The 52,107-nt window shown below is 47.8% G+C and carries 44 protein-coding genes and 1 tRNA gene; 31 read left to right on the top strand and 14 right to left on the bottom strand.

Translation table 11 applies throughout. From position 1 onward, the window contains the following. The first annotated feature begins 85 nt into the window (after positions 1-85). Positions 86-547, top strand: coding sequence for a transposase (locus tag IC229_RS30505; RefSeq protein WP_190892034.1), 462 nt, complete (start codon positions 86-88; stop codon positions 545-547). A 263-nt stretch (positions 548-810) separates the two neighbouring features. Here the strand turns inward: IC229_RS30505 and IC229_RS30500 are convergent, their stop codons facing one another. After that, positions 811-1,095, bottom strand: a complete 285-nt coding sequence (locus IC229_RS30500) for a hypothetical protein (RefSeq protein ID WP_190892022.1) — start codon at positions 1,093-1,095, stop codon at positions 811-813. Between the two features lie 203 nt (positions 1,096-1,298). Here IC229_RS30500 and IC229_RS30495 point away from each other — a divergent pair, with 203 nt between their 5' ends. The 6 genes from IC229_RS30495 (at position 1,299) to IC229_RS30470 (ending at position 9,365) form a co-directional block, all read left to right on the top strand. Beyond that, complete coding sequence (locus IC229_RS30495; RefSeq protein WP_190892021.1) at positions 1,299-1,964, top strand: SGNH/GDSL hydrolase family protein; 666 nt, start codon at positions 1,299-1,301, stop codon at positions 1,962-1,964. A 133-nt stretch (positions 1,965-2,097) separates the two neighbouring features. After that, positions 2,098-3,162: an NAD(P)H-dependent flavin oxidoreductase gene (locus IC229_RS30490; RefSeq protein WP_190892019.1), complete on the top strand. Its 1,065-nt coding sequence runs from the start codon at positions 2,098-2,100 to the stop codon at positions 3,160-3,162. Positions 3,163-3,358: 196 nt separating this feature from the next. Beyond that, positions 3,359-4,264, top strand: a complete 906-nt coding sequence (locus IC229_RS30485) for a ThuA domain-containing protein (protein ID WP_190892017.1) — start codon at positions 3,359-3,361, stop codon at positions 4,262-4,264. 14 nt (positions 4,265-4,278) lie between these two features. Next, positions 4,279-7,446, top strand: a complete 3,168-nt coding sequence (locus tag IC229_RS30480; protein WP_190892016.1) for a PVC-type heme-binding CxxCH protein — start codon at positions 4,279-4,281, stop codon at positions 7,444-7,446. Between the two features lie 56 nt (positions 7,447-7,502). Further along, positions 7,503-8,372, top strand: coding sequence for a sugar phosphate isomerase/epimerase family protein (locus tag IC229_RS30475; protein ID WP_190892014.1), 870 nt, complete (start codon positions 7,503-7,505; stop codon positions 8,370-8,372). 9 nt (positions 8,373-8,381) lie between these two features. Next, positions 8,382-9,365, top strand: a complete 984-nt coding sequence (locus IC229_RS30470; RefSeq protein ID WP_190892013.1) for an NADPH:quinone oxidoreductase family protein — start codon at positions 8,382-8,384, stop codon at positions 9,363-9,365. A gap of 66 nt (positions 9,366-9,431) precedes the next feature. On the opposite strand, the gene IC229_RS30465 is transcribed toward IC229_RS30470, so the two are convergent. Then, positions 9,432-10,688, bottom strand: coding sequence for a sialidase family protein (locus IC229_RS30465; protein ID WP_190892011.1), 1,257 nt, complete (start codon positions 10,686-10,688; stop codon positions 9,432-9,434). A 186-nt stretch (positions 10,689-10,874) separates the two neighbouring features. Beyond that, positions 10,875-13,163: a GH92 family glycosyl hydrolase gene (locus IC229_RS30460; RefSeq protein WP_190892009.1), complete on the bottom strand. Its 2,289-nt coding sequence runs from the start codon at positions 13,161-13,163 to the stop codon at positions 10,875-10,877. Positions 13,164-13,417: 254 nt separating this feature from the next. On the opposite strand from IC229_RS30460, the gene IC229_RS30455 reads away from it, so the two are divergent. The 7 genes from IC229_RS30455 (at position 13,418) to IC229_RS30425 (ending at position 22,347) form a co-directional block, all read left to right on the top strand. Further along, on the top strand, positions 13,418-14,680 hold the full coding sequence (locus tag IC229_RS30455) for an efflux RND transporter periplasmic adaptor subunit (RefSeq protein WP_190892007.1): 1,263 nt from the start codon (positions 13,418-13,420) through the stop codon (positions 14,678-14,680). Between the two features lie 5 nt (positions 14,681-14,685). Further along, positions 14,686-16,140 (top strand): TolC family protein, encoded by a 1,455-nt coding sequence (locus tag IC229_RS30450; RefSeq protein ID WP_190892005.1) that lies wholly within the window; start codon positions 14,686-14,688, stop codon positions 16,138-16,140. A 79-nt stretch (positions 16,141-16,219) separates the two neighbouring features. Continuing rightward, on the top strand, positions 16,220-16,882 hold the full coding sequence (locus IC229_RS30445; protein ID WP_190892003.1) for an ABC transporter ATP-binding protein: 663 nt from the start codon (positions 16,220-16,222) through the stop codon (positions 16,880-16,882). 94 nt (positions 16,883-16,976) lie between these two features. Then, entirely contained in the window at positions 16,977-18,221 is a 1,245-nt protein-coding gene (locus IC229_RS30440) for an ABC transporter permease (protein WP_190892001.1), read from the top strand. A gap of 69 nt (positions 18,222-18,290) precedes the next feature. After that, positions 18,291-19,445 carry an ABC transporter permease gene (locus IC229_RS30435; RefSeq protein WP_190891999.1) on the top strand — a complete coding sequence of 385 codons (1,155 nt, stop codon included), beginning with the start codon at positions 18,291-18,293 and terminating at the stop codon, positions 19,443-19,445. Between the two features lie 140 nt (positions 19,446-19,585). Then, positions 19,586-20,980, top strand: a complete 1,395-nt coding sequence (locus IC229_RS30430; RefSeq protein ID WP_190891997.1) for a sigma-54-dependent transcriptional regulator — start codon at positions 19,586-19,588, stop codon at positions 20,978-20,980. 92 nt (positions 20,981-21,072) lie between these two features. Further along, on the top strand, positions 21,073-22,347 hold the full coding sequence (locus tag IC229_RS30425; protein WP_190891995.1) for a sensor histidine kinase: 1,275 nt from the start codon (positions 21,073-21,075) through the stop codon (positions 22,345-22,347). Positions 22,348-22,458: 111 nt separating this feature from the next. On the opposite strand, the gene IC229_RS30420 is transcribed toward IC229_RS30425, so the two are convergent. Then, positions 22,459-23,406, bottom strand: a complete 948-nt coding sequence (locus IC229_RS30420; protein ID WP_190891993.1) for a DUF4886 domain-containing protein — start codon at positions 23,404-23,406, stop codon at positions 22,459-22,461. A 252-nt stretch (positions 23,407-23,658) separates the two neighbouring features. On the opposite strand from IC229_RS30420, the gene solA reads away from it, so the two are divergent. The 3 genes from solA (at position 23,659) to IC229_RS30405 (ending at position 26,158) form a co-directional block, all read left to right on the top strand. Then, positions 23,659-24,828, top strand: coding sequence for an N-methyl-L-tryptophan oxidase (gene solA / locus IC229_RS30415; protein WP_190891991.1), 1,170 nt, complete (start codon positions 23,659-23,661; stop codon positions 24,826-24,828). A 153-nt stretch (positions 24,829-24,981) separates the two neighbouring features. Further along, the gene (locus tag IC229_RS30410) at positions 24,982-25,584 is read left to right on the top strand and encodes a YbhB/YbcL family Raf kinase inhibitor-like protein (protein WP_190891989.1); all 603 of its coding nucleotides are present in this window, start codon (positions 24,982-24,984) and stop codon (positions 25,582-25,584) included. Positions 25,585-25,609: 25 nt separating this feature from the next. Then, positions 25,610-26,158 carry a hypothetical protein gene (locus IC229_RS30405; protein ID WP_190891988.1) on the top strand — a complete coding sequence of 183 codons (549 nt, stop codon included), beginning with the start codon at positions 25,610-25,612 and terminating at the stop codon, positions 26,156-26,158. Here IC229_RS30405 and IC229_RS30400 read toward each other — a convergent pair. Together IC229_RS30400 and IC229_RS30395 are read right to left on the bottom strand one after the other, a co-directional pair. Continuing rightward, positions 26,153-27,565, bottom strand: a complete 1,413-nt coding sequence (locus IC229_RS30400) for a hypothetical protein (protein WP_190891986.1) — start codon at positions 27,563-27,565, stop codon at positions 26,153-26,155. The two genes, IC229_RS30405 and IC229_RS30400, sit on opposite strands and share 6 nt — an antisense overlap. Beyond that, entirely contained in the window at positions 27,562-28,152 is a 591-nt protein-coding gene (locus IC229_RS30395) for a hypothetical protein (protein WP_190891984.1), read from the bottom strand. Before IC229_RS30395 ends, IC229_RS30400 begins: the two co-directional genes overlap by 4 nt. 133 nt (positions 28,153-28,285) lie before the next feature. Between IC229_RS30395 and IC229_RS30390 the strand changes: the two genes are divergently transcribed. From IC229_RS30390 to IC229_RS30360, 6 genes are all read left to right on the top strand, one after another. Then, a complete protein-coding gene (locus tag IC229_RS30390; RefSeq protein ID WP_190891982.1) occupies positions 28,286-28,438 on the top strand; it encodes a hypothetical protein in 153 nt (50 codons plus the stop codon). Positions 28,439-28,536: 98 nt separating this feature from the next. Beyond that, a complete protein-coding gene (locus tag IC229_RS30380; protein WP_190891980.1) occupies positions 28,537-29,043 on the top strand; it encodes a molybdopterin-dependent oxidoreductase in 507 nt (168 codons plus the stop codon). Further along, a complete protein-coding gene (locus tag IC229_RS30375; RefSeq protein ID WP_223834283.1) occupies positions 29,040-30,200 on the top strand; it encodes a cytochrome-c peroxidase in 1,161 nt (386 codons plus the stop codon). Before IC229_RS30380 ends, IC229_RS30375 begins: the two co-directional genes overlap by 4 nt. A gap of 21 nt (positions 30,201-30,221) precedes the next feature. Further along, positions 30,222-30,959 (top strand): molybdate ABC transporter substrate-binding protein, encoded by a 738-nt coding sequence (modA, locus tag IC229_RS30370; RefSeq protein ID WP_190891978.1) that lies wholly within the window; start codon positions 30,222-30,224, stop codon positions 30,957-30,959. A gap of 76 nt (positions 30,960-31,035) precedes the next feature. Beyond that, complete coding sequence (modB, locus tag IC229_RS30365; RefSeq protein WP_190891976.1) at positions 31,036-31,701, top strand: molybdate ABC transporter permease subunit; 666 nt, start codon at positions 31,036-31,038, stop codon at positions 31,699-31,701. Then, on the top strand, positions 31,698-32,513 hold the full coding sequence (locus tag IC229_RS30360) for a sulfate/molybdate ABC transporter ATP-binding protein (RefSeq protein ID WP_190891968.1): 816 nt from the start codon (positions 31,698-31,700) through the stop codon (positions 32,511-32,513). Before modB ends, IC229_RS30360 begins: the two co-directional genes overlap by 4 nt. A gap of 201 nt (positions 32,514-32,714) precedes the next feature. Here the strand turns inward: IC229_RS30360 and IC229_RS30355 are convergent, their stop codons facing one another. Both IC229_RS30355 and IC229_RS35815 read right to left on the bottom strand, forming a co-directional pair. Beyond that, the gene (locus IC229_RS30355; RefSeq protein WP_190891967.1) at positions 32,715-32,894 is read right to left on the bottom strand and encodes a hypothetical protein; all 180 of its coding nucleotides are present in this window, start codon (positions 32,892-32,894) and stop codon (positions 32,715-32,717) included. Positions 32,895-32,990: 96 nt separating this feature from the next. Then, complete coding sequence (locus tag IC229_RS35815) at positions 32,991-33,113, bottom strand: hypothetical protein (RefSeq protein ID WP_262893414.1); 123 nt, start codon at positions 33,111-33,113, stop codon at positions 32,991-32,993. A 227-nt stretch (positions 33,114-33,340) separates the two neighbouring features. Here IC229_RS35815 and IC229_RS30350 point away from each other — a divergent pair, with 227 nt between their 5' ends. After that, positions 33,341-34,378: a spore photoproduct lyase family protein gene (locus IC229_RS30350; RefSeq protein WP_190891965.1), complete on the top strand. Its 1,038-nt coding sequence runs from the start codon at positions 33,341-33,343 to the stop codon at positions 34,376-34,378. A 113-nt stretch (positions 34,379-34,491) separates the two neighbouring features. On the opposite strand, the gene IC229_RS30345 is transcribed toward IC229_RS30350, so the two are convergent. Further along, positions 34,492-34,926 (bottom strand): DoxX family protein, encoded by a 435-nt coding sequence (locus IC229_RS30345; protein WP_190891964.1) that lies wholly within the window; start codon positions 34,924-34,926, stop codon positions 34,492-34,494. Between the two features lie 179 nt (positions 34,927-35,105). Here IC229_RS30345 and IC229_RS30340 point away from each other — a divergent pair, with 179 nt between their 5' ends. Both IC229_RS30340 and IC229_RS30335 read left to right on the top strand, forming a co-directional pair. Continuing rightward, complete coding sequence (locus IC229_RS30340; RefSeq protein WP_190891962.1) at positions 35,106-35,819, top strand: DUF2461 domain-containing protein; 714 nt, start codon at positions 35,106-35,108, stop codon at positions 35,817-35,819. Positions 35,820-35,918: 99 nt separating this feature from the next. Beyond that, positions 35,919-36,374, top strand: a complete 456-nt coding sequence (locus tag IC229_RS30335; protein WP_190891960.1) for a RidA family protein — start codon at positions 35,919-35,921, stop codon at positions 36,372-36,374. An 87-nt stretch (positions 36,375-36,461) separates the two neighbouring features. Here IC229_RS30335 and IC229_RS30330 read toward each other — a convergent pair whose 3' ends face one another. From IC229_RS30330 to folP, 4 genes are all read right to left on the bottom strand, one after another. Next, entirely contained in the window at positions 36,462-37,952 is a 1,491-nt protein-coding gene (locus tag IC229_RS30330) for a glutamate synthase subunit beta (RefSeq protein ID WP_190891958.1), read from the bottom strand. A 13-nt stretch (positions 37,953-37,965) separates the two neighbouring features. After that, positions 37,966-42,540, bottom strand: a complete 4,575-nt coding sequence (gltB, locus tag IC229_RS30325) for a glutamate synthase large subunit (protein ID WP_190891956.1) — start codon at positions 42,538-42,540, stop codon at positions 37,966-37,968. Positions 42,541-42,912: 372 nt separating this feature from the next. Then, positions 42,913-42,985, bottom strand: a tRNA-Lys gene (locus IC229_RS30320). Positions 42,986-43,067: 82 nt separating this feature from the next. Beyond that, complete coding sequence (gene folP / locus IC229_RS30315; RefSeq protein WP_190891955.1) at positions 43,068-43,910, bottom strand: dihydropteroate synthase; 843 nt, start codon at positions 43,908-43,910, stop codon at positions 43,068-43,070. Between the two features lie 91 nt (positions 43,911-44,001). Between folP and IC229_RS30310 the strand changes: the two genes are divergently transcribed. The 3 genes from IC229_RS30310 to IC229_RS30300 all read left to right on the top strand — a co-directional run bounded on the left by IC229_RS30310 (position 44,002) and on the right by IC229_RS30300 (position 46,331). After that, positions 44,002-44,568: a DUF1599 domain-containing protein gene (locus tag IC229_RS30310; RefSeq protein WP_190891953.1), complete on the top strand. Its 567-nt coding sequence runs from the start codon at positions 44,002-44,004 to the stop codon at positions 44,566-44,568. Between the two features lie 33 nt (positions 44,569-44,601). Then, positions 44,602-45,747 (top strand): BT_3928 family protein, encoded by a 1,146-nt coding sequence (locus tag IC229_RS30305; protein WP_190891951.1) that lies wholly within the window; start codon positions 44,602-44,604, stop codon positions 45,745-45,747. A 77-nt stretch (positions 45,748-45,824) separates the two neighbouring features. Then, positions 45,825-46,331: a shikimate kinase gene (locus IC229_RS30300; protein ID WP_190891949.1), complete on the top strand. Its 507-nt coding sequence runs from the start codon at positions 45,825-45,827 to the stop codon at positions 46,329-46,331. Between the two features lie 48 nt (positions 46,332-46,379). Here the strand turns inward: IC229_RS30300 and IC229_RS30295 are convergent, their stop codons facing one another. Beyond that, on the bottom strand, positions 46,380-47,954 hold the full coding sequence (locus IC229_RS30295) for an OmpP1/FadL family transporter (RefSeq protein ID WP_190891947.1): 1,575 nt from the start codon (positions 47,952-47,954) through the stop codon (positions 46,380-46,382). Between the two features lie 694 nt (positions 47,955-48,648). Here IC229_RS30295 and IC229_RS30290 point away from each other — a divergent pair. Then, complete coding sequence (locus IC229_RS30290) at positions 48,649-51,474, top strand: PA14 domain-containing protein (protein ID WP_190891945.1); 2,826 nt, start codon at positions 48,649-48,651, stop codon at positions 51,472-51,474. A 22-nt stretch (positions 51,475-51,496) separates the two neighbouring features. Beyond that, entirely contained in the window at positions 51,497-51,970 is a 474-nt protein-coding gene (locus IC229_RS30285) for a hypothetical protein (protein ID WP_190891944.1), read from the top strand. Positions 51,971-52,107 lie beyond the last annotated feature (137 nt).

Here is a 52,107-nt window from a genome sequence, read left to right as displayed (position 1 = left end):
GAGTGTAATTTTGAGCATGGCAGAGGAGATGAAAGGTCCTCTAAAATACACTAAAATATTTGCTTAACCCCTTAAGACGACGCAAATCGGTGGCGAAGCGCGGGGTTTAGATGGCGGCAAGTGGGTCAAAGGGCGGAAGCGTTTCATCTTGGTGGACACGCTTGGGTTGTTGTTAGCGGTGAAAGTAGTGGCAGCAAACACGGCTGAAAAGACGGGTGCCCAAGCTTTGCTCAACAAGATTTGGGCCACCTACTGGCTAAAAGAGCTCTGTGGCCGTATCGAGTTAGTGTGGGTCGATGCAGGCTATCAGGGGGACGAGCTTTATGATTGGGTGGCTCGATTAACCGGCTGGCTCTGGCAGGTCGTCAAGCGGAGCGACGACAAAAAAGGGTTTGTCTTATTACCCCGTCGGTGGGTGGTGGAGCGCAGTTTTGCCTGGCTAAGTTTTAACCGTCGATTGGGCAAGGACTATGAAAAACTGACCCGCAACAGTGAGTCGGCCATCTATGTTTCGATGTTACCTATGATGCTCAGAAGGCTCAACTAACTATTTTCAGACAGTTTCTGAGCTTACACGTACGATTTCGATAAGTAAAAACAAAAAATGGCATCCCATAGGGATACCATTTCAAATTACCCATAAAATTATGCCTGTTCCCTATATAACGTTTCGACCCAAAGTTTATTAAACGGTACCTAATATTTATGCTAATAAAAAGGACTATTGCTTCTGCGTCAGGTGCCGGTTGGCTTTGACGTAGAGAACTACGTCGGATAAACTCCTCAACCGATGCGTATCGCCAGATTAATTCATTTAGCTGGTACGTAATTAAATGCATAATCAACCTGATTCGCTCCCTGACTATCTATACCAGCAGATTGGAGTATGAGCGTTTCTTTGGCATGATGAGTTACATACAAACCAGCCGCGCTAAAGGAATCTAACGTAAATGTCATTGAGGCTAATGGATTACTGCTGTCTGTTAAAATCAACTGGGTATTGTTAATGGCTAACGACCATTTTCCTTTACTTTTTTTGTCGATTCCTGTTGGTCCAATGAATTCATATTTACCCGTATTGGTGAGATTTAGCATTTGCTTTGAATAGTCGAGTAAGTTCGAACTGCCTCCTCTGGTGTATAACGTGAATACCTTCCCTGTACTCAGACTGGCGTTTAAACTCTGAACCATCCAGCTACGAGATAATTGCTGAATAAGAATCGACCTTTTGAGTAAACAGTAGCACGTTTAGGGCAAATGGATCAGGTAAATTTAAGCGAGGTACGCCTTTGCTGACTATGAAAACATTTGTCCGACTTTTTATTGCGTTTCTGGCCGTTGGTTTACTGGCTATGACAGCTGCAAAACCCACCCGTATCATCTTTTTCGGGGATTCTATCACCCAGGCTGGCGTTAAGCCCGGCGGCTACATTGACCGACTGAAAACCATGCTCCCTGCCGATCAGTACGAATTAATCGGGGCCGGCATTGGGGGAAATAAAATCTATGATCTGTTCCTGCGTATGGACGACGATGTGATGGCGCAGAAACCCGATATGGTCGTTATCTGGGTGGGTGTGAACGACGTATGGCACAAGGCTACGTCGGGCACGGGTACTGATCCTGATAAGTTTGTGAAGTTTTACGAAGCGGTTGTCAAGAAACTTCAGGCGGCTAATATTAAAGTGGCGCTGTGTACGCCAGCGGCCATCGGCGAGAAAACCGATATGACCAATCAGCAGGACGGCGACCTCAACCAGTATAGCCAGTTTATCCGCGACATCTCCAAAAAATATAACGTACCACTCATCGACCTGCGTAAGGCATTTCAGGACTATAACCTCAAAAGCAATGCCGAGAACAAAGACCGGGGTATTCTAACTACTGACCGCGTTCACCTGAACGACGCTGGAAATCAATACGTTGCCGAACAAATGAAAAACGTATTGACGGCCGGAAAATAAACGAGCAATACGTTCCTGAAAACAAATGCTGACTGATAGATTCGGTCAGCATTTGTTTTTCAATACGCTTCCTTTTTGAGCAATACGTTGTCTGGATGTAAGTTGCAAACGATTGACTTTTAATACTGGACCTATGCTTTCTTCCAATTCATTAACCCAGCTTTTAGAAATTGATTATCCCATCATTCAGGCGCCCATGCTAGGGGTGACTACACCCGCTATGGTGGCCGCCATCGCTAATGTAGGTGGACTGGGATCGTTGCCGGTCGGTGGTTTATCGCCCCAAAAGACAATCGAGCTGATTCGTCAGACGAAGAGCGGAACCAACAGACCTTTTTCGGTCAATCTGTTTACTCATTCAACCACCGGTCCAGTTGATCAGGTTCAATTGGATGCCATGCAACAGCTACTGAAGTCAATTTATGACGAACTTGGCCTACCCTTTGAACACAAATTGCTGGCAGACTTTACGTTCTATAGCTATCTGGATCAAGTGGAAGTGTTGATTGATGAACAGGTGGAAATCATCAGCTTCACCTTTGGTACGTTGGAGCCGGATGTAGTTAGCCAATTCAAGAGTCGGGGCACTAAGCTGATTGGCACAGCTACCAGTGTACGCGAGGCAAAAGTTCTCGCCGATTTAGGTGTCGATGCCATTGTTGCGCAGGGAATTGAAGCGGGTGGGCATCGGGGCAGCTTTTTGACTGATGAAGACTTGCCACAGGTTGGCCTTATGTCCCTGCTTCCACAAGTGGTCGATGCGGTTTCTCCGCCCGTTATTGCCGCCGGAGGGCTGTATGATGATCGAACTATAAATGCTGCTTTCCTGCTGGGCGCTTTGGGGGTTCAGCTTGGTAGTATGTTCATTACCAGCGATGAAAGTGCAGCCAGTGATACGTATAAAGAAGCTGTACTTACGGCTCATGATACGTCGACAGCCTTAACAAGAGCATTTTCAGGCCGTTGGGCAAGAGGTATCAAAAATGGTTTTATGGAACGTATTGAGCAGTCGAACGTAACAATTCCTTATTATACGTATCAGAATATTCTGACAGCCGCCATGCGTACTTATGGTCAGCAACATAATCTGCGCGACTTTATTTCTCTCTGGGCGGGTCAAGCAGCTTACCGTAGCCAGCGAGGTAAGTCAGGCGATATCTTCTTATCACTGGTCGAAAAACTTAAGCGCTCAGTTTAGTCGCTGTCGTCCTGTAGTACCATTATATTAGCCGACTTATACGCTTTTTTGGCTAATGCGGGCTAATCCATAAAGTTATGGGTAAATTCAACTGCGAATAGCCTTGTCATAAGACCTGAATAGTAAGCCTGATTTATTGGTAAAATGCGCCAGAAATTATGGCCGCAATGCTCCGAAAATCCTAAACCGACAATCCATGAAAACCAAACGCAGAGCTTTTTTGCAACAGACCTCTGGTTTGCTGGGCTTATCCAGCCTGCTTGGTCTGACCCAAAACGAAACCCTCGCCAATCGTCTGGAAACGCTCACCGCCAAAGCTGATAAACCGTACGTAGTGTTTGTTACGGGCGATCATGAGTACAGCGGTGAACTCACACTTCCCTTAATTGCGGCCGAACTGGAAAAAAATTACGGTATGCGGACAAAAGTCCTGAAATCCGTACCCGACTATAATGGCGAAAAAGACATTCCCGGACTGGAATCGCTACGTGAAGCTGATCTGGCCGTGTTCTTCCTCCGCTGGCGTCTGCTCCCGCAGGAACAATTAAATTTTATCGATGAATACTTGAAATCGGGCAAACCTGTCATTGGATTCCGTACCACCACCCACGCCTTTAACTATCCCGACGGCGACGACCGTAAACGTTGGAATGCCTTCGGCGAATTTGCCTTTGGTAGCCCGCCGGGTTGGGGTGGTGCAGCTAAACATACGCACTACGGTCATAAGAGCACAACAGACGTAACGATTATCCCCGAAGCCGCTAAAAACCCGATACTAACGGGCGTAGCGCCTTCTTTTCACGTAGCGTCCTGGCTGTATCGGGTCAAACCCGATTACCCGGCCAAAGGTGCTACGTATCTGCTAATGGGGAAAGCGGTCGACCCGGACAAAGAAGCCATCGAAAATCCAGTGGCCTGGACGTGGCAGAATCAGTGGGGCGGCAAAGCGTTCATGACCACGATGGGACACCCGGAAGATTTTCAGATTGAGTCGTTTCAGCATCTGGTGATCAACGCCATTCACTGGGCGGCTGGCAAACCCATTCCGAAGAAATGGAAAGGTAAACTCGACATCAACGTACCGTACGGCCATCCTAAATAATCCTGATAATCAATATGAATAAATCGAGGCTCCTCAGCATTGTCGGCCTATTAGGTGTCGTTGTGCTGGCCTTTTTTGCCTTCAGCGCTTTTCTGGCTGGTCCTCCGGCGCTCAGTATCAAAAAGGAAGCACGTATCGTTTTACTCGGCAACAATCTTGGGTCGAGAATGATGAATTTCGGTACGTTCGAAACCGAGATGCAGCTACGTTACCCCACCGATTCACTGTTCATACGTAACATGTGCGACGGGGGCGATACGCCTGGCTTCCGGCCACACGCGTCCCGGTTTACGCCCTGGGCATTTCCAGGTGCCGAAAAATTTCAGACCGAATACGCAACAAATTCGGATAGCGAAGGGCATTTCGAAACACCTGACCAATGGCTGACTCGCCTGAAAACCGATATCATCATCGCGTTTTTTGGCTACAACGAATCGTTTCAGGGTAAAGAAAAACTGGACAACTACAAAGCCGAACTGGATGCTTTTATCAAATGGACGCTGAAGCAGAACTACAACGGTACGTCGGCTCCCCAACTGGCTATTGTGTCGCCCATCGCGTTCGAAGATTTGTCGGCTAAGTTCGATTTGCCCAACGGCAAAAAGGAAAACGAGAATCTGGCGATGTACACTAAAGCCATGCAGGAGGTTTGTGAACAGAATAAGGTTTTGTTTATCGATGCGTTTACGCCCTCAAAACAATGGTATACCGACAGTCAGGCCGACTTGACAATCGACGGTTCGCAACTGACCGAAGAAGGGTATAAAAAACTGGGTTTGTTGCTCGTTGACCAGGTTTTCGGGAAAACACCTTCCAAAGCGGAATCCAATCGGAAACTGGTTCATGATGCCGTTATGGAGAAAAACTGGATGTGGCATAACGATTTCAAAATTCCGAACGGCGTACACGTTTATGGTCGTCGCTACAACCCGTTCGGACCAGATAACTATCCGGCTGAAATTGAGAAAATCCGTCAGATGACTGCCATTCGCGATAAGGCCATCTGGCTGGCGGCTTCCAAAGGCGAAAAAATGGACGTAGCGACTGCCGACGAAAAAACGAAGATTCTGCCAGCCGTAAAAACCAATTACAACCCAGAGAAAAACGGCAGCCTGACATACTTGACCGGACAGGAAGCCCTGGCTAAACTGAAAGTGCCGGAAGGTTATAAAATCGAGTTGTTTGCCGACGAGCAGCAATTTCCAGATCTGGCCAAACCGATGCAGATGTCGTTTGATAACAAAGGCCGATTGTGGGTGGCGGTGATGCCCAGTTATCCGCACTACAAACCCGGCGATGCCAAACCCAACGACAAAATCCTGATTTTCGAAGATACCAACAACGACGGTAAAGCCGATAAACAAAGCGTTTATGTCGATAAACTGCACCTGCCGCTGGGTTTCGAAATTGCGAAAGAAGGTGTCTACGTATCACAGGGAACAAACTTAAAGCTGTTTACTGATACGAACGGCGACGACAAAGCCGACAAGGTAGAAATTCTGTTGAGCGGTTACGACGATCACGATACCCACCACAACAGCCATGCCTTCTGCGTCGACCCATCTGGAGCTATTTATTCGGGTGAGGGCGTTTTCCTGCATACTAACGTAGAGACGTCGTACGGGCCGGTTCGGGCAACAAACGGCGGTTTTTACCGCTATGCTCCTCAGCTTAAGAAACTTGAACGTACTGCCCAGCTTTCCATTCCGAATCCGTGGGGAATCGCTTTCGACGATTGGGGTCAGCCGTTCTTTGCCGAAACGTCAAGCCCCGATGTGCGTTGGATGATGCCGGGAAGTGTATTACCACGTTACGGCGAAGCCACGCACAAATCGGTTCAATTGATCGAAGAAGCGCACCGGGTACGTCCGACGTCCGGGCTTGAATTCGTTTCCAGCCGTCACTTTCCCGACGAAATTCAGAGCGATTTGCTGATCAACAATACCATTGGTTTTCTGGGAATGAAGGAACACACGATGGTTGACGAAGGCACTGGTTACAAAAGCAAACACCGGCAGGATTTGGTCGTAAGCGAAGACCGCAATTTCCGTCCGGTCGATATGGAATTTGCTCCTGATGGCTCGCTCTATCTGATCGACTGGCACAACATTCTGATTGGGCACATGCAGCACAACGCCCGCGACCCGCTACGTGACCACTCCCACGGACGTATCTACCGCATTACGTATCCATCCCGTCCGCTAGTAAAGCCCGCCAAAATCGACGGAGCGAGTATCGACGAATTGCTCGATAATCTGAAATTACCCGAATACCGAACCCGCTACCGCACCCGACGCGAATTGCGTGGCCGGGATGCGAATGAGGTGTTAGCCAAAATTGGCCCCTGGGTCGCGAAACTGGATAAAAACGACCCTCGTTATGAACATCACATGCTGGAAGCGCTCTGGGTTAGCTGGGGAATGGACAAGGTAGACCAGAAACTGCTACGTCAGATGCTGAAAGCCAGGGATTACCATGCACGGGCGGCTGCTGTTCAGGTGGTACGCTATACGGGGCATCAGGTAGCCGATCAGGCCGATTTGCTTATGCAGGCGGCTCGTGACGAGAATAGCCGGGTTCGGCTGGCTGCCATCGTCGCGGCTTCCTGGATTGGAAAAGCAAAGGGATTGCCAATCCTGGCTGAAGCCGCTAAAAAACCAATGGATGACTGGATGGTCAACGCACATGAAACCGCCGTAGCACACCTGAATGACAGGCTAGTTCAGAAGAAAAAAGAGGTAACTGTTACGTCGAGCCTGAAAGGGGCAGAGCTGGATTTATACACGGCAGGCCGGGAAATTTTCGCGAAGGAAGGCTACTGTATAACCTGCCACCAGGCCGATGGAAAAGGGCTGGCTGCGTCTGGCTTCCCACCTCTCTCTGGTACGAAGTGGGTGACAGGCAATGAAGAACGACTCATCAAACTGGCTCTGAAAGGCATGCTTGGTCCGATTGAGGTCGGTGGTCAGAAATATCCCGGCCAGGTTCCAATGACACCGTTTGGTGGTTTGCTGAAAGACAACGAACTGGCAGCCGTGCTAACCTACGTCCGCAATTCATTCGGGAATCAGGCACCGGCAATTACACCTGAGCAAGTGAAAAAAGTACGGGCTTCTACCGGACAGAAAAAGGATTTCTATTCACCTGAACAATTACTGAAAGAACACCCGATGGAAAAATGATACGTATCACCTGATACGTAGTATACTTCATCGCTTTACCCTTATTTATTGCTTTTATGTCTTTATCAAACGCGTGTCCTGTTGGTTTTAACTTACTTGCCTGGTCGGCGCCGATTTCGGAGAAAATGAACCCGATTGCTGAACGGCTAAAGAATATTGGTTACGATGGCATCGAGTGTTTTATTGATAATCAGGACGTAGCAGCCTATCGCCAGTTTGGGCAACATCTTGATCAACTGGGTTTGCAACGTACTACGGTCATGGTTGTCGGGCCCGATGAAAACCCGGCCAGTGAGTCAGCCAGCGTTCGGTCACAGGCAGTCGATTTTCTAAAAGGAGCCATCGATCGGGCGCACGCGATGGGCGCAACGGTAATCTGCGGACCCATGCACTCAGCATTCGCTACGTTCAGCCGACGCGAGCCTCAACCCGATGAATACGCCCACAGTGCCGAAGTGCTAAACACCGTTGGCGATTATGCCAAACAAGCCAGTATCGTGCTCACACCCGAAGCCCTCAACCGATTTGAGTGCTATCTGTGCAACACGATGGACCAACTGGCGCATCTCATTCGCCTGACCGATCATCCTAACGTGCGAGCGATGTTTGATACGCACCACGCCAATATGGAGGAGAAACGATTCCCCGATGCGATACGTACTATTGCTCCAGTTCTGGCCCACGTTCACATTAGCGAAAACGACCGGGGAACACCGGGTGCTGGTCACATCCCCTGGGATGATACGTTCCGAACCCTCGCCGAAATAAACTACAAGGGCTGGATGACCATCGAAGCGTTTACACGTAATGATATTGATTTCGCCAATTCCATTAACGTCTGGCGCGAGTACAACGACCCTTGGGACATCGCCGAAAATGGTTTGAAATTTATTAAATCCATGCAGGCGAAATACGATAATGTATAGTCAAGGTATATGAAAGCTATTCTATGTCGTGCATTCGGATTACCTGATACGCTCACGCTTGAGGACGTACCGTCGCCAATGCCTGGTCCCGGTGAGGTGTTGATTCAGGTGAAAGCCTGTAGCCTGAACTTTCCGGATACGCTCACGATCCGAAATATGTATCAGTTTAAGCCAGTGCTGCCATTTTCGCCGGGCAGCGAAGCGTCGGGTGTGGTGAAGGCTATGGGTGCTGGGGTTACGCACGTTAAACCCGGCGACCGTGTCTTTACGTTCGGCACGCACGGTGGGCTGGCCGAGGAACGAGTTGCAGACGCACGCGCTACGATTCCGCTGCCCGATGGTATGGACTACGTAACGGGCGCGTCGACGCTGTACGCATTTGGTACGTCCTATCATGCCCTCAAAGACCGGGCGCAACTGAAAGAAGGCGAAACACTGCTGGTGTTGGGAGCCGCTGGTGGGGTAGGGCTGGCCGCCGTTGAACTGGGAAAACTGATGGGCGCGACGGTGATCGCTGCCGCTTCAACAGATGAGAAACTGGCTGTATGTCAGGAGAAAGGCGCTACGTTCCTGATAAATTATACGACGGAAGACCTACGCGAACGTATCAAAGAAATCACGGAAGGTAAGGGCGTCGACGTAGTGTATGACCCCGTCGGCGACCGATGGGCCGAGCCAGCAATTCGTTCGTTGGGCTGGCGAGGACGCTATCTGGTGGTTGGCTTTGCCGGAGGTGATATTCCGAAAATTCCGCTGAATCTGGCGCTGCTCAAAGGCAGTTCAATTGTCGGTGTGTTCTGGGGAATGTTTACTCAGAAAGAACCAGCCTTAAACCGACAGAATATGCAGACACTGGCGATGTGGGCGACAGAAGGCAAAATTTCGCCCCACATTTCGAAACGCTATACACTGGCCGAAGCTCCGCAAGCCCTCACCGATATGATGGAGCGGAAGATTGTGGGAAAAGCGGTTGTGGTGATAGAGGAAGAATAAACTAGGATATATGAAGTATGATGTATGTCCTAATAGTCAATACTTCATACTTCATATATCGTACACTTATAGTTCTGTCTGCGCTACACTTACCCCGTTTTTGTTGTTGGCTTTTTTGACTTCGTAGGCCACAATTAGTTGATTGTCAATAACGATACCCGTTGCGTTTGTGCCGCTGATAGCGTTTTTAACAAACTGTGTTGCCGGATTTTGATCCGACGTAATGTGTTTGTAGGCGATGACCGAAGTCAGTCCTGTTTCCAAAGCCTGATTTTGTTCCCACAGCAGAACCGCCGATTTTGGGGCCGATGCCAGAAACGCGTTTTTCGCTGATTGATCGTCCAGTACAAACAGCCGTTTACCCTGCTGCGTAACCACTCGAATACCTGGCGAATCAGTCGTACCTGAAGTCCAGGCAATCAGATTTCCAGCCGAACTGGCGCTGGATGTTGGGCCAGAGTGGGGGCACCCGTTAACTTTCCAGTTATCGGCAAAGAGGTTTTCTGCTTTGGTGAACGTAGCGCCATTATCCGTCGAGATCATCTTATAAATATCGCGAATATTCTCCTGATTCTCACGGTAGTATAGATTCAGCGCGCCTTTGTTATCGACCAATAAGCTGATATTGCAGCAGTCGCAGGTGAATGGGTCGAGGGTTTTTACGTCGCCAAACTTGCCGCCCTTCGACGTAACGAATTTTAAATCCCGCTCGTGAGCCTTACCGGGAATGTCGTTCAGGTAAGCAACAGCAACTTCGTCATTGGCTAATAACGTAGCGTCAAAGAAACCACGTACTGTATTTGGTGTTTTATCCGCATGAACGGGTGCAGGCTGGCTCCAGGTATTGCCATCTTTCGAGACGCTGTACACGATTTGCAAATCCGATGGACGACCTCCTGATTTTGGCGCACTGCTATGGCCAGCATGAGCATCACCATGATCATGACCCGACTGAGCAGAAGCCGTTGGAGCGTTAACCGACGTACCGGGAGCGGCAAATACGGCCACGATAGAGCCATCTTTTTTGAACAACAGTTTCGGGCGCATGAGTCGGGAACTTCCCAGACCAACGGCAGAATAAATCAGCTTTTTATCGCCAAACGTTTTGCCTTTATCAGTCGATTCGGCCCAGTAAAAGAACGTAGTACCATCTTTGTCTTTTTCGGTCCATGATAGTGCTACGTTACCTTTCGACGTTTTCGCCAGCGTCGGAACAGCATAGGCGCGGGTTGTATCACTAAAATTGCCGGTGGTTGCGTAACTGACGGTTCCTAAGAGAAGTAGCCAGCCACCTACTAGCATAGATTTGAAAATCGTTCTCATGTCTTTATTGAACGCGTAATTTTTTGATTTTCTAATTACCTGTCAGCGAGTTATAGCTAACGTTAGATTACAAAAGTACACGTTGAAAAGAGACTTCAAACTTTATTTAGTAAGATTCTTAATAATATGGTTGATAAATGAAGGGGCTAAAACAGTTTTATAGCAAAGCTTATTTCTAGTACCGTATTACTTCTTCATCGGCTTTGCTGACATATAAAACGTTAATTTCCCGCCCTTTAGAATGTCAGAATGGGTAATGGTAGGTTTTGCTAAAGGCTGTCCATTCAGTAGCACTTTCTGAACATATACATTCTGATCGCTCTGATTAATGGCTTCAACTATAAACGTTTGGCCATTTTCGAGTTTAATCTGCGCATTTTTTACGGAAGGACTGCCTAAGGAATATTCTTCCGAACCAGGCACTACGGGGTAAAAACCCATCGACGAAAACAGATACCAAGCGCTCATTTGCCCACAGTCGTCGTTCCCGCCCAGACCGTCTGGTGTGGGTTTGTACTGCATCTTGAGAATCATGCGGATACGCTCCTGCGTTTTCCAGGGCTGCCCGGTCCAATTGTACAGATACGCTACGTGGTGCGCTGGTTCGTTGCCGTGGATGTACCCACCAATGATACCTTCGCGTGTAATGTCTTCAGTTTCAGCGAAAAACATGTCAGGTAAATTCATTGCGAACAACGTATCAAGACGGGTGGCAAATTTCTTCGGCCCGCCCATATACTGTACCAACGTAGCGGGATCTTGGGGCACAAAAAAACTAAAGTTCCAGGAGTTACCTTCGATAAATCCCTGTCCGTGTGTGCTGTGCACATCGAATTCCGATTTGAACGTACCATCGGCCAGCCGGGGACGCATGAACCCGATGGATTTGTCGTATACGTTCTGCCAGTTCTGGGCGCGTTTTTGATACATTTCGTACACATCCTGCCGATTTAGTTTCTTCGCCAGTTGCGCAATGCACCAATCATCGTAGGCGTATTCTAACGTATTGGAAACCGACGTACTATTGGACGTAGCTGCAATGTATCCTTTATCGATGTACTCGCCAATGCCTTCATAATCACGGTGATTGGACGTAGCAATGCAGGCATTCAGGGCTTTCTGGGCATCGCCTTTGAAAACACCTTTGATGATGGCGTCGGCCAATACCGATACGCTATGGTAGCCGCTCATGCACCAGTTGTCGTTGGCGTAGTGCGACCAGATCGGCAGCATTTTCAACGGACTTTGGTCGTAATGGGTAAGCATCGACTGTACCATATCGTTGTTACGTGCCGGTTGGATCAGATTGAAAAAGGGATGCAGGGCGCGATACGTATCCCAAAGCGAAAAGGTCGTGTAATTGGTGAATCCGTTGGCCTGATGAACATTCTGGTCTAGCCCTTTATATTGTCCATTGACATCCATATAGGTCGTTGGGTTTACGAACGTATGGTAAAGCGACGTATAGAAATTGACCTTGTCGGGTTCAGACGCATCAATCTGAATTTTAGACAATTCCCGGTTCCAGGCGGTCTGCGCTTGTGTTTTAACCTGCTCAAAATTCCAGTGCGGAACTTCGGTCTGCATATTCGCCAGCGCATTCTCCTGACTTACCGGCGAGATGGCCATCTTGAGTTTAATTTTCTCGCCTTCCTGCGTAGCGAAATCGAAATACATGCGAATCCGCTTACCTGCGATTTCCGGGAAATTGCGGGTCTGGTCGAATTTTCGCCAGAAACCCTTGTATACCTGTGGTTTATCCTGACTTTGCTGGCCGTATGCTTTAAATGGCTTCGAGAACGACAGCGCGAAATACACCGTTCGGGTGCGTGCCCAGCCGTTGGTTTGTCGATAACCCGTAATCAACGTATCATTCACGACGCGCACATACGTCCAGACGACCTTATCGTCGTAGTTGTAAATGCCGTGCATCAAATCCAGAATCACGTGCGACTGGTCGGATTTTGGAAACGTATACTGATGGAAACCAACCCGATTAGATGCCGTCAGTTCGGCCAGAATGTTATGGTCGTCGAGTTTAACTTTGTAATAACCCGCTTCGGCCACTTCATTAGCGTGTGAAAACGCTGACCGATACCCACTTTTCGGATTCGACGCGACGCCCGGATTTAGTTGCAGAGCGCCTTGCGTAGGCATAATCAGGAAATCGCCGAGGTCGGAGTGGCCCGTTCCGCTAAAGTGCGTGTGACTAAAACCAACAATCGTCTTGTCTTCGTATTTATATCCAGCACAGTAACGATACACATCACCGTTGTATTTGCCATTGAATTCATACGACAACGTATCCGAATCGGGACTAAGCTGAACGGCTCCAAACGGGACGGTCGCGCCAGGAAACGTATGCCCCATTTTTTCCGTGCCAATCAACGGGTGAACGTAAGGGACCAAATTTGGCTGGGCGAAAGAAAGGAAAGCAAAAAACTGAAAAAGAACGAAGAGGATAACTTTAGTCATTTTTAAGAAAATACCGATTATGGATAAATAGAAGCTAAAAAGGTACGAAAAGCATTCGGAAGCACACGCAGCTTTCAGCTTGAAAATAATTCTGATTGACTAATTTCCTTTAGGGTAACTTGTTCGATAACGTAACGATCTGTGCGATTTTGCACAGATTTTAGTAGTATAGTTTGAACTAGTTATTTGATAAATAGGCTGTTACGTACTGGCACGTCGTTTGGCTTTATTCTCTGTGAATAACAATAGAGAAAATGGATAAGGAACTTGCCCCAGAGATAGCCAATCGAAGCCGTAACCGAAGCCTACTGATCGGAGTACTGATCGTAGTGGGGCTTGTGGTTATGTTGCTGTGGGCAAGAAACGCACTTAAAACGTCGGTTGAATCGAGCCGAATTCGGATGGCCGTAGCGGAGACCGGCCCCGTCGAAAACTCGTTGAACGCAACAGGCGAAGTTATTCCAGCTTTCGAGCAAATCATCACCAGCCCAATCCGGGCCAGCATTCGGCGAATTTTACTCTTACCCGGTACGTCTTTAAAACCCGGCCAACCCATTCTCGATCTCGACAAATCACTGTCTGAAATTGAGCGGGAAAAAATCGCTGATCAACTGGCGCTGAAACGTAATGGAATCGATCAACTACGCATGAAGCTCAACAAAAGCCTCTACGATGCCGAGGTTAACGATCAGATCAAACAGCTCAATATCAATAAATTAAAAGCCGACGTAGAAGGGGCTCGACGATTGCAGAAAGTGGGAGGGAGCACCGGCGAAGACGTAACCCGCGCCGAAAATTTACTACGTGTTGCTGAATTGGAAAAAAAGCAACTAGAGAATGATCTGGTTTACAACCGACAGTCGATGGGGGCGAGTCTGCGCGAAACAACACTCCAGGCGCAGATTGAAGAAAAAAACCTGAAAGAACTGGATCACAAACTAAAACAGGCTAATATCATCGCCGACCGACCCGGCGTGCTTACGTGGGTGAATGAGAACATCGGTTCATCGGTAAATGAAGGCGAAATACTGGCTAAACTGGCTGATTTGGGTAGTTTTCGAATTGAAGCTTCCTGTTCCGATGTGTACGCCAGTCAGGTAAAAGCTGGTCTGCCCGTCATAATTAAGGTGAACGAAACGAACCTGCGCGGACAAATTTCTCAGGTAAAACCCGCCGTCAAAAATGGGGTCGTACAGTTTGTCGTTCAGCTCGATAACAGCCACCACGCATCGTTACGTCCGAATATGAAAGTTGACGTATTTGTTATCACCGATCGGGTTGCGGAAGCGGTTCGGGTAGCAAACGGGCCGACGTTTAAGGGTAAGCATAAACAATACGTCTATGTATTGCCCAAAGGCAGCAACGTAGCACAACGACGAGAAGTAACGATTGGTCTGACCAACTTCGATTTTGTGGAGATCAAGCAGGGGTTACAGGCGGGCGAACAGGTTATCCTGACCGACCTGAGTGAGTATGAAAACCTGGAAGAAATCACGATTGACCCGAAGAAACCCTGACCGTTATGAACCGCTTCTATTTTTTATTTCTCGGTTTGTGGCTGGCTGGCGAAACGAGTTTCGGACAAACGCAGAATATTACGTTGAACGAAGTATTGCAACTAGCGCAGAATCAGTCGGTAGCGGCCAAGCGAGCCAGTACGCAGTTACGTACAAACTACTGGCAGTACCGCTCATTTCTGGCGCAGTTTCGGCCTCAATTGAGTCTGGATGGTACGTTGCCCAACTTTACCCGGTCGTACATACAGGTGATACAACCCGATGGAAACATTCAGTTTGAACCCGTGTCGTATAATAACTCGACGTTGACTTTATCACTGAGTCAGTCGATTGCACCAACGGGCGGAACCGTTTTTGTGCAAAAGCAACTTCAGCGATTCGATAATTTCATTCAGGGAAACACGCTGTATAATGGTATTCCGTTCGGGATCGGGTTGAATCAGCCGCTGTTTCAGTTCAACCCGATGCGCTGGGATCGAAAAATTCAGCCTCTGTTATACACCGAAGGCAATCAGCAATCGCTGGAAGCTCGCGAACAGGTTTCGCTATCGGCCACTACGTTGTATTTTGATTTGCTGGTGGCTCAGGTGAATCTACAAATTGCTGAAACCAATCGTGTTAATAATGATACGTTGTACCACATTGCTCTACACAAACTCGATCTGGGCAAGATTTCGCAGAACGACTTGCTGCAACTGCAATTGAGCGTATTGAATGCCGAGAAAGATTTGGCGTCGGCCCGTCAGACGGAAGCTGTGGCTACGTTACGTCTGAAATCATTTGCGGGTATGCGCGATACCGCTCAATTGCAACCGCTCAGACTGGCGATTCCCAATCAGTTACCCATGCTGACCGTCAACGTTCGGCAGGCGCTTGACGAAGCCGTTGCCAATCGATCCAGCGCCATCGGCTTCCGTCGGCGACTGCTGGAAGCTGAACGCGACCTCGAAAAAGCGCGTAAAAATAATGGTCTGAATGCTACGTTGGTTGCTGGATACGGTCTGTCGAATCAGGGGCCGAATCTGGGCGATGTTTACGTCCGTCCGCAGAATCGGGAGTACGTATCACTACAGTTTACCCTGCCAATTATGACCTGGGGGCGGGCGCAGGCATTAGTTGAAACCGCAAAAGCGAATCGTGAGCTAACCCAGCAGACTGTCGAACAGGACAAACTCACCTTTGAGCAGGAAATTTTCACGCAGGTTACATTGCTTCAGATGCTACGTCAGCAGGTTACACTAACCGAAAAAGCCGATCAGATTGGCCAGAGCCGCTATCAGATCGCGCAGGATCGTTTTAAACTCGGCGACCTGAGTGTAACCGACTTAGGTATTGCTACGCAGGAAAAAGACCGCGCTCGTCGCGACGCCATCATCGCCCTCCGCGACTATTGGCAGGCATTTTACACACTCCGTTTATTGACCTTATACGATTTTGAAACAAACCAGAAAATAAAATAGCAGAGGGCAGAGGCTTGGGGCATTGGGTAAAACCAGCTTCCAAACCAAATCTTATGCCCCATGCCCTCACCCCAATGCCATGATACACCTCAAAAACATCGAAAAAGTTTACCGGACCAGCACCATCGAAACGCTGGCGCTTAACAACATCAATCTGGATATTCAGAAAGGTGAGTTTGTGTCAATTATGGGCCCTTCGGGCTGCGGCAAGAGTACGTTGCTGAACGTAATGGGTCTGCTCGATGAGCCGTCGAAAGGTACTGTCGAGCTTGATGGACAGCCGGTTACGCAGTATCGGGATAAGGAATTAGCGCGGCTGCGGAATCAGAAAATCGGATTCATCTTTCAGAGTTTCCACCTGATCAATGATTTATCGGTACTGGATAACGTAGAGATACCCCTGCTTTATCGATCTACCAACGGCAAACCTCGCCAGGAGTACGCCAAAGAGGCTTTGACGAAAGTGGGTCTGGGCAATCGCATGAAGCACTTTCCAAAGCAATTGTCTGGTGGTCAGAAGCAACGGGTCGCCATTGCACGCGCCATCGTCGGTAACCCGGACATCATTCTGGCCGACGAACCAACCGGCAACCTCGACAGCGGAATGGGAAATGAGATCATGAACATTCTCCAGCAACTCAACGACGAAGGTGCTACCATCGTGATGGTTACGCACGACGAACAAATGGCCAAACGCACGCATCGGCTGGTGAGGTTGTTCGACGGGACACAAGTTTTGTAAAGAGCGAATGCCAATCGGCAGCTTTTCCTAGCGCTAGCCCTTCACTTTTTCGCTCATTCTCTCCGCATCGGCGGTCCGATTTCGCTCTTTAATTATGCTACTGAACTACATAAAAATTGCCTGGAAGGTATTGCTGAGGCATCCGTTCTATACCTTCATTACGTTGTTTGGCATCAGCCTGACACTGACCGTGTTAATGGTGCTGACTTCTTTCCTCGACCATCTTTTGGGAACTCATTATCCGGAAGTTCGGCGGGACCGGTCACTGTATATCATGCAGATGGATATGCGGGATTCGAGCCAAACTTCCCGGAGTTCGGGGCCGATGAGTTTCAAGTTTCTGACGGATTTCGTGAAAACGCTGAAAACGCCTGAACGGGTAACCATCTGCACGTTCGTCAACAGCTCGAATGCGTACGTTGGTTCGCAGAAAATAAAACTGAACACGAAGTTTACAGACGCAGATTTCTGGTACGTTAACGGCTTCGAATTTTTGGAAGGCAAACCCTACAATGAACAAAATATTGCCAATGGTGACTACGTAGCGGTGATTACCGACGATTTGAAAAAGCAATATTTTGAAGGAACGGAGTCGGCTGTGGGAAGGGAGATTGAAGTCGAAAACATCCGATATCGGGTGATTGGCGTGGTCAGAAGTGGACCTATCACTCGACCGTTCAGCTATTCGGATATTTATTTTCCTTACACAACACCCAAAAGTAATTACCAACGTAGTGGTATGCGGGGTGGGTACGTCTGTATCATACTCGCCAAGAACAAATCTGATTTTGCAGCCATTCAGGAAGAATTTCAGGGCCGGATCGACCGAATTCCGTTACCCGGCGTTGAAGATGGATTTAAGTATGGTGTAGTGAATGTTGGTTGTCAGCCCTATGCGGAGAATTTCATTGGAACCATTCTTGGCGAATCGAGTAATCTTAATGCTATTTTTTTCGGTGTCGTCACCTTTATCATGCTGATGTTGATGGGTTTGCCCGCTATCAATCTGGTGAATATCAACGTCAGTCGCATCATGGAACGAGCTTCGGAAATTGGCATTCGAAAGGCTTTCGGAGCACCTGTCAAAACATTGGTCTGGCAGTTTATTGTCGAAAACATATTCATTACGTTTATCGGTGGTGCTATTGCGTTAGTCTTTGCCAGCGTTATCATCCATCTTATCAATGAAAGTGGCTGGATTGCTTACGCCGACCTGACCATCAACCTGAATGTGTTTCTGGTTAGTCTATTAGTTTGCCTGGTTTTTGGACTCCTGTCGGGTGTTCTCCCTGCCCTCCGCATGTCGAAACTTAATATCGCTGAAGCGCTAAAATCTTAAAGAGCGAAAGCCATCCGATTGCTTGTTTTCGCGCTAGCCCTTCACTCTTTCGCTCATTCACTCTTTATCATGATCCCTCATCTCTTTAAACTCATCTGGAATAAGAAGAAGTCACACGCGCTGCTGATCGTGGAAATATGGGCTTCGTTTTTAGTGCTGTTTGGACTGGCAACCTTGATTGTCATTAACGTCGGTAATTACCGGGAACCACTTGGGTTTACGTACGAGAACGTCTGGGCTATTGGCCTGAGAAATAATCAGGATACAGTTAGCATCGCTGATAAACAACAACGCATATTGCAGCGGCTGAAGGCGTATCCTGAGGTGGAGTCTGTGTCGCGGATGAGTGGTAATTTCCCCTTTTCGGCCAACCAGATGAACAATGGCATTGAATATAATAAACGGAAAGCACACCCCGATTTCTACGTCACGGATGAAGATTTCGCCAAAGTTCTTGACATTCCGATGACGGCTGGTAGCTGGTATCGAAACGTGGATAGCGTGGGCAAATACAAACCCATTGTCATTAATAAGAAGCTAAAAGAAGCCTTGTTCAGCGACGAAAATCCATTAGGGAAAGTCCTTAGTGATAAGTTTCGGGTGGTTGGGGTAGTCGATAAATTCAAGGCGAAAGGCGAATTTATGTCGGATAAACCAGCAATCTTTGAACTGGTTAAGGTCAATGAAACCTGGAACGATACCATGCTGATGCGCGTAAAACCCGGTACCGACGCCGTTTTTGAAGCGAAAATTGTAAAAGACATTGCGTCGATGGTAACGGGCTGGAGTGTAGAGGTCGACTACCTGGCCGATTCGCGGAAAAATCAGCATAACCTGGTGCTGGTACCAGTTATCATTGCATTGGTTGTGTGTACTTTTCTGCTGATCAACGTAGCGCTCGGTCTATTCGGAGTCTTGAATCTAAGCATCGCTAAACGCCGGGGCGAAATCGGACTGCGACGGGCGATGGGGGCCACCGGCAGTGGTATTTCAACGCAATTCATCGGCGAAATCTGGGTACTCGCTACGTTCGCCATGCTGATCGGTTTGCTCTTTGCCATTCAGTTTCCATTATTAAATGTATTCGACGTAAAGGCGGGTGTTTACGTAACGGCTATTATTATTGCGGTGCTGATTATTTATGCCATCGTTACGTTATGCGCCTTGTTCCCCAGTCGACAGGCCGCGCTGATTCAACCGGCAGTGGCGTTACACGAAGAGTAATTCTGAACTGGCATGTCTTAACCAGGATTTTTACAAAATTCAAAAGATTAAACAAGATTGCTGACCCCTTTTATACATCCTAAAAATCTTTAAAATCCTGTTTAATCTTTTGAATCTTGTAAAAATCTTGGTTCAGAACTATGCTTCTCATCATCGACGACGATATCGCCATTCAAACTTCACTTTCCTTGCTGTTTAGGAAAGAAGGTTTTGCCGTGCGTCTGGCCGATGGACCATTCGAGACGTTCGACGTACTGGCCGAAGAAACACCTGAGGTTATTTTGCTGGATATGAATTTCTCGATTGATACGTCGGGAGATGATGGATTGCGGTTGCTACGTCGGATTCGGGAACGACTACCGAACGTACCGGTGATTCTGATTACGGGCTGGGGAAGTATCGACCTTGCCGTGGAAGGGATGAAAGCCGGAGCGAGGGATTTTATTACAAAGCCCTGGCAAAACGACCATCTTGTTCAATCGGTACGTACTGCACTTAATCTGGCACAGTTGCCCACTACGTCGCCCGGTCGTCGTAAACTCGACCAGCAGTTTCAGTTCGATAACATTATTGGTGAAGATGCTACGTTGCTGAATATACTATCGACTATTGGACGTGTAGCACCGACTGATGCGCCTGTTCTCATCACCGGCGAAAGTGGTACAGGAAAAGAGCTGATTGCCGAAGCCATTCACCATAACAGCCGCCGAAAACGCCAGCCATTCGTGAAAGTCAACCTGGGCGGTATTTCCAGTACGTTGTTCGAAAGCGAACTGTTCGGCCATGTGCGCGGTGCTTATACCGATGCCAAAACAGATCGGGTTGGTCGATTTGAACTAGCGAATAAAGGCTCCATTTTCCTGGACGAAATCGGCGATCTTGATCCGGGCAGTCAGGTTAAACTGTTACGTGTATTGCAGGATCGAACGTTTGAGCCACTCGGGAGCAGCAAATCGAAGACGGTAGATGTGCGTGTCATCTGCGCCACCAACCGCAATCTGGAAGAAATGGTCGGCAAAGGACAGTTTCGCGAAGATTTGTATTACCGAATTAATCTGATTACCGTCCGGCTGCCCTCCCTCCGAGAACGTTCGGGTGATATTCCATTACTGGTCAATTACTTTGTCAACAACCTGAAAACCATTTACAATCGTCCTGATCTGCGGGTGAGTTCGGCGGCTCAGAAATGGCTGAAAAATCTAACGTTACCCGGAAATATCCGTCAATTGAAAAACATCGTTGAGCGCACCGTCCTGCTATCGCCTAACGACGAACTCCAATCCGACGATTTTGAGCGAAACCTTCCACAAACCCTGCCATCCACGCCAACCCTGCCTCAAGTGGGCACCATGACACTGGAGGAGATGGAGTACCAGATGATTCAGCGGGCGATGACGTATCATCACAATCAGGTAGCGAAGGTGGCTCGGGCACTGGGGATCACGCGTTTTGCTCTCTATCGCCGATTGGAGAAATTTGGAATAAGTCTGACTGATACGTCGGATCGCCAGGATTTCGATGATTTTACTAATTAACAGGATTTGTTTCGCCTTCCCGACGTAGCCAACTTCTGGTAAATCCGTTTAATCTTGTAAAAATCTTGGCCGCGTCGGCGGTCCGATCAGGCATGAGCTTTCGAACTCGTTATATCCTGTATATCATTACAGTACACGTAGCAATTACTGGGCTGCTTTTTGTCGTGCTACGTCAGGACAAGCTGCTGTTTATTGCCAGTGAAGTTGGTCTTTTACTCTCTATTTTCTTCGCCATACAGATTTACCGATCCTTTCAGCAGCCGTCTGAATTTATAGCGTCAGGCATCGAAGCCATTCGGGATAAGGACTTTACGGTCAAATTTGTGACGACGGGTAATCAGGAAGTTGACGAACTCATAACGGTATATAATCTCATGATTGACCAGCTCCGACTGGAACGAACCCGACAGGTGGAACAGCAATTTTTTCTGAACAAACTCATCGAAGCAGCGCCCATCGCCATTCTGATTTTTGATTTCGATGGAAATGTTGCGTCTGTCAATCCACGGGCCAGTACGTTATTATCGGTACAATCCGACGACGTAGTGGGCAAACCACTGGACGCGTTAGGGTATTCGCTGCTGGCGCAGGTGGCCGATCTGGCCGATGGCGAGTCGCGGATTATGAAGCCAAACGGCATCGAAACCTACAAAGTACTTCGGGCCAATTTTATGGATAGAGGTTTCCGGCGGTCGTTCCTGATTATCGAAGAATTGACCCCCGAAATCCTGGCTACGGAAAAAAAATCCTACAGCAAAGTCATTCGGATGATGGCGCACGAAGTCAACAACTCGATAGGAGCCGTCAACTCGATTCTCGACGTAACACATTCTTACGTTAGTGAACCCGATGTGCAGCATGCTGTGAAAGTCGCGATTGAACGTAACGACCGATTAAATCGATTCATGCGCCGATTTGCCGACGTAGTGCGACTGCCTCAACCGCAGAAACAACCCGCTGATGTAAGCGGCATTGCCCGTAACGTAGCGCGACTCATGCAGCCATTGGCCGAGGGTCGAGGTGTTACGTTAACTATTCTGGCCGATGAGCCAAACGTTCAGACTGTCGATGTGGAGCAGCTAGAGCAGGTGCTTCTGAACGTAGTGAAAAACGCAATTGAAGCTTGTACGTCAGGGCAATACGTTGAAATTATCAGTGCGTCTGAACAATTGCTCATTCGCGATAATGGGCAGATTATTTCGGATGACGTAGCGGGAAATCTGTTCAATCCTTTTTATAGCACAAAGCCCGAAGGACAGGGAATTGGACTGACGCTCACCCGCGAAGTGTTATTGAGTCACCAATTTACGTTTTCACTCGGAACCAATGATGACGGCTGGACAGAGTTTCGAATCGGATTTGCGTAAAAAAGAAAAAGCTCCAGCAGTTGACCTACTGGAGCAGAAGAAACTTAACTCTCTAAAAACGCTGATTCATCTGCTTTATTGTGTAGGCTGAAACAGATTGAGCTTTATTTTTCACTTTATTTTTGCCTTTTTCTCCTTTTTTACCGTTTTCCAGGCAACTTTTCTCAATTGGCGGGCGAAATCAGTGTCCACCTCATCGGGCTTGAAAGTCAATTTGACGGGCGATTCCCGAAAGAGAAAACTGTACCAAACTAACCCGCCTAAGTAGCAGCCAGCCGCGTTGGCATGATGAGAATCAAAAGCCAATTTGTCTTTATCCCAGCGATAACCCACATGTAATGAGTGCGTTTGGTCAGGTAAAGCTGGTGACTTTGCCTGTTTCGAATCGAACGTATCGTCTTTGTGATAGGCCCATTTCGAACTGGAGTTGATTTTCCAGAAAGCATCGCCATTCGGAATAATCGGAATCCCCAATTCATCGGCAATGGTATGATAAGCCGCTCTAGATTTCGCCCACATTTGCTCTGCACTCTTTGCGGAATCTCCAGTAGCAATCCGGCTAAAATCCTTTGAGTCAGTTCGATACGCCCAAGTCTGGTGAAAGACTACTTTTGCATTTGGCTGTAGTTTTTTAACGTAGTCGTACAGCTTTTGGGCGTAGGGACGATACGTTTCTACATCGCCGGACAGTATGGAGGCCTGTTGGATGGTAACAATATCCCAAACGCCATCCGATAACAGCGTTTTCAGTGATTTCCCGTTGTATGGTTTTCCCTGAGGATCATCGGGGTTTCGTTCGGCCGCTTCGGCATGGTCCCAGTGCCGTTGCAGCGAACTACCACCAATTTCGGCTCGCCCGATCACTAAGGCGTGACCACCTTCTTTGCTCAACTCAGGTAAATATTTCGATGCATTTTGCGAAAAGCTATTCCCAATCATAAACAGACGCAACGGTTTTTCGCTGCCGCTCGATTGTGCCAGTGAAAACGTAACTTCGACAGAGAAGAGAATTAAGAAAAGAATGAATGTCCTTCGGGAGATGGGGCTGACTTTGATCATTTTTAAATTACAAAGGCTTGTTAAATTCCTGAGTTAAGTTGTTGGTTATGAATAAGCTTTGAATTTCAGATACACGCTTAAAACGAGGAGTTTTTGTCATGCTGAGGCACGAAGCATTTTAATGCTTCGTGCCTCAGCATGACAAAACGGCTCTAACATAAAAGTTTAAACAGGTTCGTAGTAACTTTTCTCTAAAACCTAAACCGATTTAGTCATTTCTTTACCCATATAACGGCTTAATTGATTACAGATATGATTCTTGACGCGATTGTAACAGGCTTAGGGGCAATGGGTAGCGCAGCACTTTATCAGCTTTCCAGACAAACGCCCAACGTAGCAGGAATTGACCAGTTCGATCCTCCGCATACGTTAGGTTCGACCCACGGCGATACCCGAATCACGCGGCAGGCCATTGGCGAAGGGCTGCATTTTGTGCCATTGACGCTACGTTCCTATCAGATCTGGCGAGCACTCGAACAGCTTTCGGGCGAAGAACTTCTAACCATTACGGGTGGACTTTTTGTCGGGCAGCGCGACTCATCGGTACGAACACGTAACAAATCCGGTTGGCTTACGACCACCATTGAGGCCGCAGAGCGGTTCGGGATTGATCACCGAATTCTTGATACAGAAACGCTACGTCAGGAATTCCCGCAATTTCAGTTTCAGCCGAATGAAGTTGGTTATTATGAACAGGAAGCTGGATTTTTAAAACCCGAACGCTGTATAGCTGTTCAGCTTGATCAGGCCCGAAAAAATGGCGCGTCCGTTCATACGCAGGAAAGAATGGTTTCATTTGAATCAACCGTAGACGGAGTTATTGTTCGAACCGACAAAGCAACGTATCAAACTCGAAAATTGATACTTACTACAGGAAGTTGGATCACCGAATCGCTACGTAACACGCCCTGTGCCGATCTGCTCAGGGTCTATCGTCAGGTTTTATACTGGTTTGACATTCAGGGTGAATATGATCAATTTACACCCGATAAACTGCCAATTTTTATTCTGAATGATCGGGGCGTTTATGGTTTCCCGGCGATTAATGGACCAGAAGGCGGGCTTAAAGTCGCGACCGAAACGTTCGAACATACTACGTTGCCAGATGACGTAAATCGAACGGTTAGTAATCTGGAGATTCAAAAAATGTATGAGCAATACGTAGCGCCTAACTTCGTGGGAATTGGGCCAAGTTGCGTTAAATCAGTCGTTTGTTTATATACCATGACGCCCAACGGCGACTTCATCATTGACCATTACCCAAACAATCCCGATGTGCTTTTAGCGTCGGCCTGTTCGGGACATGGGTTTAAACATTCGGCAGCGGTCGGGCAAATTCTATCAGATCTAGCCTTGCAGGGACGTACCGAATTTGACATAAAGCCTTTTCAGCTAACAAACTTTTCATCGTTCACTACGTAGTCAAAAACAACTCGCCAATTGCCTGATACGTTACGTTAGACGACACAAAAGCAATACGTTAGCAAAACAATCATCTCCGGATTCCGATTGTACCTGTTAGATTAAATCACTACGTTACCTTAACAAAGAAGGATTTCTTAACCTAATGTTACTATGAATCAACTAGTAATTGCCATTACGTTATTAATAAGTCTGATTTCGAGGATACACGCTCAGCAAAACACAGCGCCGACTTCGTCAACAGCTTTACCACCCATGCGCCTGACGACAACCGCGTTTTCTGATGGAGGAATCATTCCCGTCAAATTTTCACAGGCTGCACCAAACGCGGCACCGGGCGGAGGAACATCACCAGCCTTGAGCTGGTCGGACGTACCACCGGGAACACAAAGTTTTGTGTTACACATGCATGACGTAGATGTCAGCCGGAATAAAACGACCGACGATAATCTGCATTGGCTGGTGTGGAATATTCCGGCTACTGCGACGAGTCTGCCCGAAGGCGTTCCGGCCGGCGCACAACTGGCTGATGGTAGTTTCCAGATGAATGTGTTTATGGCAGGTTATCGGGGGCCGGGTGCTGCGGCCTCGGGGCCTTTGCACCACTACGTCTTTGAACTGTATGCGCTGGATATTAAACTTGATGTTAAACCGAGTTCGGGCGGTTCAGAGACGCGCGTGGCGGTTTTAAAAGCCATCGATGGGCACGTTTTGGGAAAAGCTGGGTACGTTGGTTTGTTTAAGCGTCCGCAATAACTGTTCTGGGATTAATCTGATACGTATGAAAACCATTCAATTCCGAATTATCGGACTGTTTCTTCTGCAATTCTTTGTCATCAATCAACTGCTGGCGCAGCAGGAATTCGACGTTAGGAAGGTGCGCTGGGGTTTTTCGCCAAAACAGGTCAGAGATGCGGACACCCTAAAACCTACATCGGTAAAAAAAGAGAAAATTACGTATACCCGTGTACCACTGGCTGATCGGAAAGTTGGGCTTGAGTATGAGTTCAATGGCGATTCGCTACTGTCGGCAAACTATTATTACTACGTATTGCCCGGCATTACCGAAGCCGATGTAAAACAGACTGCTGTCGATTTAGCCGCCTTGATAACAGATAAATACGGCAAAGGTAAAACCGCGCAAGTCGGCGAACTTCAGACCGTTACGTGGCTAACTCCCCGCACGCAAATCCGGCTGGCACTGGGAAATACCGATAGAGGGTGGTCGCTTGAGATTACCTATTTATGCCGCGTCTGTTCCGGCGATCCTAAAGACGCAGAACAGGCGAAAAAACCGTGGAAACCATTGAAAGAGGTTCAGGATTTATAAGTTAATGCTTGCCTGTGATAGAGTCTTTTCTTCCCACTGAAATAGCCAGTTTGTGATTCTTTGAAATAACGTAGTATACCCTAAATAGAAATACATTAAAAAGAGAATTTTGAAAAAACCCCGTCGGAACGTAAAAGGAACATTTGCTCCTTCAATATGCATTATTAGAAGGCCAAATAGCCCGTAGATTCCTAGTATCCAAATGAGAATGGGTAGCCCCTGTTTGCTGCGAAAGAAGCTGAAATTCAGTGTAGTAAATGCTAAAAATGCCCAGACGGAATAGTTCCAGTAGGTATCGTGGAGAAGTACCGTATCGGTCATTTTTCCGTAAATGGTGAACAGATTGGTAAAGTAATTTCCCGATACAGTTTGGAGCGTTCCCAGATGGGTGCTGGCAGGCAATACTACGTATCCGCGAAGAAAAATGTAATTCCAGAAAATAAACGGTAGGAGACAGGCGACAGTCAGCATCGATGCTTTAAGGACGGCTTTACCTGGAGAAGAACGTAACGATTTGGCAAACAGCAATGCCGAACCAATGAAAACAAACAAAATGGTTTCGGTACGTATCCAGCAGGCAAAGGCAAAGAACAACGTAGCAGCTAGTAACGTACTACGTTGCGAATCATCGAAATACCGCTGAAGTAACATCACTCCAACAACAAAAAAAGCCGCATTGGCCCAGTCTGTCTGTACCAGAAACGTGTAGGCGAACAGTTCCGGACTACAGGCAAGCATAGTGACCAGTAAACCCGCCAGAAGCGGGTGTATACGTTCCCGCATGTCGGCGTAGAAAAATAGTCCGAAGGCCAGTACCATCACCGTAAGCCACAATTTCCCGAAAGCGAACGTACCGATTCCCCCAGCCGCCAGCAGGTAAAGAATCTGCTGCATGGCCGTAAAAGGTGCATAAAATGGCTGGTTGCTGAAAACGGATACCGACGGTAGATGCGCTGTGAAAACCGATGAAATAAGCGTACGTTCCCGTACGGCGAACGTAGCAATCAAGTCTGGCCCGACGATTGTATCGAAAGGTAAATTTGGGTACCACGCACATTTCCAGGCACTAATAAACAGCAGATACGCCCAGAAGCCCAGAAACGGTAGTTCGTATAGATGAACCATGAACTGTTTTCTGGCAAAGACATCACGCAGATAGGTGAACTGCCCACGTAGCAGCAGCAACGATAAAGCAGCCAGTAGGCCAAGTCCGATGAACATGGGAAAGCGAGCAATAGGTGCATGGGCGAACTGAAGTACAAAAGGCAGCACAGAACTAATACCCAGTCCCGCCAGCATCGACAGCCCCAGCAAACTTAGCCCCTTCGTAACCGGACGAAGTCGGGCCAAGACACCAAAACCTATCAGAAACTGAGTAACAATAAGGTATGCAACAGATAAGGTCATGGCTTCGATTTGTAATAGGTCCGCGCCTGTTCGGGTGTGTAGGCAAAGAAGTGCGGATCGTACTTTTTGAACTCGCCCATTACGAGCGGCCGGTTGTGCTCCTTAAAAGTCAGCAGGAAAATCTTGTTTTCGAAAACCCAGAACGTATGCGTTGCCCGTTGAAGCAACGAATCTGAGGCCGTCATATCCAGCAACTGGACTGACTTGCCTAAGTGATAATACAAAACGCTCGGATACAGCCAGTTGTAGCCCGTTGATCTGCCTAATTTATAAGCGTTTCGAATCAGGTAACGTTGGGGAGGAATCAAAAAATAATCGTTTGGCTGACAGCGCTGTCGGATGAGATCGATATAGGGATAAGCCTGCACGTAACCTTCCTGCCGACGTTCAGCTACGTCGGTCTTTTGGTCCAATCGCTCTCGCTGACTATAAAATCGGCTGATCGAATCGGAGAGCCATTCCCGATTTAAAGGTAACCAAAGCACTATGCTTACCAGCGTGCAACTGACAATCAGATACATCAATTGTACGTACCAGTAGCGCCGACGGGGAGGAATTGTTAGAAATCGTTCAGAAAGAATCGACATACCAGAATGAAGAGCCTACGTAATGCGAATATAGACTACCAAACCAGGATAGATACTACGTAACGGGCTATCGTCATTCGATCGATAACGTTATATTTGTATGAATATAACGACCTGGCTCAATTAAAAACGAATGCTCAGCTTTACGTTACGTACCGCCGTTGCAAGCGTTTCTCTTATTAGTGGGTTGACAATGAATGTATTGGCGCAACAGATCGATACGTTGGGAACCAGCCGGGTTTTTAGCCTGGGCTGCAACGCTACGTTAGTCTGGAAGGCGGGGTAAATAACATCTTCGACCGGAAATATGCCCTGGCCGAGGGCTTCCCGGAACCGGGCCGTAATTTCTTTATTAATCTGGTTATTAGTAATCTGTAAGGCAACATGAACGTACTGATTTTACGTACCAAAACGATTTTTTCCGCCGGTCTAACTATCGGTTTATACCTGCTGACATTTGTTGGTCATGCTCAGGCGCTAACCATATCCGGTGAAGTATCGAAACCATTGACCTTGCAGTCGGCCGATCTGAAAGCCATGACCCACACCGACGTAACGGCGAAAGATCGGGATGGCAAAGACCATACGTATTCGGGTGTCCCTCTGGTGGATCTGCTCAAACAGGCGGGTGCTACGTTAGGTAGCGAACTTCGGGGCGAAAACCTGACGAAATACGTAGTAATCAAGGCTATCGATGGGTACGAAATTGTATTTGCGCTTGCCGAAATTGATCCGGAATTTGCTACAAGAACCATCATTCTGGCCGATACTGTCGACGGTGGGCCACTAGCGCAAGGCGTTGGACCGTATCGTGTAGTGGTTCCCGGTGAGAAGAAACCAGCCCGCTGGATTCGGGAAGTAAAATCAATTGACGTTCGATTTGCTAAATGACAACTTTTGCCATGCTTCTGCTTCGGCGGCCTGGCTTTGTCAGCATGACAATAAATAGTAAAAAGATGCGTGTCTGGACGCTTGGGATTATAGGTATCATTGCCCTGGGAATGGCTTCCTGGAAGGCAGTCGATGACCCTGTGCCAACAGGACCCTACACGCTTCAATATCCAGCCAGTTTCGGGGGGAGATTTACGATTCCAGCCGATAATCCGACGACGCAGGAAGGTGTTTACCTCGGCCGGTTGCTGTTCTATGAACCCTTGCTTTCGTCGACAAAAACCATTTCCTGCGCCAGTTGTCACCAGCAGGCGCGGGCGTTTACGGACGGATTGGCCCTGAGCGTAGGTGTTACCGGTAAAACCACACAACGAAACTCTATGTCACTCACCAATTTGCTGTGGGTGCGGCAACTGTTTTGGGATGGACGCTCAAACAGCCTGGAAGAGCAGGCTTTAGTTCCGCTTGGTCATGCTGATGAAATGGGTTCTAAGCCTAATACTGCCGCGAAAGCACTACAAAAAACAACGCTCTATCCGGCCTTGTTTCGGCTCGTTTTCGGTTCCGATACCATTACCGATGTTCGCATTGGCAAAGCGCTTGCCCAGTTCGAACGCACCCTGATTTCGGCCAATTCGCGTTATGACCACTATTTGCTAGGAACGTATCAACTAACTGAATCCGAAAAGCGGGGCATGCAGCTTTTCAACTCGGCGCCTTCGATGGAACGTAACGTGCGGGGTGGAAACTGTGCTCACTGCCACGGCGGCCCGAAATTGTATCAGGAGGTATTTCACAATAACGGCCTCGACCTGAAAGTAACAGATGCTGGTCGTCAGGTAATTACCGGATTGGCATTGGATAATGGTCGGTTTCGCGTGCCGACGCTACGTAATATCGCCCTGACCGCTCCCTATATGCACGACGGTCGATTCGCTACGTTGGAAGCTGTTCTGAATCATTACAGCGAACATATTCAAAACGGCCCGACGCTGAGTCATGAATTGCCCGGCCAAACCAGCGGTTTTCACCTGACACGTAACGAAAAGTCTGACTTAATCGCGTTTATGCACTTATTCACCGACAGTACGTTTGTCAACAACCCTCAGTTCGCCGATCCGCATCATCGTGTACATCGTGTACATCGTGTAAAGTAGCGCGGTTTGGTCTTTGTATTTATGAAAAAGCTTTTTCTGTTTCTGCTCTTTTGTCCGATAAGTGTACTGGCTCAGCCACTGCGGGTGGCCGTAGCGGCCAACGCTCAGTTTGTGATGGAGGAACTGAAAACCGCTTTTCAGCAGAAAACGGGCGTTGCTATTGAGTCAATCGTGAATTCATCTGGGAAGCTTACAACCCAGATTCAGCAGGGTGCTCCTTATGACGTATTTCTGTCGGCCGATATGGAGTACCCGCAAACGCTGCACAAAGCAGGTTTAACGCTGGCCGCACCCATTATTTACGCCTATGGTTCGCTGGTGTTGTGGACGGCGGGTGATCTGCCTGTATCGGCCAATTTAAAAATCCTGTCCGATCCCGCCGTTCGGCACGTAGCGATTGCCAACCCAGCTACGGCTCCGTACGGTGAAGCTGCAATTATTCTTCTGAAATCCAGAAAGTTGCTGGAACAGATCCAATCGAAAATTGTGTATGGCGAAAGCATTGCGCAGGTCAATCAATATATTCTGTCGGGATCGGTCGAGGTCGGTTTCACCGCCAAATCGGTGGTACTAGACCCCAGTCTGACAAAGCGTGGTCATTGGGTCGATTTGCCAGCAAAAGAATATGCACCCATTGCACAGGGCGTAGTGGTGTTGAAACGTACCGGGCAAACTAAAGCTGCTCAACAATTTCTAGCCTTTTTGGGGAGCCCAACGGCTCGCCGTATTTTGCAAAAGTTCGGATACCAAATAAAATGATGAGTGATAAGTTAGCTGACGCATAAGCCTTTTTGGCGTCAGCAAACGTATCACTCATCAACAATAGCACTCATTTATGCCCATCGATTGGGGACCTATCTGGTTAACACTACGTCTGGCAGGAGTAACGACACTGTTGCTACTGGTAATTGGTATTCCATTAGCGGGTTGGCTGGCGTTGAGTCGATTTCGGCTTAAACCGGTTTTCGAAGCCATCATTAGTTTGCCGCTGGTTTTACCTCCATCCGTTGTCGGTTTTTATTTGCTGCTGACCTTTAGTCCGACGAGTAGCCTGGGAGCGTGGCTACTGAAAACGTTGAATCTACAATTGGTTTTTTCGTTTGAAGGGCTGGTGGTTGCCTCACTGATTTACAGCCTGCCGTTTATGGTGCATCCGATTCAGGCGGGGATAGAGAACCTGCCCGTTTCCTGGCGGGAAGCTTCCTATACGCTTGGTCAGTCGCCCGCCCGAACGTTGTGGCGTGTCCTGCTACCCAACTGTAAACCCGCTTTACTTACTGGAATCGTGCTTACGTTCGCGCACACCATCGGCGAATTTGGGCTGGTAATGATGATTGGCGGAAACCTGCCGGGGCAGACCCGTGTAGCGTCTATTGCCATTTATGATGAGGTCGAACTGCTTCATTTCCAGACGGCCCACACCTATGCAGCTTTACTACTAGCCGTGTCGTTCATCATTCTCCTGGTGGTTTATGCCATCAATAAACGGGTAACGGTATGATTGCCATCGACGTAGTGATGCCCCGCCTGTTTGCCGAAGGCTCCGGCGAACTTCGTGTAAAAGTTAACCTGGAACCGGGCAGCCTTACCGCACTGGTTGGGCCATCTGGATCAGGAAAAACAACGTTGCTACGTGTAGTGGCTGGTCTTGACGTACCGCAGCAGGGACGTATCGTGGTCGATAACATTCCCTGGCTGGATAATGAACAACGTATCAATCGGCCACCGCAGCAACGTTCGGTAGGGTATGTTTTTCAGGATACCGCGTTATTTCCCAACATGACTGTTCTTGAAAATATTCAATTCGCTGCCCTAAAGGACCAGCATCCATTGATTCAGGAGTTAATAGACGTAACGGGGCTTGACGCTTTTCGTGATCAAAAACCACTCAAATTATCGGGTGGCCAACGGCAGCGGGTGGCACTGGCACGAGCCTTGGTCCGTCGTCCCCAATTACTGCTACTCGATGAGCCATTTGCCGCACTCGATGCCCAAGCCAGTCAGGCGTTACGTCTGGTTTTGCTTGAACTGCATAAAACGTGGGGAACCACTACGTTGCTGGTGAGTCACCACGCCATCGACGTACAGACGTTGGCGGATCGCGTGATTACGTTGGTGCAGGGACATATTGAGTCCGACAGGCAGATTGAGCAACGTAGCGAATCTGTACGATTGCAGGAACGTATCACCCGTATTGAGTATGATGAGGCTCGGCATCAGTGGGTTGTAGAAACTGAAACAACTCAACTGACATCTAAAAACCCTGCCTGGAGCCAACGACGCGTAGGCGACTGGATAAGGTTTGATGTATGATATATGAAGTATGATGTAGGGTGTATGCCTTGGACTTCTCAACACCCTACATCATACTTCATATATCATAATCTACTGTTCTATCTTAATTCCTGTTTGATCAGCTATCAGCCCCTTGATACCCCAGCCGCCGAAGGTTTCAGAAACGGCGAGCCAGATTTCGTTCTTCCCCTGACTCAGATATAGGTAGATATCATCGAATTAATCGATGGTGCCCAGAAAACGGCAGTCTCGGGACAAAAACTCATCTTGGCCGCCAAAAATCAGTTTGCCATTAATATAGGCCCTGAATTGGTCACTGAAACCTAACTGAAGTTTCTTGATCTGCGGTGCTACTTCCGGGCGAAACGGGGTATTGGCAATTAGCTTGTGCAGGAACATAATTTGTTGATTCCATCAGACGGTTAGAACGTAGCCGTGATGCAGGAGCCTGTTCCTGTATACTTTAAGGAGAGTGAAGTGCGTCAAAAGGGACGTTTAGGTAGTCCGGTTGTCCTGATTGAGCAACAGAATATTCTGATGCAGCCTAAGCCACCGACCGTTCGTTATCGCTACGTACGGGGGTTCAACAATTTTTGCCGATACTAAAGACAAAGACATTGTTGGCATCAGTTACGACTTCGAAGGAACAGGTTCTGTAGACGCCGTCCGTTTTACAAAACCGGATGGTAACGTAATATTTGAAGATACTTTTGGCCAGGCAATAGATAAACCTGTTAATTAAAAAATGCTTGGTAAAGAGTTATGAATCAGTATATTGTATATTTTTATCTTTGAACTAAGTCTCTCGTTCAGGCGTTTATTCTGTATACCCTCAACGTCTGTTTATGCCTGATTTTAATCCTGGTTTGATCCTCTATACTGCCGACGCACTGAACGGTCGGGGGGAGGCTGTACTGGCACAATTTCCTGAAGCCGAGCGACTTGAAATAAAGCAGCATAACCGCTTGCCGGAACTCGGCATGAACCACTTCAAAATTAAATCCGACGTATTAGTACTTGGGCGTTTGAAAACGCAGGATATCAAGTGGAGCGGACGTAGTGCCGACTACATTGCGCCTAGTCTGGCCAACGGATGTTTTGGCGGATGTGCCTACTGCTACGTTGATCGGCATAAAGTCGTGAATCCCATTACGTTGTTTACCAACGTAGAAGAGAATATCGCCAGCGTCGATGCACACGTAATGAGCTTGCCCTGGCCTAAATCGGGAAACCAAACCGACCCGGAATTTTATACATACGATATTGGCTGTAATTCCGACATCGCCATCGACTACAGTCTGACGAAAGGCATTCGGCAGGTGTTTGAGTTTTACCGGGCGCACCCCCGTGCGAAAGCTACGTTTGCGACAAAATTTGTGAACCCGGCCCTGCTCAGTTTCGATCCACAACGGAAAATTCGGATTCGGTTCAGCCTGATGCCCAGTCACGTCAGTAAATTAGTGGATGTACGTACCGACAGCATTGAGAAACGTATCGCGGCCATCAACGACTTTTACGATGCCGGTTACGAAGTACACGTTAATTTCTCCCCCGTCATCGTTTACGGCGGGAAGCAGTGGCGAAACGATTACCGCGACTTATTTCGTCAACTCGACGTAGCACTACGTCCCGAGGTCCGGGCCCAGCTTAAGTGTGAAGTCATTTTTCTGACCCACAACCAGTGGCAGCATCAGGCCAATTTAGCCATCAACCCAAAAGCCGAAGAGTTATTATGGGTGCCTGAATTACAGGAAAGTAAGGTCAGTCAGTTTGGCGGCTGGAACATCCGCTACAACCACCAACTCAAGCGGAAAATGATTGAGGTATTTGAAGGGTTGGTCAGAGAGGAGATACCCTGGTGTGAGATACGGTACATTTTCTGAACCGGGATTTAGCTGTTTTAGGGATTTTCTGGATTTTGTTAATTGATAGAATGCTTCGAAGAAGCGAAAACAAAATCCAGAAAATCCCTAAAACAGCTAAATCCCGGTCCTGACTAATGACTATGCTGTTTCACATACTCATCCATTGAGAACCGGCCGGAACCAATAACCAGGAACATCAAAAGCAGTGCTAGAACAATAAGCGAGAGCCAAAGTTCTGAGTTTAAAGGCGAAAAACCCTGGCGAATATTGACAAAGAAAACAGCTGCAACCAGAATCGGAAGCTGGAAAATACACATCAGCCGTGTCAGGCAACCCAGCGCAATCAGAAAACCGCCTACCAAATGGGCAAACGCAACGTAATGAACAGCCATGACCGCATAAAGGTCAAAATGTAGCCCACCCACTAAGTTATGCAGGTAGGTAGTATCACTAATAAAACTAATGCCTTTCAGCACCAGAATGATCCCCAGCATAATGCGGAGAGCGTCTGTCCAGGCGGGGTGATGCGTATCGCCCCAATGCTCAATACGATGTAATACGTTCATGCGAGTAAGCATTTAGTGAAACTGTATCGAATATAAAGAGAGGATACGTACAAATCAAGTTGAGAGCGAACGAGTTATGGCTTTTCGGAGAAAAACTAGCATCAAAATAGATTCGCTAGTTAACAAATCGGCGGTTGAGTTAACCAACGTGGAGCACAATTGCGTATCTTTGACTAGTTATGAAAGCAAAACCTGCCCCGAAGGCTGGCTTCACACCGGCTACGCTTACGTTCCTCCGCGACCTTGTCCTGAATAATAATAGAGAGTGGTTTCATGCCAATCGTCCGCGATATGACGCGGCTAAAACTGAACTTTGTAACGTAGTGGAACAGGTTCTGACAGGCCTTGGTCCTTATGAGCCGCTGGCTAATACGTCGGTAAAAGATTGTGTTTTCCGCATCAACCGCGACATCCGCTTCTCAAAGGATAAAAAACCGTATAAGTCGAATCTGGCATTTGCCATTGGTCCCGGCGGACGTCATTCGGGACGTATCGATTACTACGTTCACATTCAGCCTGACAACCAGTCATTTATAGGAGCAGGTATGTGGCAGCCAACGCCAGCCAATCTGGCTAAATTCCGGCAGGAAGTCGACTATAACGTGGATGAGTTGAAAGCCATCATCGAGGATGATACGTTCAGGAATTATTTCCCCGAAGCCCACGGTGAGCAGCTAAAAAGTATGCCGAAAGGCTATCCCGTCGACCACCCTGAGATTGAGTTATTGCGTCGGAAAGAGTTATTTTTTATGCATCGGTTTACCGATAAAGAGGTTTTAGGCGCAAATTTTGCGGATGAAATTATACGAGGTTGCCGCATCATCAAACCCTACTGCGATTGGCTGAACTACCTGTTTTTTGAGGAAAAAGAAGAGCCTGTTACGTTGGTATAGGTCGGCTATAATTCAACTTGCTGGTTGTGAAGCGCTACGTGTGAGAATGGGGAACCATCATTTGAATGAAATTAACGAGTCATTGAACCACTTAGAATTATGAAATTCTGCTTTATCCTTATAATCAGTACATTGGTTGGTACCTTTGCCATGGCGCAGACACCTTCGAATTTATCACTAGGGTATATCTACAGAGTAAATTCTGGTCTACCGGGCAAACAGGTATACATCAGCGGGCAACGGCCTTATAACGAAAAGGGCGAACTGGTCGGCGTTGGGAATTTAAGCAGACAGACGGAACAGGTATTCGAGAATATCAAAGCCTCTTTAGGGCGTATGGGTATGACAATGAGCAACGTAACGCAGGTTACCTATAACTACAAAGGATCGTCTGGTAAAGGATTAGTTGACCAAAATTTGACACAACAGGTTGCAGGTATCGCTAAAACGTATTTTGCCGGTGTTACTACGTCGCAGATAGCCAAGACAAACAGCGTTGCAAAAATTGTTCAGGATGATATTCTGATAGAGATTGAAGTTATTGCCGTCAAATAAACAGTTTTGATATTTTTTCAGTACACAAATAAGCCGCTCCTACGATAGGAGCGGCTTATTTGTGTACTGAAAAAATATCAAAACTGTTTAGGCTACTTCAATTAAAGAAACCGCTTTTGCTTCGAGCTGACTTTCGCCCATCAGGTATTTATCGGCGGCACGGGCAGCCTCGCGACCTTCTGAAATGGCCCAAACCACCAGCGATTGTCCCCGACGCATATCACCTGCCGTGAAAACGTTTGGATTTGTAGTGGTCTGGTAATTGGTAGCTTTTACATTGCCTCGCTCATCGTATTCAATACCCAGTTCATCTAAGAGGCCGTTGTGTTGTGGATGTAGAAAGCCAGCCGCCAGCAAAGCCAGTTCGCAGGGAATGTCGCGCTCAGAACCAGCTACTTCAACCATCTGCATTCGTCCGTTTTCGTTTTTCCATTCCAGATCAACGATACGTAGCGCTTTCAGATTACCGTTTTCGTCGCCAACAAATTCTTTCGTATTAATCGACCAATGCCGGTCACAACCCTCTTCGTGCGACGTACTGGTACGTAGCATCATGGGCCAGTTTGGCCAGGGCGTATTTTCTGCCCGGTCTTTTGGCGGCATCGGCATCAATTCGATTTGCGTTACCGTTTTGGCTCCGTGCCGGTTCGACGTACCAACGCAGTCAGAACCCGTATCGCCACCGCCAATCACTACTACGTTCTTGTCGGTAGCCCAAAGTTCGCCGTCGCCATATTTTTCGCCCCGGTGATCTACCTGGATGGGCAGTCCCGCGTTACGTTTGTTTTGCTGACTCAGAAATTCCATGGCCGGATAAATTCCTTTCAGCGAGCGGCCGGGAATCGGCAAATCGCGGGGAACGGTAGAGCCTCCGGTCAACATAACCAGGTCGAAATCATTCAGTAAATCATTGGCTTTCAAATCGACACCGACGTTGATGCCGGTTTTGAACGTAATACCTTCGTCTTCCATGACGGCCAGCCGTCGGTCGATGGTCCATTTCTCCAGCTTGAAATCGGGAATGCCGTAACGTAGCAGTCCACCGATTTGATCAGCTCGTTCAAATACAGTAACTGCATGGCCCGCTTTGTTAAGCTGAGCGGCAGCCGCCAAACCAGCTGGACCAGAACCGACTACAGCTACTTTTTTGCCAGTACGTTCTTTCGGCAGTTTCGGCGTTACGTAGCCCCGTTCAAAAGCGACTTCTGCAATTGATTTTTCGATGAACTCAATTGCCACCGGCGGCTTGTTGATACCCAGTACGCAGGATGCTTCGCAGGGAGCCGGACAAATTCGTCCCGTAAATTCCGGGAAATTGTTGGTCGAACTCAGAATTTCGTAGGCATAAACCCAGTTCTGCTCATAAACGGCGTCATTGAACTCAGGAATGATGTTTCCGAGGGGACAGCCGCTATGACAAAACGGGGTGCCGCAATCCATGCAACGTGCTGCCTGCCGACCAGAATCCTGCTCGGAATGCGGTACGTCGATTTCTTTATAATCGTGAATCCGTTCCTGCGTGGCACGCTTTTTGGGTAGTTCGCGTGCAAACTCTAAAAATCCGGTAGGTTTTCCCATTCTATTTTTATGCTCAACCGTTCGTTACGTCAACGGTAATGTCTTGATAAACAATGTTTTTGTCGCGAATCTGGTCGGCCAGCGAAATACCACGGCCAGCCAGCGCCTGCCGGAAATCGCCTGGCATCACTTTCACAAACTGACCAATCAGATTATCCCAGTCCTGAATCAGCGAAAGTGCTACGTTGCTGGTTGTATACTGGAAATGTTTGTCGACGTATTCCCGAACAATGCCCAAGTCTTCTTCATTAATAGATTCCAGGCTCACCATTTCCATATTTACCTTCGAAGCAAACGTGCCGTCCTGATCCCAGACGTAGGCAACTCCCCCCGACATGCCTGCCGCGAAATTGCGCCCGGTTTTGCCCAGAATAATGGCCAGCCCACCCGTCATGTATTCCAGACCGTGGTCACCCACGCCTTCAACAACAACTTTAGCACCGGAGTTACGAACACAGAATCGTTCGCCAGCCATCCCCCGAATGAAGGCTTCTCCCGACGTAGCACCGTAGAATGATACGTTGCCGACGATGCTGTTTTCTTCTGGTTTAAATTGAGCGGCCCGGTCAGGATACACGATAAGTTGTGACCCGCAAAGACCTTTACCAAAGTAATCATTGGCATCGCCTTCGAGTTCAAGTTTAATACCGCTCGTGCTGAATGCACCGAAGCTCTGACCAGCTGTTCCCCGAAGTTTTACGTGAATCGTACTCTCTGGTAAACCTGGACCTCCATACACTTTCGAAATCTCATTCGACAGCATCGTGCCAATACTCCGGTCGATATTTTGTACCGGAAATTCGCCATATACCGACTCCGCCGAGGCTAATGCAGGCTTGGCCAGCTCAATCAGCTGGCGGTCGAGTACGGCATCCAGATGGTGATTTTGCTCTTCCTGTTTGAATAAAGCAACATCCAGATTGGTCGGCTCTTTATACAACAGCGCGTCGAGATTTACGTTTTTGTACTTCCAATGAGGCATGTTATTTCGCATGGCGAGCATTTGCGACTGACCGACCATTTCGTTGATGGTCCGGAAACCCAGTTCAGCCATAATCTCGCGAAGCTCCATCGCCAGGAATGTAAACATGTTCACGACGTGCTCAGGCTTACCCGTAAATAAGGCACGTAACTCTTTATTCTGCGTCGCTACGCCAACTGGACACGTGTTCAGGTGGCATTTACGCATCATGATACAACCTGCCACGACCAGTGCAGCCGTAGCTACCCCAAATTCTTCGGCACCAAGCAGAGCCGCAATAGCCAGGTCGCGACCGGTCCGCATTTGACCATCAGCTTGTACGGTTACACGGCCACGCAATTTGTTTTTGACCAGCGTCTGATGCGCTTCGGCCAGGCCAAGTTCCCAGGGAAGTCCCGCATGACGTATCGACGAAAGGGGAGAAGCCCCCGTTCCGCCGTCGTGGCCGGAGATGAGAATATGATCAGCGTGGGCTTTGGCAACCCCGGCCGCAATGGTTCCAACCCCCGCTTCCGATACTAGCTTCACACTGATACGTGCTTCCCGGTTGGAATTTTTCAGGTCGGAAATCAACTGCGCCAAATCCTCGATGGAATAAATATCGTGGTGGGGTGGGGGCGAAATCAGGCCCACGCCAGGCGTAGAATGTCGCGTCCGGCCAATCCAGTCATCGACCTTGAAACCAGGCAATTGACCACCTTCGCCGGGCTTGGCTCCCTGCGCCATCTTGATTTGCAGTTCACGGGCATTGGTCAGGTAATAACTCGTCACACCAAACCGGCCCGAAGCGACCTGTTTAATGCCTGAATTCATGCTGTCGCCGTTTTCGAGCGGCTTGTAGCGGAGTTCATCTTCACCACCTTCGCCCGAATTGCTTTTGCCGCCGATGCGGTTCATCGCAATGGCCAACGTAGTATGCGCTTCCCACGAAATCGAGCCGAACGACATGGCTCCTGTAGCAAAACGCTTGAAGATGCTCTCGATGGGTTCGACTTCGTCAATGGGTACCGGGTTGCCTTTTTTGAACTTCAGCAGACCACGTAACGTAATGGCTTTCTGCGTCTGATCGTCGATCAGCTTCGAGTATTTCTTGAAGAGTGCGTAATCGTTTTTCTTCGTCGACTGTTGCAGCAGGTGAATCGTGTCGGGGTTGAAAATGTGCTTTTCACCCCGTTGTTTCCACTGATAAATACCGCCCACTTCGAGCCGTGGCGCCACCATCGGCGTGGTTGGGAAAGCCACACAATGACGTACCAGAATCTCGCGGGCAATCTCGTCCAGACCCATCCCACCGATACGTGAAACCGTTCCCGTAAAGTACCGGCTCACTACGTCCTGATTAAGGCCCAGGCACTCAAAAATCATAGCGCCCTGATACGATTGCAGTGTCGAGATACCCATCTTCGAGAAGATTTTCAGCAACTCGCCATTGACCGCTTTTACGTAGTTCTTATACAGCTTATCGAGGTCGTAATCTACGTTCAGCAGCCCTTTTTCTTTCAGGTTGGCGATAGTTTCGAACGCCATGTACGGGTTTACGCCCGAAGCGCCGTATCCAATCAACGTAGCAACGTGGTGGGTTTCCCAAACGTCACCCGCTTCAACGACGATCCCTACTTTACCTCGCAAACCCTGACGTATCAGGTAATGGTGAATGGCCGACGTAGCGAGCAGCGACGGAATTGGGGCGTGGCTGGAATCAATCGCACGGTCAGAAAGTACCAGAATCGAATAACCATCCTGAATAGCGTCTTCGGCGTAGCGACAGATACGGTCAAGGGCACGTTCCAGTGATTTTCCCTGCCCATCACAGGTGAACAGGCAGTTGATCGTTTTAGCCTGGAATTTAGGCTTATCGATAAACCGTAGTTTGTCAAACTCTTTGGTTGTCAGAACGGGCTGCTCCAGTTCGACCTGGCGGCAGTGTTCTGGCGACTCACTCAGGAGATTATACGTAGCACCCACGAACGAAATCAGCGACATAATCGAACGCTCCCGAATCGAGTCGATGGGCGGGTTCGTGACCTGAGCGAACAACTGTTTAAAATAGTGGCTCATGTGCTGGCTCTGCTCCGACAATACGGCCAACGGTACGTCGGTTCCCATCGAACCCAGCGCTTCCTTGCCCGTTTCGACCATCGGTGCCAGAATCATTCGCAAATCTTCTGACGTAAAGCCAAACGCCTGCTGCATACGTAGCAGTTTAGCCGGATCGTAATGATTATACGACCGGATAGGCGCTTCGAGGTCGTGGATTTTTATCTTGTTATCATCGAGCCATTGCTGATAAGGCTTCCGGTTAGAGATTTGAGCTTTGATTTCCTCATCAGCCACAATCCGACCCTGCTCCATATCGACCAGGAACATTTTGCCCGGTTGCAAACGCCCTTTCGACACCACTTTTGCAGGGGCGATATCCAGTACGCCCACTTCAGACGCCATAATTACGATGTCGTCGTTGGTTACCCAGAACCGCGATGGCCGCAGCCCATTCCGGTCGAGGGTTGCTCCAACGATACGTCCATCGGTAAACGAAATTGACGCTGGGCCGTCCCAGGGCTCAATCAGGGCCGCGTGGAATTCGTAGAAAGCTTTACGTACCGGGTCCATGTGTTCGTTGCCGTCCCAAGCTTCCGGAATCAGCATCATCATCACGTGCGGCAGCGACCGACCGCTCATCACGAGCAGTTCAATCGCGTTGTCGAGATTAGCCGAGTCCGACTGACGAGGGTCGCAGATGGGCAACAGCATGTCCATCTCTTCCTTCGTAAACTTGCTCGATTCAAGTAACCCTTCTGCCGCTTTCATCCAGTTAACGTTACCCTTAACAGTGTTAATCTCACCATTATGGGCAATATAACGGAATGGCTGGGCCAATTTCCACGATGGGAACGTATTGGTCGAGAAGCGGGAATGGACTACACCAATGGCCGATACAACCTCTTCCTGTTGCAGATCTGGAAAATAAGGCTCCAGTTGCAGGGTAGTTAGTTGACCTTTATACGTAATAGTCCGGCACGAAAGCGACGAAAAATAGAAGTGGTCGACACCGGCTACCGTCTCGTTAATGAGCCGGGTGCTGTAGTTACGTAGGATGTAAAGCTTGCGCTCAAAATCGTCGGGGTTAGTAACATCGGCTGGGCGTTTAATAAATACCTGTTCCATTTGTGGTTCAGCCGAGCGAGAGCCAGTGCCCAAATCGCTATTGTTAACCGGAACGACCCGGTAACAAATCAATTCGAGACCTAACTTCTTCATATTCCGGTTCAGAATAGCGCGGCACTCTTCCCGCAGCCATACATCTTTCGGAAAATACACCATCCCAACGCCGTACTCGAGTGCGGGTGGTAAATGAATACCCAGCTTACGGGTTTCATCCACGAAAAATTCGTGTGGGAGTTGAATGAGCAGACCGGCTCCATCGCCCGAATTGGGCTCGGAACCCACCGCACCACGGTGTTCCATGCGCCGAAGCATCTGGAGCGCATCCGATACAATTTGGTGTGACTTGCGGCCTTTGATATGGGCTACAAAGCCAATACCACAATTGTCGTGTTCGAACTCGGGGCGGTAGAGACCCGCCAGTTGGTCAACCTGATCAGACATGGTCGTAACAGTGTTGGGTAATGCCGCTATTCGTGGATTACTGAATTAACAAAATCGCAACAAATAGGGGCGGATTTTACGAAAATCTAAATTAACGGGTAGTCCGATCTGTACTTATATTGACGAGAAGGCAATCGGACTGAAGGGCGTTTGTGACAAAGTCACGCAATATACTACTAAAAAAATTTGGTAAAAACAGCCTTCTCTGGAATTTTATAGGGAACGGCACTAATTGTGAATTTGATTATAATTGTTCTTGAAAAGTGAATAAAAAGCAATTAAGTGTTGTACCTTACATCTGAGAATAGTACTAAAAAGCCGAAGGGTGAAAAGTCGATTTTTATCTTCTTTTCACCCTTCGGCCTTCTTCGGTGATTCGGCTGGGATTCGAACCCAGGACCCATACATTAAAAGTGTATTGCTCTACCAGCTGAGCTACCAAATCATTTTCCCTGTACAACTAAACCGGAGCGTTGTCGTTTGGGAATGCAAAAGTAGAGGTTTGTTGGAGTAAATGCAAGTATGGCTCAAAAAAAAGTTAACTGCTGGGTGAGTTTAATGGCCTCTACAGCCTCCCGAACGTCATGAACACGTAATATAGAAGCTCCCTGAAGCAAGGCTACTGTATGCAAAACCGTAGTGCCGTTCAGCGATTCGTCGGCACTGATATTCAAGGTTTTCCAGATGGTCGTTTTTCGCGAAATTCCAACCAGAACCGGTTCATCGAATAACGCAAATTCGCGGAGGTGAGTCAGTAGGAAAAAATTTTGCGATGGCGTCTTGGCAAAGCCGAATCCGGGGTCGAGAATCACATCTTTTATACCCAAAGAACGTAGCATGACTAGCCGCTCGGCCAATTCATCAATTACTTCAGTCGCTACGTTCTCATAGCTGGCCAGCGACTGCATGGTTTGTGGCGTACCGCGTAAATGCATCAGTACGTAGGGTACACCCAGGGCAGCCACTGTCTCAAACATAACAGCGTCGAGCGTGCCGCCTGCTACGTCGTTAATTAATGAAGCCCCAGCTTCGATGGCCTGACGGGCTACAGATGCCCGGAACGTATCGATAGAAATCAGGGCGTTTGGGAAGGCTGCCAGAATCTGCTCGATAATCGGCAATACGCGGTCGGCTTCTTCCGTGGGTGAAATATCGGCGGCACTGGGTCGGGTGGAGTAGCCACCAATGTCGAGGAACGTAGCGCCCTCATCGAGCATTTTTCGGGCGACTTCTACCGTTTTCTCCAACGTAACACGGCTGTCGGCAAAGAACGAATCGGGCGTTACGTTCAGGATACCCATTACGGCGGGCGTTCGTAAATCAACCAGTCTGCCCCGGCAGTTCAGCGTTTTTTTCGTAACTTTCGGCATTAGAAATGTCATTTGGAGTCATTAATTGTCATTAAAGGAATTGTCAGAACAAATAATGGCCACGAATGACCATCAGTGACTACATACGATAATGACCCAAACCGAAACCGAATATCGGCAGGTTATCCAACGCTGCAAAGACCTTTTCCTGAAAAAGAACAAAGATTACGGCACGGCCTGGCGTATTCTGCGACTGCCCAGCATTACCGACCAGATTTTTATAAAAGCCCAACGGATTCGTACGCTTCAGGAAACCGGCGTTAGCCGTGTGGGCGAAGGCATTGAACCTGAGTTTGTGGGGATCATTAATTACTGCGTTATGGCACTGATTCAGTTGCAGTTGGCGCATGATACGTCGGCTAGTTCGCCCCGGATGGATATCCCGACGGATGAACTTGAACACCTGTACAACGCCGAAATTGGCAAGGTTATTGACCTGTTGTTTGCCAAAAATCACGATTACGGCGAAGCCTGGCGTGATATGCGCGTTAGTTCCATGACCGACATTATTCTGATGAAACTGCTACGTACCAAGCAAATTGAGGATAATCAGGGCAATACGTTGGTGTCGGAAGGCGTTGAGGCCAATTATATGGATATGATTAATTACGCCGTTTTTTGCTTAATTAAAAGTAGCGCGGGTGAAAACCCGCAATAGAGCTTTACCTGCGGGTTTCCACCCGCGTTACGTATGAACCCCACAACATCGCAGCCTAAAGTAAAAACCGGCACGCCACCCATGCTGATTGCCGCCCGCACCGCCCGGATTCTGGTTGGTATTGTCTTTATTTTTTCGGGGCTTATCAAACTGAACGACCCGGTTGGCACCCAGATTAAGTTTGAAGAATATTTTGAAGTATTCGCCCAGGACATACCGTTTCTGCACGATTTCTTTATGGGGCTAGTCCCGTTCACACTCGTGATGTCGGTACTGTTCTGCGCGGCTGAGGTTATTCTGGGAGTGGCCTTACTAGCGTCTTACAAACCCAAAATCACTGTCTGGCTTTTATTCTTTCTCATCATTTTCTTTACGTTCCTGACGTTTTATTCGGCTTATTTTGACCGGGTTACCGACTGTGGCTGTTTCGGGGATGCCATTAAGCTCAAACCCTGGACATCGTTCGGTAAGGACGTAGTACTGACGGTGCTGATTCTGTTTATTATCGGCCACCGAAATCGGTTACGAGCACGTAACACAGGCTGGCTGGTAGCCTTAACGACTGTCTTAACGTTGGCGCTGGGCGTTTACGCCGTTCAGTTTTTACCGCCAATTGATATGCTGCCCTATGCAGTTGGTAAAAGTATTCCGACACAGATGAAGCCATCAGAACCGCTACGTTATAAATACATTATGGAGCGGGCCGGGCAGACAGTCGAGCTGGATAAATACCCGACTGACCAGAGCTACAAATTCAAAGAAATGGTGTTGGTGAACGAGAGTGCCAAACCAAAAATCACGGATTACCGCGTCTGGGATGATTCAGGCGATTATACCCAGCAGACGTTCGAGGGTAAAAAACTGTTCATTATTATTAAAAATACGACCGATATCGACGCTGGTAGCCTTCCCGCGATACGTGAATTGGTTGAAGGTTTACAGGGTTCCGACATTAAACCGTATATCCTCACTTCGACCAGTGATGATGAAATCAAAGCGTTCCGCAAAGAGTATCAACTTGAGAGCGTACCGTATTACAAAGCCGATGCTACCGTACTGAAAACGATCATGCGCTCGAACCCAGGAACCTGGCTTATGGATAATGGCGTAGTTCGTGGCAAATGGCATTATAACTCCACGCCCGAAGCGGAGGAGGTAAAACAAAGAGTGAAAGAATGAAAGAGCGAATGAGTGAAAGGCCGACGCAAGCAATCCTTTCGCTCTTTCATTCTTTCACTCTTTCGCTCTTTCATCACATGAAGAATATTTTTCTGATTGGAATGCCCTCTTCCGGAAAGAGTACGCTGGGGAAACGTATTGCCGATACGTTGCATTATCGCTTTCTGGATACTGATAAACTAATTGTTCGGGACGAGGGTCGCTCCATTGCCGATATTTTTGCACAGTCTGGCGAAGCGTATTTTCGGGAAGCTGAACGACGGTTGTTACGTACTATCCGACCAGGTGGTAATGTCGTCGTTTCGACAGGAGGGGGGATGCCTTGTTTTCATGATAATATGGCCTATATCAACGCTACAGGTGTATCAATCTTTCTGGACGTACCGGTCGATGTGCTGGTACGTCGCATTCTCGCTCATGCGCAGGACGATCGTCCGCTTAATAACCCGAGTGATCCTAATTTGCAGATGGTTTTGGAGCAGCGCTATCTTAACCGACTGCCTTTTTATCAACAAGCTAACGTAACGGTTTCGGGGGAAACCACTGAAGATGAAGTTTTGCTGGAATTAGGAAAATGGCTTTAAGTCAATAGTCGTCAGATCCTGCTCCCGACTGACGACTATTGACTTCTTTTAAAAAAACACCCCTAATGATAACATTACGTTGGTGTTGCGGTTGCTGACGGCAATGGTTGGCGTATCGGAATCATTAGGCAACTGGAAGGGCGAGAAACCTGATTTATAAGTCAGATACGAGCCTGATACATCGGCAAAGAAACGGTCGTTTCGAACGCCCAGACCAGCCGACAACAGAATTTTTGTACGATCCTCCTTCGCAACTCGGTCGAGATTTAATTTATACGCACTGGGCAGATAGGCTGCTCCTGCCCGAACCCGAAGTATACCCGCCCGAATTTCGGCGCCTGCACGCAGATTGAGGACGTTATCATAACTATCCCGAATGATTGCTTTTACGTCGTTTTTGAAATCAGTATTATCCTGCTGGTTATCAAAAGTGGACGTACGCACCCGCATAGTCTGGTAGCCAACGTATTCGGCAGTAGCCGTCAGGAAGCCAACTTTTCCAATGAAATACGTAGCACCGGCAGAAGCACGTAACGGCGTTTGCAGCGAATATTCAAACTCATCGTAAGGCGTTACTACATCGATGTTGTTTGTCTTCAACACAATGCCTTCGGGGTTTGTAGGCTTCACAGATGCCGACAACGTCCGGCCAAAGATTTCGTTAGCGCTGCTCCAGGTTGGCGATACTATCGTAGCCCCGACCTGAAACGCTGGCGTCAGTTTGTAAATCAGACCCAACGTAGCGTTAATGCCGTTTCCTGTTACATCGAGACGAGTTGTTTGGCCGTAATTATTGAAATAAACACCGTTAATAGGGGCTTCAATGACCACCGATTCGTACGAGTACCGGAGCCGGGTCAGGGCCAGCGAGCCGCCAATGTAGAGTTTGTTGTCCAGATTGCCCGCATAAGCAAGTGTCCATTGCGAGTGCGTACCCGAGTTGGTCCGGGTGGTACGTTGGTCTTTACGGGTAGTGGCATCAAAACGCGTATATGGTGGGCCAGAGCCGTTCGCGCCCAAGTCGGTCGGATTGATGAGGTAAAGGCCATAGGCAGCGGCTTCCGAAAAATCAGCCTGACGGTCGTTCGGGCGAAAGCCATCGCTGAGTTCCTGCTCACTATACCGGGCACTGTTGGCTTCATTAATATACGGCTGAAGGACCGACGAATTCGGATTATTGTTCTGCCCGCGAGCATCGGTATAGTCGAAAAAATTTGTCGATTGCGAGTAGGTAACGCCAAACGCCGTACGTTTCCAGCGACGACTTCCGTTGGTGCTTCCGGCCAGGATTAGCCCAAATTGGCCTACACTTACTTTGCCACTGCTGCCGGTAAGTTGCTGGCCCAGAAAGTTTGCCTGATTATTGACTGAGGTAAATGCCGGACTGACACTCAATTCTGAACGATTATAGAAACCCAGACCAGCCGGATTGCCAAAAATATTGCTGGCGTCGCCACCCAATGCAGCGTGGTTGCCCCCGATACCCCGAAAACGGGCCGTTCCACTCTGACTAAAATCAGAAAAGCGAAAAGCATCATCGGCGTAATCGGCAGTTGCGCCCTGCCCATAAGCCAGTTGCGTCAGTAACGTAATGGCTGCCGAAAAAAAGAACTGTTTTCTCATGTTTTTAAAGCGATTGGTGGTGGATACCACGTATACAAAGCTTAGAAAAATAAACCAGCCAAACGTTTAATGAATGGCTAAAAAATACGTAGCAAACCCGCGATGTAAACAAAACGAAAATCCCCGCTAATTGTCCTAATCAGCGGGGATTTTTTACAAATAATTTAATCGATACAGCTCTTTAAACGTATTCGGATTGTTGAGGAGACTATCTAAAGAATCTGTGTGAGGTTTATGAAGCAAGTCAAAAATGAACGCTTTGTCATTCTGAGGCACGAAGAATCTTGACATTTCCTGATTTGAGAGTAAGTAAACGTTAAGATTCTTCGTGCCTCAGAGTGACAAAAAACCTCCTTTGTAATATGTTCTGAAAGGTTTAAAACAGCCTTACCAATAAAATATATCTTATTTATACAAACGTAAAGGTCATTAGTAGGCTTCAATAAAGACTTAAGGTTAGCTAAAATGCGGTGCAACAGACTAATCGTATAGGTATGCCGATAGCCATAAATAAAATAGATTAATATGTTAAATCGGCAAATAGTAGCTATATGGATACAAATTCATCATTCATACATTAATTTAAGCAGTTGGAGTCAAATAAGTAAACTATAATGTCATATATTACTATTTAATAATGATCGAATAAGTCATGGAAGGTACTTTTGGGCCTTGAATTATTCTCATTTACTCCATGATAAAACAAGTACTTATTGCGTATGCTAATCGGATTCTTTACCGATTCTTCCCTATTCTCACCGTTTTCCTTCTGTCATTTACTCACGGTGGCGATTATCCCAAAAAGCCAGAGCATCCCATAAAACACGTAAAGAATGTTCTCATTCCGACATTTCCAGGCCGTCCATTAACAAATGACCCGATACGTTTCACGCTGAAAGCTGATAAGCAGCATGTGGCAGTTGGCGAACCGCTTACCATTACCATCGTTGCGCATTATTTCAGCATCAGCCCCAGCCTGTTGTTTACGATGGCAGGCTCCAATGCATTCCGGCTGAGGGTGCTGCTTCCTGAAGGATTCATACAGACGGATGGCGATTACGTCGACTATGTAGGCACTGAACTTTCAGCTTTTAAACCTACCGTTACGTATACGCTAAAAGGTTATTTCACCAAAACAGGTGTGAAAAACGAATTCCGCCTGCTACGTGGTCATGGATTAGCCGATGCCACCAGCCTGTTCGTTGATAAGGGGCGACTAACAGTAAACGTAACAGACAACGACGTAGCACGGTCAAACAAAGGAGCACGTAGCGCCGGGCCTTTAGCCTTTCAGATTCTAAGCTATGACTGTAATTCGGGCGTTTTGCAATATCAATTCACCGGGGGTGATAGTTCGCCCATTAACGTAGTACTGCCCGGTATCTTTGCCGGTACAATATACGCCGATAACGTAGCAACCCATACCTTCCCCGGCGATGCTCGCACAGGACGTAGTGTAAGTGGCAATGCTAACCAGTCAGGTAATCAGATTTCCGTTAATTTCACGACCAGTTGTAATCTGAGTTCCGGTGGTAGCAACCCTCCCAATACGCCTAATCCACCCAGCAACCCCAATCCGCCATCGGGTGGGAGTCTGTCCTTTCAAATTGTGAGTTACGACTGCAACTCGGGCGTACTACAATACCAGATGACGGGTGGTGATGGTTCGCCCATCAACGTAGTGTTGCCCGGTATTTTTGCCGGTACGGTCAACGCCAACAACGTAGCAACGCACATCTTTCCGGGAGATGCTCGTCAGGGACGTAGCGTGAGTGGTTCTGCCAGCCAGTCGGGCAACCAGATTTCGATCAGTTTCACTACCAGTTGTAATCTCAGTTCCGGCAATCCGAATCCACCTAGCAATCCAAATCCGCCGAGTAATCCCAATCCACCAACTTCGGGCGGCAGTCTGGCCTTTCAGATCTTGGGCTATGACTGTAACTCCGGCGTATTGCAATACCAGTTTACGGGCGGCAATGGTTCACCGATTGACGTAGTAATGCCGGGCATATTCGCCGGTTCAGTAAATGCCAATAACATAGCTACCTACACGTTTCCCAGTGATGCCCGAACAGGACGTACCATGACCGGAACGGCATCGCAAGGAGGCAACCAAATTTCCATCAATTTTATCACAAGTTGCAACTTAAGTGCTGGGCCTTCTAATCCGAGTCCGCCGTCTAGCGGTTGTGGAAATGGTAACGGCCTGACTGGATTTTACAGTAATAGCACAGACTTATCCAGAGGTATGACAGCAATTCGCACCGATGCACTAGTTGATTTTACCTGGGATGCCTCTCCAATTCCGGGTACAGTTAATGACGACGGCTTTTCTATCCGTTGGGCTGGACAAATCGAAGCTCCTGTCAGCGGAAATTATACTTTCAAAACTTATAATGACGATGGTACTCGTCTATGGATAAATAAACAGCTACTCATAAACGACTGGAACAGTCATAGTCCAACTTGGCAGCAGGGAAGCGTCTACTTGAACGGGGGGCAAAAATATGATATCGTGATGGACTTTTTTGACATGTCGGGCGGTGCAAAAGCTCAATTATTATGGGAATATCCAGGACAAAACACACAAGTTGTACCAAGTTGCCGATTATATCCTAATAAGGCTTCCACAACACAATACAGCGACCCAATTGCTGGTCATGAATATACAGTATGTATAATTGATATTGGTGACACCCGTTTTTTTACCAGGTGCTATAACGGACAAGTCGATCAAATTTGGGAATTTAGTGGTACAGGCAATAGTAATGGAAATAATGAGAATACAGATTGGACAGTTGGAGTTAGTATTTCTGTTGGAGGGTCAGGAGCCCCAGGTGGTTATTCAAATACAAACCCTCCAGAGATCATGCCTTCGACTGACGATCAGGTATTGCAAAGCAAATTTTACCCATACATGTCATCAAAAGGTATTTCTTTTTCAAATGACGAGAAAAAAGCCTTTGAGCAATATCCAGCTTTGAAAAATATAGTTAGAAATTATGTCGACCAATTTGGATATAAGCCCGATTTAATTGAAATGCTGGATCAATATCTACAGGATAATTATAATTTCGTTACAAGCTCTGGAGAAAGACCGATTTTAGCCAACATGTCTTGGCTGGATCAAATAGCTTTTCGAGCAAATGCTATCAGTGCTTCTTTAGAGGCTGTTGTAAGATTTGGTGTTATTGGATGTCAGGACAACGCCTGTAATGCCTATCGTCATGCGTTTTTTAATGCCTTAAACGCCCAAAGTTTTACGGTTCCAGTTGCCAGGCAGTTAGGCCAAGCCAGAGAATACGGCAAAATGATTGATCCCAATACGTTTCAACCTATAAATTTTGTTTGTGACGGTACTAGCGAAGCAATAAAAACTCAATACATGGATTTGTACAATAACGAATGGGGATATAGGGCCTTTAATCAATATAAAGCACAGGGGGGGAACCTCTCGGCCATTGTCAAGGCGATGTCGGATAACGGTTCGCTGATAAATAATCCCCGTTGCTCTCATTAATTAAAACCAAAATGTTACTTAGATGAAAACGCATTTAATTGTCATATTGCTGGCTTGTGTACTTTCGGGTTGCTTTTTAGAGGAAAAGGAGATTATGATCCGGGAGGTATCCAAACAAACCGACTGGACTTATAGACTCATCCCCACTGTAATCGCTGAACGGCAGTTCTCGATTTTAATCGATGGCGAACTAGATAATATGGCAGCACTGGAAATGCAGCATAGGCTCGTTGGGTTCCCTCATAAAGAAGGAACTATATCTTCTGAATATATGAAATTGCCCAAAGGTAAATTCAAATTATACCTAAATTCGGATGAATCGAGTAGTAAGGAGCGGTTTATTTATCACCCCTTCTCGGCCCGTAAAGGCTGGGTAAAGGTTCAGATTGCCCCTGTTCCTTGGGACCCTAAGGATTCCTCACGGACGTACATATCTGGAGTCCGCGGCTATGGTGGAACCAGAATTATGTCTGAGTCCGAGTCTGAATCGTGGTAGGGCGGAAAATAAACTGAGCCCATTAAGGCAATAGTAACATAGCAGGGGTAAATCAGCTCATAATTAAACGTAGCAGGGCTCCGATTTCATGAAATCGGAGCCCTGCTACGTTTATTGATTCAAAACCTTAAACAGGT

The sequence above is a fragment of the Spirosoma profusum genome (assembly GCF_014699005.1).
Taxonomy (GTDB): Bacteria; Bacteroidota; Bacteroidia; order Cytophagales; family Spirosomataceae; genus Spirosoma; species Spirosoma profusum.
Note: the sequence above shows the minus strand (reverse complement) of the source record. Positions and strands in the feature narration are given on the sequence as shown.

What these genes read in the sequence shown, in the direction of transcription:
- IC229_RS30500 (WP_190892022.1), bottom strand. Translation starts at nt 1,095, where the DNA reads ATGCTAAATCTCACCAATACGGGTAAATATGAATTCATTGGACCAACA.
- IC229_RS30495 (WP_190892021.1), top strand. Translation starts at nt 1,299, where the DNA reads ATGAAAACATTTGTCCGACTTTTTATTGCGTTTCTGGCCGTTGGTTTA.
- IC229_RS30490 (WP_190892019.1), top strand. Translation starts at nt 2,098, where the DNA reads ATGCTTTCTTCCAATTCATTAACCCAGCTTTTAGAAATTGATTATCCC.
- IC229_RS30485 (WP_190892017.1), top strand. Translation starts at nt 3,359, where the DNA reads ATGAAAACCAAACGCAGAGCTTTTTTGCAACAGACCTCTGGTTTGCTG.
- IC229_RS30480 (WP_190892016.1), top strand. Translation starts at nt 4,279, where the DNA reads ATGAATAAATCGAGGCTCCTCAGCATTGTCGGCCTATTAGGTGTCGTT.
- IC229_RS30475 (WP_190892014.1), top strand. Translation starts at nt 7,503, where the DNA reads ATGTCTTTATCAAACGCGTGTCCTGTTGGTTTTAACTTACTTGCCTGG.
- IC229_RS30470 (WP_190892013.1), top strand. Translation starts at nt 8,382, where the DNA reads ATGAAAGCTATTCTATGTCGTGCATTCGGATTACCTGATACGCTCACG.
- IC229_RS30465 (WP_190892011.1), bottom strand. Translation starts at nt 10,688, where the DNA reads ATGAGAACGATTTTCAAATCTATGCTAGTAGGTGGCTGGCTACTTCTC.
- IC229_RS30460 (WP_190892009.1), bottom strand. Translation starts at nt 13,163, where the DNA reads ATGACTAAAGTTATCCTCTTCGTTCTTTTTCAGTTTTTTGCTTTCCTT.
- IC229_RS30455 (WP_190892007.1), top strand. Translation starts at nt 13,418, where the DNA reads ATGGATAAGGAACTTGCCCCAGAGATAGCCAATCGAAGCCGTAACCGA.
- IC229_RS30450 (WP_190892005.1), top strand. Translation starts at nt 14,686, where the DNA reads ATGAACCGCTTCTATTTTTTATTTCTCGGTTTGTGGCTGGCTGGCGAA.
- IC229_RS30445 (WP_190892003.1), top strand. Translation starts at nt 16,220, where the DNA reads ATGATACACCTCAAAAACATCGAAAAAGTTTACCGGACCAGCACCATC.
- IC229_RS30440 (WP_190892001.1), top strand. Translation starts at nt 16,977, where the DNA reads ATGCTACTGAACTACATAAAAATTGCCTGGAAGGTATTGCTGAGGCAT.
- IC229_RS30435 (WP_190891999.1), top strand. Translation starts at nt 18,291, where the DNA reads ATGATCCCTCATCTCTTTAAACTCATCTGGAATAAGAAGAAGTCACAC.
- IC229_RS30430 (WP_190891997.1), top strand. Translation starts at nt 19,586, where the DNA reads ATGCTTCTCATCATCGACGACGATATCGCCATTCAAACTTCACTTTCC.
- IC229_RS30425 (WP_190891995.1), top strand. Translation starts at nt 21,073, where the DNA reads ATGAGCTTTCGAACTCGTTATATCCTGTATATCATTACAGTACACGTA.
- IC229_RS30420 (WP_190891993.1), bottom strand. Translation starts at nt 23,406, where the DNA reads ATGATCAAAGTCAGCCCCATCTCCCGAAGGACATTCATTCTTTTCTTA.
- solA (WP_190891991.1), top strand. Translation starts at nt 23,659, where the DNA reads ATGATTCTTGACGCGATTGTAACAGGCTTAGGGGCAATGGGTAGCGCA.
- IC229_RS30410 (WP_190891989.1), top strand. Translation starts at nt 24,982, where the DNA reads ATGAATCAACTAGTAATTGCCATTACGTTATTAATAAGTCTGATTTCG.
- IC229_RS30405 (WP_190891988.1), top strand. Translation starts at nt 25,610, where the DNA reads ATGAAAACCATTCAATTCCGAATTATCGGACTGTTTCTTCTGCAATTC.
- IC229_RS30400 (WP_190891986.1), bottom strand. Translation starts at nt 27,565, where the DNA reads ATGACCTTATCTGTTGCATACCTTATTGTTACTCAGTTTCTGATAGGT.
- IC229_RS30395 (WP_190891984.1), bottom strand. Translation starts at nt 28,152, where the DNA reads ATGTCGATTCTTTCTGAACGATTTCTAACAATTCCTCCCCGTCGGCGC.
- IC229_RS30390 (WP_190891982.1), top strand. Translation starts at nt 28,286, where the DNA reads ATGCTCAGCTTTACGTTACGTACCGCCGTTGCAAGCGTTTCTCTTATT.
- IC229_RS30380 (WP_190891980.1), top strand. Translation starts at nt 28,537, where the DNA reads ATGAACGTACTGATTTTACGTACCAAAACGATTTTTTCCGCCGGTCTA.
- IC229_RS30375 (WP_223834283.1), top strand. Translation starts at nt 29,040, where the DNA reads ATGACAACTTTTGCCATGCTTCTGCTTCGGCGGCCTGGCTTTGTCAGC.
- modA (WP_190891978.1), top strand. Translation starts at nt 30,222, where the DNA reads ATGAAAAAGCTTTTTCTGTTTCTGCTCTTTTGTCCGATAAGTGTACTG.
- modB (WP_190891976.1), top strand. Translation starts at nt 31,036, where the DNA reads ATGCCCATCGATTGGGGACCTATCTGGTTAACACTACGTCTGGCAGGA.
- IC229_RS30360 (WP_190891968.1), top strand. Translation starts at nt 31,698, where the DNA reads ATGATTGCCATCGACGTAGTGATGCCCCGCCTGTTTGCCGAAGGCTCC.
- IC229_RS30355 (WP_190891967.1), bottom strand. Translation starts at nt 32,894, where the DNA reads ATGTTCCTGCACAAGCTAATTGCCAATACCCCGTTTCGCCCGGAAGTA.
- IC229_RS35815 (WP_262893414.1), bottom strand. Translation starts at nt 33,113, where the DNA reads ATGTCTTTGTCTTTAGTATCGGCAAAAATTGTTGAACCCCCGTACGTA.
- IC229_RS30350 (WP_190891965.1), top strand. Translation starts at nt 33,341, where the DNA reads ATGCCTGATTTTAATCCTGGTTTGATCCTCTATACTGCCGACGCACTG.
- IC229_RS30345 (WP_190891964.1), bottom strand. Translation starts at nt 34,926, where the DNA reads ATGAACGTATTACATCGTATTGAGCATTGGGGCGATACGCATCACCCC.
- IC229_RS30340 (WP_190891962.1), top strand. Translation starts at nt 35,106, where the DNA reads ATGAAAGCAAAACCTGCCCCGAAGGCTGGCTTCACACCGGCTACGCTT.
- IC229_RS30335 (WP_190891960.1), top strand. Translation starts at nt 35,919, where the DNA reads ATGAAATTCTGCTTTATCCTTATAATCAGTACATTGGTTGGTACCTTT.
- IC229_RS30330 (WP_190891958.1), bottom strand. Translation starts at nt 37,952, where the DNA reads ATGGGAAAACCTACCGGATTTTTAGAGTTTGCACGCGAACTACCCAAA.
- gltB (WP_190891956.1), bottom strand. Translation starts at nt 42,540, where the DNA reads ATGTCTGATCAGGTTGACCAACTGGCGGGTCTCTACCGCCCCGAGTTC.
- folP (WP_190891955.1), bottom strand. Translation starts at nt 43,910, where the DNA reads ATGCCGAAAGTTACGAAAAAAACGCTGAACTGCCGGGGCAGACTGGTT.
- IC229_RS30310 (WP_190891953.1), top strand. Translation starts at nt 44,002, where the DNA reads ATGACCCAAACCGAAACCGAATATCGGCAGGTTATCCAACGCTGCAAA.
- IC229_RS30305 (WP_190891951.1), top strand. Translation starts at nt 44,602, where the DNA reads ATGAACCCCACAACATCGCAGCCTAAAGTAAAAACCGGCACGCCACCC.
- IC229_RS30300 (WP_190891949.1), top strand. Translation starts at nt 45,825, where the DNA reads ATGAAGAATATTTTTCTGATTGGAATGCCCTCTTCCGGAAAGAGTACG.
- IC229_RS30295 (WP_190891947.1), bottom strand. Translation starts at nt 47,954, where the DNA reads ATGAGAAAACAGTTCTTTTTTTCGGCAGCCATTACGTTACTGACGCAA.
- IC229_RS30290 (WP_190891945.1), top strand. Translation starts at nt 48,649, where the DNA reads ATGATAAAACAAGTACTTATTGCGTATGCTAATCGGATTCTTTACCGA.
- IC229_RS30285 (WP_190891944.1), top strand. Translation starts at nt 51,497, where the DNA reads ATGAAAACGCATTTAATTGTCATATTGCTGGCTTGTGTACTTTCGGGT.